Below are 57671 nucleotides of genomic sequence, written 5' to 3' on the forward strand. Positions count from 1 at the left end.
CTACCGAAGAAGAATTCGCCACGCTGATGGCCATCTTCGCTGCTGAAGATAAAGAAGTTTACATTGCCGATTACGAGCATCTCGGCGTATACGCCTGTCGTATTATCGTACCGGGAATGTCTGATATTTATCCTGCCGAAGATCTGTGGCTGGCCAACAACAATATGGGTAGCCATCTTCGTGAGATTCTGCTTTCGCTGCCCGGTAGCGCCTGGAATAAAGAAGACTATCTCAATCTGATTGAACAATTGGATGAAGAAGGTTTTGACGATTTCACCCGCGTGCGTGAACTGTTGGGTCTGGCGACCGGAGCGGACAATGGTTGGTATACACTGCGCGTCGGCGAATTAAAAGCAATGCTAGCGTTAGCGGGCGGCGATTTGGAGCAGGCGCTAATCTGGACAGAATGGACGATGGAGTTCAATTCGTCGGTCTTTAGTCCGGTACGCGCAAACTATTACCGTTGCCTGCAAACGCTGCTGCTCCTGTCGCAAGAAGATGCGCGTCAGCCGCTGCAATATCTCAATGCTTTTATAAAAATGTATGGCGCAGAGGCTGTAGAAGCCGCCAGCACCGCGCTTAGCGGTGAAGCGGCTTTTTATGGACTACCGGCTGTCGACCACGATCTACAAGCGTTCCCGGCGCATCAGTCCTTGTTAAAAGCGTATGATAAATTACAGCGCGCGAAAGCGGCATACTGGTCAAAATAAGGCCATATGAGTGACTTAGGGTAGGTTTACCCTCTCGGCTGCGTTATATTACGGGGCGCCTTTGCGGCCCCGTTTTATTTATTTTCACTAAACGGCGAAAAATGTAATAACAAGGTTAAATATTGGTTGTTGATATTAAATTAATTGACATAATGATGTTGCTTTATTTGTTGATTACTCCATATTAATTAACCGTGCAGCAGGAGGAGCCAGGAAAAAATTCAACTCTATTTATAATTTTTAAAATTTATTTTTATTAGGATAATCAAAAAGTTACACCGTAATTGCATAAAAGCCATGCGACTTACGGGCCTATAAGCCAGGCGAGATATGATCTATATCAAATTCTCATCTATAATGCTTTGTTAGTATCTCGTCGCCGACTTAATAAAGAGAGAGTTAGTGTGAAAGCTGACAACCCTTTTGACCTTTTACTCCCTGCAGCAATGGCCAAAGTGGCTGAAGAAGCAGGCGTCTATAAAGCAACGAAACATCCGCTTAAGACTTTCTATCTGGCGATTACCGCCGGCGTATTCATTTCAATTGCCTTTGTTTTTTATATTACTGCGACAACCGGTACTGGCGCGATGCCTTATGGCATGGCGAAACTTATCGGGGGTATCTGTTTCTCTTTGGGACTGATTCTCTGTGTTATTTGCGGCGCTGATCTTTTCACCTCTACTGTTCTGATCGTTGTAGCTAAAGCTAGCGGTCGCATCACCTGGGGACAACTGGCTAAAAACTGGTTAAACGTCTATTTTGGTAACCTGATTGGCGCTCTGCTTTTCGTGTTACTGATGTGGCTTTCCGGCGAGTATATGACTGCCAACGGTCAATGGGGACTTAACGTCCTGCAAACCGCCGACCACAAAATGCACCACACTTTTATTGAAGCTGTCTGCCTCGGTATTCTGGCGAACCTGATGGTTTGTCTGGCCGTGTGGATGAGCTACTCAGGTCGTAGCCTGATGGACAAAGCGTTCATCATGGTACTGCCCGTCGCCATGTTTGTCGCCAGCGGTTTTGAGCACAGTATCGCAAACATGTTTATGATTCCTATGGGTATTGTAATACGCGATTTCGCTACACCGGAGTTTTGGACCGCGGTTGGTTCGTCTCCGGAAAGTTTTTCTCACCTGACCGTGATGAGCTTCATCACTGATAACCTGATTCCGGTCACGATCGGTAATATTATCGGCGGCGGTTTGTTGGTCGGGTTGACATACTGGGTCATTTACCTGCGTGGTAACGAGCATCATTAATCTGTTGATGTCCATTACACGCAGTAAATAAAAAATCCACTTAAGAAGGTAGGTGTTACATGTCCGAGCTTAATGAAAAGTTAGCCACAGCCTGGGAAGGTTTTACCAAAGGTGACTGGCAGAATGAAGTAAACGTCCGTGACTTCATTCAGAAAAACTACACTCCGTATGAGGGTGACGAGTCCTTCCTGGCTGGCGCTACTGACGCGACCACCAAGCTGTGGGACAGCGTAATGGAAGGCGTTAAACAGGAAAACCGCACTCACGCGCCTGTTGACTTTGACACCTCCGTTGCTTCCACCATCACTTCTCACGACGCTGGCTACATCAACAAAGCGCTTGAGAAAATTGTTGGTCTGCAGACTGAAGCTCCGCTGAAACGTGCGATTATCCCGTTTGGCGGCATCAAAATGGTTGAAGGTTCCTGCAAAGCGTACAATCGCGAGCTGGACCCAATGATCAAAAAAATCTTCACCGAATACCGTAAGACCCACAACCAGGGCGTATTCGACGTTTATACTCCGGACATCCTGCGTTGCCGTAAGTCCGGCGTGCTGACCGGTCTGCCGGATGCGTATGGCCGTGGCCGTATCATCGGTGACTACCGTCGCGTAGCGCTGTACGGTATCGACTACCTGATGAAAGACAAATTCGCGCAGTTTACGTCTCTGCAATCCGATCTGGAAAACGGCGTAAATCTGGAAGCGACTATCCGTCTGCGTGAAGAAATCGCTGAACAGCACCGCGCTCTGGGTCAGATCAAAGAAATGGCAGCTAAATACGGCTGCGATATCTCTGGCCCGGCGACTAACGCTCAGGAAGCAATCCAGTGGACTTACTTCGGTTACTTGGCTGCGGTTAAATCTCAGAACGGCGCAGCAATGTCCTTCGGTCGTGTATCCACCTTCCTGGATGCGTACATCGAACGTGACCTGAAAGCAGGCAAAATCACCGAGCAAGACGCACAGGAAATGATTGACCACCTGGTCATGAAACTGCGTATGGTTCGCTTCCTGCGTACTCCGGAATATGATGAACTGTTCTCCGGCGACCCGATTTGGGCAACCGAATCTATCGGCGGTATGGGCGTTGATGGCCGTACTCTGGTCACCAAAAACAGCTTCCGTTTCCTGAACACCCTGTACACCATGGGGCCGTCTCCGGAGCCGAACATCACCGTTCTGTGGTCTGAAAAACTGCCGCTGAACTTCAAGAAGTTCGCCGCTAAAGTCTCCATCGACACCTCTTCTCTGCAGTACGAGAACGATGACCTGATGCGTCCGGACTTCAACAACGATGACTACGCTATCGCATGCTGTGTAAGCCCGATGATCGTTGGTAAACAAATGCAGTTCTTCGGCGCGCGTGCAAACCTGGCGAAAACCATGCTGTACGCAATCAACGGCGGCGTTGATGAAAAACTGAAAATGCAGGTTGGTCCGAAATCCGAACCGATCAAAGGCGATGTTCTGAACTTCGACGAAGTGATGGATCGCATGGATCACTTCATGGACTGGCTGGCTAAACAGTATGTCACCGCACTGAACGTTATCCACTACATGCACGACAAGTACAGCTACGAAGCCTCTCTGATGGCGCTGCACGACCGTGACGTTATCCGCACCATGGCGTGTGGTATCGCAGGTCTGTCCGTTGCGGCTGACTCCCTGTCTGCCATCAAATATGCGAAAGTTAAACCGATTCGTGACGAAGATGGTCTGGCTATCGACTTCGAAATCGAAGGCGAATACCCGCAGTTTGGTAACAACGACGCTCGTGTAGATGACATGGCGGTTGACCTGGTAGAACGTTTCATGAAGAAAATTCAGAAACTGACCACCTACCGTGGCGCTATCCCGACGCAGTCTGTTCTGACCATCACTTCTAACGTTGTGTATGGTAAGAAAACCGGTAACACCCCGGATGGTCGTCGCGCTGGCGCGCCGTTCGGACCAGGTGCTAACCCGATGCACGGTCGTGACCAGAAAGGCGCTGTCGCTTCTCTGACCTCCGTTGCTAAACTGCCGTTTGCTTACGCGAAAGATGGTATTTCTTATACCTTCTCTATCGTTCCGAACGCACTGGGTAAAGACGACGAAGTTCGTAAGACTAACCTGGCAGGTCTGATGGATGGTTACTTCCACCACGAAGCGTCCATCGAAGGCGGTCAGCACCTGAACGTCAACGTCATGAACCGTGAAATGCTGCTGGACGCGATGGAACATCCGGAAAAATATCCGCAGCTGACCATCCGTGTATCTGGTTACGCAGTACGTTTTAACTCCCTGACGAAAGAACAGCAGCAGGACGTTATTACTCGTACCTTCACGCAGACCATGTAATGGGTTTGACTGAAATTACGCCATAAAAAGCGTACAAAAAAGGCTCCATATCAGTGGGGCCTTTTTAATGACTTTTTATATAAGCATATTGCGACAACTAGAATTTTCACTTATAAATAAAGTGTTATCATGTGATCTATATATTCTTCTTAGAATAGAATCAATTTCTCTTTTATTATTTTGATACTCATCATAATCCTTATTTAATACATCAGAAAACAGCATGGTGTTAGTTTCTATTAAATCAGATAACAATGACGGTTTATATGCGTGTAGCAGATAGATAAGTGTTGGATGAACCATATCAAACAGGACTTCTCCCTCTAATTCCCAGTAACCTATTTTACAAAATTGGGTAGTAATATTAAAAGACCCCATTTGAAGACAGCGTAGTTTATTCATCTCCTCTTCAGTAAGCGTACCATTCCATTCAACACATTCCATTTTTCGATCTTCTCCAGATCGCATAAAATTATAAACTTCATCCTTAATGTCATCATCCTCATTAACTGCATCTTTAAGTTTATTAGCAAAGCCTTCTAATAATTCTGGATAGCGAGCAATTTTTTCTCCATACTTAATACATACTTTAAAAAACAACTCTACTTCATCGTCTTCCATCACTCTAAAAATACAGTTTTCTGAAACGTTGAGGAGACGATGCAAATTACATTTATCAATAACCTGGCCATCAATCTCAAATAAAACTTTTGTCTGATTCATATCAAAACGCATAACAAAGCGCTCTTGTTGAGATGGATTAGCATATTGTTTTAATTGTGTAAAGGCATGTATCTTCTCCATGCCGGTTATATCAACATTAAGTTCAGCTTGATTTTCACGTTCACATCCATGGATGAGTGTATATAATACCTCCAGCACCTCTTTTTTTTGTGTGTTCTGAAGCAGTCCTTAAATCTATCCCATACCCCCATGTATAGCGCTTCTTCTTTATTAGGACTCATCAAACGGGTTAGCCGTGAAGTATTAACTTCATAGTTATGACGATTACCAAAACTTAACGTAACTGGCATAATAACTCCTTTGATTATTTACCGCGAAAGCAAAATCCAATCCGTTGCTCTCATTTTTTGATTAAAACCACACTCTATTTAAGAGATTGAATCAGTCCGGGTTTAGAAATGACATCAGATTTACACCTGATTGCGCGTTGAATGCAACGCCAGGCACTGGACAGGCGTAACGTTCTTTGGACACATCTGAATTATGTTGAGAATTATTTTTGTTCTGACCACAAAAACGGCATCAACCATTTGAAAAAAGAGGCGGTTCATAAACAGCAAAACCAGGACGCTATGGATGATACACTTACAGTATGTATTGCGGTTCGGGCGTTACGAGCTGATGAATGAGCCACAATTTCTGGCGGTGCAAGCTATGCAGCATAGATTTGCCGTATATTTTATACTGAATAGAGGTAAAATAGCTCCATTGCAGCACATTCTGGAACAGCCACACATTCTGTAGTCCAAAATTTACGCTCGCAGTACCGCTTTTTTACAGGATGCAACCCCCTTACTAGGGTGCTCAACATGCCCGGAATGTGTCCATAAACCCCATGTTATTTAGAGCTAGCCGAAGCGATATGAGTAACTTAACCGATTGTATTACAAATGAAAGTGTTGCAGTAACTGCTGATAAAAAGCCGGTTATTGGTCGCATTCACTCCTTTGAGTCCTGTGGCACCGTTGATGGCCCAGGCATCCGCTTTATTACCTTTTTCCAGGGCTGCCTGATGCGCTGCCTGTATTGCCATAACCGCGACACATGGGATACGCATGGCGGTAAAGAAATCACCGTTGAAGACTTAATGAAAGAGGTGGTGACCTATCGGCATTTTATGAATGCTTCTGGCGGCGGCGTGACGGCATCCGGCGGCGAGGCCATTTTGCAGGCAGAATTTGTACGCGACTGGTTTCGCGCCTGTAAAAAAGAAGGTATCCACACCTGTCTCGACACCAACGGCTTTGTGCGCCGTTATGACCCGGTGATTGATGAACTGTTGGACGTTACCGATCTGGTGATGCTCGATCTCAAGCAGATGAATGATGAGATCCACCAGAATCTGGTCGGTGTATCCAATCACCGGACGCTGGAATTCGCGCAGTATTTATCAAAGAAAAATGTGAAGGTCTGGATCCGTTACGTTGTCGTTCCCGGCTGGTCTGACGACGATGATTCCGCGCATCGCCTGGGTGAGTTTACCCGCGATATGGGTAATGTCGAAAAAATCGAACTGCTGCCCTATCATGAGCTGGGCAAACATAAATGGGTGGCAATGGGCGAAGAATATAAACTGGATGGCGTGAAGCCGCCTAAAAAAGAGACCATGGAACGTGTAAAGGGTATTCTTGAGCAGTATGGTCATAAAGTGATGTATTAATCGCCTGCTATCTTATCCGCTTTTAAACGGCTACCCATGACGGTAGCCGTTTTGCTGTCTGGGTAACGCTCTTACCGCTAAAATACCCGACCCCGCCGTCAGACAGGCCTGGTTAACAATATTGCGCTTACCAGGTATTAAATACAGAGTCGCTTATCTGCTGCTGGGTTGAAGGTCTGACAACTATTGCTGCCCCGGCGCCTGTTAATACCGTGGTCTCCGCCTGGAACCCAGGCACCTGTAACCTTAAAAGGCGCTCGCCTGACAGGAGCGCCGTGGAAAAGAGCGTCGTTATGTGTTTCTACGCGCCAGCAGTGGGAAAATTAATCCCAACCCGACCAGGACAAAAGGTGTCACGATGTTCAACGTCAGCTGGAATGCCCACTCCGGCGTGAACGCCTCCATTTTGGGGAAAATACCGGTAAGGCAGGCAAACGCGGTGAAGGCAAAACACCATATTCCCACAGTTAACGCCAACGCCCGGTTGCGAATAAACACATATTCGGGTTTGTACTTTTGCGCCAGTCGAATGACGGCAATAAAGGCGACAAATACCCACAGATAGCGCAGCGGCATAACGACTGAATTGAGATTAAGCAGCCATTTGTACAGGTTGTTCATATCGCCGATGCCAAGCGTTGGCAACATAATCAAGATAGCGACCAACACTAATGTCAGCAAATAACCGTTAACTGGTGTACCTGAAGCGTTAGTACGACATAAGCGCTGCGGGATATATTTACTGTCTGCATCACCCAGTAAGACTTTCAGTGGCGCATCAATAGAAAACACCAGCGCGGCGATTTGCCCCAGAGTATTGGCAATGGCATAAATCACCATTAATGAATTACCCATATGGTAATACTCACCCAATTTCTGGAATGCATAATATTGCCCATTGGTCATTAAATCGTCAGGTATATGCCGGGAATCAAACATCATTCCCATCGCCAACGAACCGAGGATAGCGCAGACCGCAACCATGACGGCTAAAAAGAGCATCCCCTTCGGAAATTCTTTTCCTGGATTCCGCGTCTGGTTGACATAAGGCGAGATCTTCTCTGCCCCACCAACCGCAAAGACCAACATAGAGATGGTGGTGATATAGGTAAAATCGATATGAGGAATAAATGACTGCCAGGTGATGTTAGCGGTCGCAATTTCAACGTTTGTAATTGCTGGCGCGGTCACTGCCATCACAACATATAAAATTGACATGATAAACATGGCAATCCCAGCCACAGACCCAACAACCTTTAGCGATTTCATCCCCCGGGAAGCAACCCACATAAAGAAAACAAACAATGCCAGCGTCAGCCCCTGCAAGGCAACGACGGTATATTCTTTTATCAACGAGCCGTCGCCTTTTAAAGCCCATCCCAATGCAATGAGTATCGCCTGCGGCTTTTGCGCCAGGTAGGGAATATGCACGACCCAATAAGTCCATGCCGCAAGGTAAGCCAACCCCGGCCCCATCGTATGCTTAATCCAGGTACTGACGCCCCCTTTTCCCTCTTTGAAGGTTGAGCCCAGTTGCCCCACGATTAAGGCATAAGGAATAAAATAGAGCGCAAAAATAAACACCCAGGAGAAGACAACCACTAACCCCTGGTTAGCATAGTTATTGACAACATTGCCGAATCCCCAAACGGTAATAAACGACATCAGGGCGATGTTGTACCATCGCAACTGTTTTTCCTGCACATTCGGCATAACGCGATCCTTCGTGAACACAATGCTATTACTATAAATGAAGCGGGGGATTATGCGCGGTAAAGACGAAGAGAGAAAATAGAGGAGCGCAAAATTATAACCTTCGGCACATTTTATTTTTCAGTAAAGCAAGAAAATTATGCAGGTCAATTATTTTACGTAAAACATAAACAAAGAGTATGCAAGACTCACGTCCTGCATACGATTCAGAGAACAGTTAGATGTGGGCGACAGGATTAGGCGTCTGGCCGACGTTACGTAACAGCATCAGCAGATAAATAAACGATACGCTGGCGATCATAATAAACAGCAGATTATCTGAATAATTCTGCATTAACATCGCAGCAAAAGACGGCCCCAACAGGCTCCCTACCGTATAACTTAACAACAGCGCCTGGTTCATTGCCACAAGCTGGTGGTGTTCGACTTTTTCACAGGCCCAGGCCATTGCAACGGGATAAAGCGTAAAACCCGCCGCCCCCAGAATAAACAGAGCTGGCGCCATCGCCGCCTGGGTTAACATGGCAATACTGCCGAGTATGACAACGAATACCTGTACGCGTAATACCAGCAAGCGACCAAATTTGTCCGCCAGACGTCCCATTGGCCATTGCCCCAAAATACCGGCGCTCACCAGCACCGCCATCCAGAAACCGATGCTGGCGTTAGCCATCCCCTGATGCTTCAGATATAACGGCATCAGGCCATATAATGAACCAAGAACAATGCCGGAAATAATACAACCATTCACGCCAAGACGCGCCTGGCGTAGCTTCAGCATGGCGCTAATAGAAGAGGAATGACGTGCCTGCGTTTGCTGATTTACAATTCGGGTAAAGAGTAGCGGCAGAATTCCCGCCAGAATCATTCCGGTCACCCAGGGAAGGACGTGCAGCAATTCACCAGATACTTTACTGACCAATAATTGTCCAAGGAAGGTCCCCATGTAATAGACCATCATATAGGCAGCCAGCAGGCGTCCGCGATTATGCGAGGTTCCGCTGCACATCAACGCGCTTTCGACAACCACCCAAATCATGGCGCAGCCGATACCGGCAATAAAACGCCAGCTCATCCAGCTCCAGAACCCCACCATCACCCCCAACCCGACACAACCCGCGGCGAAGATCAGCGAGGCAAGATAATAGCTACGGTTAAACCCAATGCGTTTAATTAAATACCCGGTAAATAACGTCCCGACCAGATTGCCGGTAAAATAAGACGAGCTGACCATCCCCACCTGCCAGGTCGGAAGGTTTGCCTGAGCAAGCCACAGCGGCACAAGCGTATTCAGTACCGCAATGGCCAGGGTCAACAAAAGTAGCCCGCACAGCAAAAGCATGACGGGACGGGTATAGATGGACATGAATAAAAACCGTGAGGAAGTTCAAATTTCATGCGCATCATGCCATCGCCAAAAACATTGTCAATCGGCTCCGCATGGGCGATCCGCAAGTTTTGAGACTATCGATTCGATTTACTTATTCTGCACGTGAATATATTGAAAGGCTAAAAATTCATCCCCTTGTTTTTATTGATCTAACCCGCAAAATCGGCGTTTTGTTCAGTCGAAAAATTTCATGGTTCCTTTAGCTTCGTTTTCTTCTCTATGGATTTATATGCGCCTTCTCCGCCCCGGTTATATTCCTTAGATTGACGGCGGCTAAAGGCGTATTCGGCCTGCACGTTCTGCAGGCCGAATGCGCGTCAACGCGTTAGCTGGCTACCGCCATGCCCACGGTCATATGCAGCCCATAGAATACGCCGCGGCCAATCAATTCCCCCGCCAGCATCAGAATGAAGGCGACAGAGAGTAACGGTACCGCAGGTTGATACCCTTTTAACTGTGGCACAATCCAGCAGCACAACGCCGCCGCAAGCAGCACCATACGCCAGGCCATCAGCGAACCATAATCCGGCACCAGAGCAGACGCCTGCTGAATGGAACTGTGAATCGTCGCCAGTTCCGCGCCCTGCATGGCCACCATAATGGCAATAACCACCAGCGCCAGCACCGAAACCGCAGGCAACAGACGCATCGCCCAACCGTTCACGCCCGCGATGCGCAGCAGCAGATAACCCAGTAGCGGGCCACCCATAAAGAGCGTCAGGAAGAAGCCCAGCGGCGTCCAGACGCTATACCAGGTCGGTACTGTATCGATGCTGTTATAGACGCGTACCATCATCCAGACGAAGACGACGCCCAGTACCATCGTGATAATCAGCCAGAGTGTGCGCAGTGCCGGCGGCAGCTTTTTCAGTACCGCCAGCAGCCAGCCGATCCCGCCGACCGCAAAAAACACCGAGCCGCTGGCAATTTCATTGCTCAGTGCGGAAGCACCCACGCGGTTAAGCGAGTTAAACGCGCGCATCGGCGAGCCCAGATGCAGCATCGAGGCGATAAAGCCAATCCCCATCAGCACCCACAGACCAAACATACAGGCGATCACCCGCTGCTGCGTTTCCGCGCGCAGGTCGCCCTTCATCAGCGCCAGAGCCAGAACAATAAAACCACCGGCCACGCACTGACCAAAGACCGTGAAGATCATCAACGGCCATTCATGCCATCCACTTCCCATCTTATACCTCCTTCGGATTGGCCAGATAACCGGTGGTGTCCCCGGTCGGGCGGCTGTTGGCGTTGGGTTTAATCACAATATTCGGCTTCGTGAAATGCGCGCGCGGCAACGGCGCGACGGCAGCCAGCTCACCGTGTTTTTTGCGCAGTTCGTCTATCGGGCCGAAATCCAGCGCCCGCAGCGGACAGGATTCGACGCAGATCGGTTTCTTACCTTCCGCCACCCGGTCATAACAGCCATCGCACTTGGTCATATGACCTTTGGCCGCGTTGTACTGCGGCGCGCCGTACGGGCAGGCCATGTGGCAGTAGCGGCAACCGATACAGACCTCTTCGTTCACCACCACAAAACCGTCATCGCGCTTGTGCATCGCGCCGCTCGGGCAGACTTTGGTGCAGGCCGGGTCTTCGCAGTGGTTACAGGAGATGGAGAGATAGTAGGCAAAGACGTTCTGGTGCCAGACGCCGTTATCCTCCTGCCAGTCGCCACCTGCATACTCATAAATGCGGCGGAAGCTGACATCCGGGGTCAAATCTTTGTAGTCCTTGCAGGCCAGTTCGCAGGTTTTGCAACCGGTGCAACGGCTGGAATCAATAAAAAATCCATACTGGGTTGTCATCGGTTACTCCTTACGCCTTTTCAACCTGAACGAGGTTCGTATGTGACGGGTTCCCCTTCGCCAGCGGAGAAGGACGTTGACTGGTCAGTACGTTAATACATCCGCCCTGATCCACGCGTTTTGCATCCGGGTCATACCATGCGCCTTCTCCCAGAGCGACCACGCCCGGCATCATGCGCGGCGTCACTTTAGCCTCGATATGAACTTCGCCGCGATCGTTGAAGATGCGGACTTTATCGCCATTGTTGATACCGCGTTTCTGCGCATCCATTGGGTTAATCCACATTTCCTGGCGACAGGCGGCTTTCAGTACGTCTACGTTGCCATAAGTGGAATGCACACGCGCTTTATAGTGGAAACCCGTCAACTGCAGCGGGAATTTATCCGTTAGCGGATCGTTATAGTTTTCAAAACCTAGCGTGTAGATCGGTAATGGATCGATCACGTCGCCTTCCGGCAGCTCCCAGGTGGCGGCGATATCCGCCAACGCCTGTGAATAGATTTCAATCTTGCCCGATGGCGTTGTAAGTGGATTCGCTTGCGGATCTTCGCGGAAGTCTTTATAGGCGACATGGTGGCCTTCGGGGTCGCGCTGTTTGAAGATGCCTTGCTTACGGAACTCCTCAAAGGTGGGCAGATTCGGAATGGATTTACGCGACTGTTCGTACAGATGACGCATCCACTCTTCTTGCGTCCGGCCTTCGGTAAACTGTTGTTCCACGCCAAGACGTTTCGCCAGTTCGCTGGTCATCTCATAAATCGTCTTACACTCGAAGCGCGGTTTAATCGCCTGGTCAGTGAAGATAACGTAAGACATGTTCCCGCAGGAGGCATCCAGCGCAAAGTCCATCTGCTCAGAAGCAGTGCAATCAGGCAACAGAATATCGGCGTATTTTGCCGACGAGGTCATATGACAGTCGATAACGACGATCATTTCACATTTACTGTCATCCTGCAGGATTTCGTGGGTGCGGTTAATCTCAGAGTGCTGGTTAATCAAACAGTTGCCAGCATAGTTCCAGATCATTTTGATCGGCACGTCCAGCTTATCTTTCCCCCGCACGCCATCACGCAGCGCTGTCATTTCCGGGCCGCGTTCAATGGCATCGGTCCACATAAACATGGAGATGCTGGTTTCAACCGGATTTTCCAACGTGGGCATACGTTCAAATGGCAGGGCATAAGACCCTTCGCGCGCGCCGCTGTTACCGCCGTTAATCCCAACATTACCCGTCAGGATCGCCAGCATCGAGATGGCGCGCGTGGCGATTTCTCCATTAGCATGACGTTGTGGCCCCCACCCCTGGCAAATATAGGCGGGTTTAGCGCTGCCGATTTCTCGCGCCAGTTTAATAATGCGATCTGCCGGAATACCGGTAATTTGCGCCGCCCACTCCGGCGTCTTTGCGATACCGTCTTTACCCAAGCCCAGAATATAGGCTTTGTAGTGACCGTTTTTCGGCGCGCTGGCAGGCAAGGTTTTTTCGTCATAACCGACGCAATATTTATCCAGGAACGGCTGATCGACCATGTTCTCGGTGATTAAGACATATGCCAGACCATTGACCAGCGCCGCATCGGTACCTGGACGAATCGGAATCCACTCATCTTCGCGACCGGCGCCGGTGTCGGTGTAACGAGGATCGATAATGATCATCCGCGCGTTTGATTTCTGCCGCGCCTGTTCAAGATAATACGTTCCACCGCCCCCGCTCATGCGGGTTTCGCCAGGGTTATTACCAAACAACACCACCAGCTTACTGTTTTCAATGTCGGATGGACTATTGCCATCCGCCCAGCCGCCATAGGTGTAATTCAGACCCGCTGCGATTTGCGCGGAAGAGTAATCACCGTAGTGATTAAGATAACCGCCGCAGCAGTTCATCAGACGAGCGACCAGCGTTTTTCCCGGCGGCCATGAACGTGTCAAAGTGCCGCCCAGCGTTCCCGTGCCATAGTTCAGATAAATGGACTCGTTGCCATACTCTTTGATAAGACGCTGCATATTGGTGGCAATGATATCGTAGGCTTCGTCCCAGCTAATACGCTCAAATTTACCTTCGCCGCGCGCGCCGACGCGCTTCATCGGATACTTGAGACGATCCGGGTTATAGACGCGACGACGCATAGAACGACCGCGCAGGCAGGCGCGAACCTGGTGCAGGCCATCGTAATCATCGTTTCCGGTATTATCCGTTTCTACATATTTGATTTCGCCATCCACAACATGCATACGTAGCGGACAACGGCTGCCACAGTTTACCGTACAGGCGCTCCAGACGACTTTCTCGTCGGTTTTCGTCGGGCTTATCGCCTCTGCGGCGTTAGCGATGCGGGTAAATGGCAGGGTAAATGCGCTACTGGCCATCGCCAGGCCGCCTATCGCGGTGGTTTTGACTAAACCACGACGGCTCACCTCGGCTGCCAGCACGGCATCAGGGATCTTAGTTTTCATAAGGGCTCACTCTGCTGCTCACAATAAAAAAGCAATAAAACGATGTATAGAATTTTATATAGCGATAACGTCGCTATAAAGTCTGATATATATCGAAAAAGTAGAAAAATAGCGTTAAAAACTGACCTTCATTCGAAATCAGTATTACCCCTAATAGGGTAGGGATTATTGTCCGGTATCAAACTGGCATAAAAAAAGCGCCCGCAGGCGCTTTTTAGAAGAGGAGAAAGCGAGGATTAGCCGATATATTCCAGTCCGTTCATATACGGACGTAATACTTCCGGCACTTCAATACGACCATCAGCCTGCTGATAGTTTTCCATCACAGCCACCAGGGTACGACCTACCGCCAGACCAGAACCATTCAGGGTATGGACCAGACGGGTCTTTTTGTCGGACTTGCTGCGACAGCGTGCCTGCATACGACGCGCCTGGAAGTCCCAGACGTTAGAGCAGGAAGAGATCTCGCGGTAGGTATTCTGCGCCGGAACCCAGACTTCGAGGTCATAAGTTTTGCAGGCGCCGAAGCCCATATCGCCAGTGCACAGAATGATTTTACGGTACGGCAGTCCCAGTAGCTGGAGCACTTTTTCCGCGTGGCCGGTCATCTCTTCCAACGCAGCCATAGAATCTTCCGGGCGAACGATCTGCACCATCTCAACTTTGTCAAACTGATGCATACGAATCAGGCCGCGGGTATCACGACCATAAGAACCTGCTTCAGAACGGAAACAAGGCGTATGCGCCGTCATTTTAATCGGCAGCTGATCTTCGTCGATGATTTCATCGCGTACCAGATTGGTCAGCGGAACCTCCGCCGTCGGGATCAAAGCATAGTTACTGCTGTCTGCTTCTTCTTCCAGCGGACGGGTATGGAACAAGTCGCCTGCGAATTTCGGCAGTTGACCGGTGCCATACAGCGTGTCGTGGTTAACCAGATACGGCACGTAGTTTTCGCTATAGCCGTGCTGTTCCGTATGCAGATCCAACATGAACTGCGACAATGCGCGATGCATACGCGCAATCTGTCCTTTCATCACCACAAAGCGGGAGCCGGTCAGCTTAACCGCAGCGGCAAAGTCGAGGCCGGAGTGCATTTCCCCTAAGGTGACGTGATCGCGGATTTCAAAATCAAACTCACGCGGGGTACCCCAGCGGCTGACTTCAACGTTGTCGTTTTCATCTTTACCTACCGGCACTTCATCCGCAGGCAGGTTTGGGATGGTCAGCGCGATATCGCGGATCTCCGCCAGCAAGGTATCCAGCTCGGCTTTCGCCGCATCCAACTCTTCGCCCAGTTTATTCACTTCCAGGCGTAAAGGCTCGATATCTTCCCCGCGCGCTTTCGCCTGGCCGATGGATTTCGATCGAGAATTACGCTCCGCCTGCAGGTTTTCCGTGTTGACCTGCAAAACTTTACGACGCTCTTCAAGAGCGCGCAGCTTATCTACATCCAGCTTAAAGCCCCGGCGTGCCAGTTTTTCAGCGACTGCGTCTGGCTCATTACGCAGCAGATTGGGATCGAGCATGCTTATCCTGTGCTTATCGAATAATAAAAGGAAACGCGATCAATTGATGATCGCCTCTGATTGTATTGATGAACGTAAACCCCGTTTACGTAATAGCGACGTTTTCGCCTTACCTGACCGACGACAGCAACAACGCATCCATTGCGCTATACCCGCGGACCTCATAAGCAACGTGCTATCAGGCATAACGAGGTTCATCATCAACGCCATGATACCTGGAGCATCATATTTAGAGATAACCTTACCGCAACGTTTACACTAGCGGTAGCGTTTTGTGGGGCTATTTTGATCCTGTTCAGCCAGCCAGGCGAGCTTTTCGCCAATCTTACCTTCCAGACCACGATTTGTCGGATGATAATAGCGCGTTTGCGCGATTTCCGGCGGGAAGTACACTTCACCCGCAGCATAGGCATTGGGCTCATCGTGGGCATAGCGGTATTCCTGGCCATAGCCCATCTCTTTCATCAGTTTGGTTGGCGCATTACGCAGATGGACAGGAACGTCATAATCAGGACGTTCGCGCGCGTCGGCCAGCGCAGCCTTAAAGGCGGTATAGACGGCGTTGCTCTTCGGCGCGCAGGCGAGATAAACGATAGCCTGCGCGATCGCCCTTTCGCCTTCAGCCGGGCCGACGCGGGTGAAACAATCCCACGCGGCAATGGCGACCTGCATCGCGCGAGGATCGGCATTACCCACATCTTCCGAGGCAATCGCCAGGCAGCGACGCGCCACGTACAGCGGATCGCCTCCCGCGGTAATGATACGGGCATACCAATAGAGGGCGGCATCCGGCGCGCTGCCGCGCACTGATTTATGTAAGGCGGAAATAAGATCGTAGAAGCGATCGCCTTTGTTATCAAAACGCGCGCTGCGCTCGCCGGCGATCTCGGTCAACAAGGCGGGCAATAAAACGCGTTTGCCGCTGTCATCCGCCTCCGCCATATCAGCCATCATTTCCAGCGTATTTAAGGCGCGCCGCGCGTCGCCATTGACCAGCTCAGCAATCGCTCGCCGTGTCTCATCCGGTAACACGATATCCTGATCGCCGTAACCACGCGTTTTGTCCTGCATCGCCTGGTCCAGTACTTGCTCAATATCGTCAGTAGTCAACGATTTCAGCAGATAGACTCGCGCTCGCGACAATAGCGCCGAGTTCAGCTCAAAAGAGGGATTTTCCGTGGTCGCGCCGATAAAGGTGATAGTGCCATCTTCGATATGCGGTAAAAAGGCGTCCTGCTGGCTTTTGTTAAAGCGATGCACTTCATCGACAAACAGGATGGTACGGCGACCGGCATTACGATTCTGGCGGGCGCGCTCGATAGCTTCGCGAATCTCTTTTACCCCAGAAGTGACGGCGGAAATACGCTCGACATCGGCGCTGGCGTAGCGGGCGATCACTTCAGCGAGCGTGGTTTTCCCCGTCCCTGGCGGCCCCCATAAAATCATGGAGTGCAGATGCCCGGCCTCAATAGCGCGAGGCAACGGCTTACCTGCGGCCAGCAAATGCTGCTGGCCGATATACTGTGCTAAATTTTCCGGCCGCATTCGCGCGGCCAGCGGTTGAAACGTATTATCAGAAAAATCGAGCGACAGATTGCTCACTCATCGCCTCTACTTACGTTGGTCGTCTATCGTTACCCCTTGCGGCGGAGTAAACGTAAATTTTGACGGTTCAACAGCGCCGTTTTGCTGGGATTTTAGCTGATAGGCGCTACGCTGATCGTCTTGTTCTACGGCGCTAAACTGGTGGATAGTCCCGTCGCGTCCCACATTGATGGTGAACTGTTTCAGATTGCCGTTGCTGGCTTTCGGCGTCAGCACAAAATTATCGCCATCCTGCTTAATATTATACTGCTGCCAGTCGCTGGCCTGGTTGCGGGCAATCAGCATAAACGGTGTATTTCCGGTGGCATCTTTCAACCACGTGGCGGTAGCCTGTTCTACAAACGGGTTATAGAACCATAACGTTTTGCCGTCAGAAACCAGAATACTCTCGTCAGGTTGCGTCATATGCCAGTTGAATAGATTTGGCCGCTTAACCCATAAATCACCCTGTCCCTCCTGCACCGCGGCACCGCTGCCATCGGTGACTTTTTGAGTAAAGGTGGCATGAAAGCTGCTCACTTTATCCAGACGGCTTTTCAGAGAGCTGGCGGCGTCAGCCCATACGCTGCTGGCTACAACGCTTGAAAGTAATGCACAGGCGATTGCCATTTTTTTCATCATTATTCCTCAAGTTTCGACACTCCCGACCAGGAGCTCCTTTTGCTTTCTATTCCAGGCCAAAAATCAGCATGAGGAAAGAAGAAAATACTGAATTTTGTTGCCGGATGGCAGCCTCTGAACAGCGCCATCCGGTTTACAGGTTTACTCAAAAGGCGGCGGAGCCAACACTTCGCGATTACCGTTATGCCCCTGAGCGCTGACAATACCCTGCGCTTCCATCTGTTCGATAATACGCGCCGCACGGTTATAGCCGATACGGAACTGACGCTGAACGCCGGAAATGGACGCTTTTCGCTTCTGAGTGACGAAATTAACGGCCTGATCGAATAGCGCATCTAATTCTTCGCCGCCGTCAAAACCGCCACCGCCACCTTCGCTTTCGCTGTCGGAGGTAATGCCATCCACATATTGCGGACGACCGCGCGCTTTCCAGTCCTGCACCACCGCATGGACTTCCTGGTCACGCACAAACGCCCCATGGACACGTACCGGCATGGTGGAGTTTGGTCCGGAATAGAGCATGTCCCCCATTCCCAATAACGACTCAGCGCCACCCTGATCAAGAATGGTGCGGGAGTCGATCTTGCTGGATACTGTAAAAGCGATACGGGTTGGAATGTTGGCTTTAATTAAACCAGTAATCACATCGACCGACGGACGCTGCGTCGCCAGTACCAGGTGAATCCCCGCAGCGCGCGCTTTCTGCGCCAAACGCGCGATCAGCTCTTCAACTTTTTTACCGACGGTCATCATCAGGTCGGCAAATTCATCAACCAGTACCACGATATACGGCAGTTTTTCCAGAACCGGATGCTGAACATCCATACTGTCGCCCGGCTTCCAGTACGGGTCCGGAATCGGACGTCCCATGCGGGCCGCTTCGGCGATTTTCTCGTTATAACCAGCCAGATTACGCACGCCGAGCGCGGACATCAGCTTATAGCGACGCTCCATCTCATTGACGCTCCAGCGTAACGCGTTAGCTGCGTCTTTCATATCGGTAACAACTTCCGTCAGCAGATGCGGTATACCTTCATAGACCGAGAGTTCTAACATTTTCGGGTCGATCATGATAAAGCGAACGTCTTCCGGCTGCGCTTTATACAGCATACTGAGGATCATGGCGTTAACCCCGACCGACTTACCGGAACCGGTCGTACCGGCCACCAGCAGGTGAGGCATTTTCGCCAGATCCGCCACTACCGGATCGCCCGCGATATCCTTACCTAACACCACGGTAAGCGGCGACGGATTCTCGCGGAATTTGGCGTTATCCAACACTTCGCGCAGATAAACGGTTTGCCGTTTCTTGTTCGGCAATTCCAACCCTACGTAAGGTTTGCCTGGAATGACTTCCACAACGCGTACGGCTACCGTTGACAAGGAGCGCGCCAGATCCCGGGAAAGGTTGGAGATACGCGCTGCTTTAACGCCCGGGGCCAGATTCAGTTCAAAGCGAGTAATGACCGGGCCTGGCGAATAGTTCACCACATCAGCTTTAATGCGGAAATCCGCCAGACGCGCTTCAACCAGACGCGCCATTTGTTCCAGCGCAAAGGTATCTACCGGTTCAACTTCGCTCGGCGGCGGCGTCAGAAGATCTAATGAAGGCAGCGGCGTCGTCGGACGCTGCAATGGACGACTGTCGCCGTTACGCATCAACAGCGGGTGGATCAGACTGTCTTGCGGCGCTGTCGGTTGCTGCGGCTGCTGGTACTGCGGCTGAGGCGCTACCGGCTGTTGCGGCTGCTGATACTGTGGCTGCGGCGCTACCGGCTGTTGCGGTTGCTGATACTGCGGCTGCGGCGCTACCGGCTGTTGCGGCTGCTGATACTGCGGCTGCGGCGCTACCGGCTGCTGCGGCTGCTGATACTGCGGCTGAGGCGCTACCGGCTGTTGCGGCTGCTGATACTGTGGCTGCGACGCTACCGGCTGCTGCGGCTGCTGATACTGTGGCTGCGGCGCTACCGGCTGCTGATACTGCGGCTGCGGCGCTACAGGTTGCTGAACAGGCGTTGACTCGGGCATGACACCCGGCGTGAACAGCGGTTCGTGCGGACCTTCATCAACCAATACTTTCATTGGCGAGAAATCCAGATCGTCCAGTGAGAACGGCTGCGCGCCAGCGGGTTGCTCGCCGGAATAGCGCTGCTGTTGCGAAGCGGCAAACTGGCGGGCTAATTCAGCTTCCGCAGCGGTATCGTCATCTTCTGCCTGTTGAGTATCATGCTGATACGTCTCACCATAACGATGCTGCTGCGACTGCGCAAACTGACGGGCTAACTCGTCCTGATGCATTGCATCTATTTCTTCATCGGTTAGCTGCGCGCCCGTCTCGTACTGATTGCGCTCCGCCTCGCGGGCTTTTTCTTCAGCAATCCTCTGTGACGGCAGCTTAATACCGTACGATGCCAGTTCCCGTCGGGTCGGCACGCGAACGCGGTTCGGACGCGGCAGTTGCGGACCAATCCCCTCTTTCACCTGCGGACGCGGCGCGCCGCCGGTAGCCAGACTAAATGCAGGCGCAGCGGCCGCGGCGCCTGCTGCCAGGGCGCCACTCTTAATACCTGTGTCAAGCGACGCGGCGGCGGCTACCGCTTCCACTGGCGGTATGGACGGCGCGACAGATACCGTAGGTTTGACCGGCACGTTCTCTTTTACCGGCTCCGGAATCGGTTGATACCATGCCGCCAGTTGTTCGCGCTCACGGGCGCGTTTCTCTTCCACCTCTTCAAAATAGTAAAGCGGAGGGCGAGCGGGCCTGGTCTCTTCTATGCCAGGTTCAGGCTCGGTGGCAACCGGCTGTTCGATAACCGGCGGCGGCATGTGGGAAGGTTCAGCCGCTATCGGCTCCGGCTGCCAGTGTTGTTCGGCATCCGGCGCCTGCCATTGCGGCTGTGTTTCCTGCGGCGCAAGAGAGTCATATTCTGCTGCGGTCGCTGGCGTCGCGGCGTATTGCGGCGCGGAAGCGACAGGCACAGGTTGCTGCCACGGCGCACTTTGCGCCTCCTGCGGTTGAGCATATTGCGGATGCGGCTGATACCCCTCCGGCGCAGGCGCGATAACCGGTTCGCCGGTTTGCGGCCCCGGTACGGGCTGCCACTCCACGGTCGGTTGCGCGACAACCGGCTCAGCCCCCGGCATGGGCGGCGTTTGCATTATGGGATCGGCGGACGCTGCCCACGTCTGGGTGACGGCAGTTGCGGCCGCAGCGGCGGCGACCGGTTCGGTGACAGAATGGCCGTTTAACAGCGGATCATATTCATCATATTCCGACTGCGTCGCACGGTTGCCCGAAAACAGAACGTCGTCGGGATCGGCAGCGACGCCGCGCGCGCTATACTGAATGTCCTCGTCATCATCCATCCGTTTGCCGGAAAAGAGCGCGGCATCGGTCTGACGGCCCCGTGGATTGCTGAATTTTTCAGCCAGTCGCTTACGACGCGCCAACGCGCCGCGCAAAATACGCGCCCGGCGAGATTCACGCTGCACGCCATCGGTTTCTTCATCGTATTCGTCATCATACTCTTCGTCGTCAACCCACGTATCATCACGCCGGGTACGGTTGCTGGCGAAGGTCAGTATATTAAGCAGCCAGCCGCCTAATTTTTCGGCGATACTAACCCAGGACCAGCCGGTAAAGAGCGTCAGCCCGGCAGCCCAAATACAGAGAAGCATTATCGTTCCGCCGCTACTATGCAACAACGGCTGCAGCGTGGTGCTTAACAGGCTGCCAATTACGCCGCCGGAGGCGAAATACCAGATATCGTCGGCATTAATGGCCGCCAGACCGCAGGAAGTGAGAATCAGCGCCAGCACGCCAATAAGGCGTAGCGACACAGCAAAATAGTCGATGTAATCATCCGTAGACTGATGACGCCACGCAAACCAACACCCGCCGACAATAATGACAGGGATAGTGTAGGCCATTACGCCAAAAATAAAGAACAGTGTATCGGCCAGCCACGCGCCCGGCGCGCCGCCTAAATTATGGATGGGTTCATGCCAGGCGGTTTGCGACCAACTGGGGTCCGAAGGGTTAAAGCTCAACAAGGCCGCCATCAACCAGACGGCAAAAAGGGCAATAAGTATCAACAACGCTTCCAGAAGTCGGCGCCCGCTGCTTAACTTCGTCAATGTGACGTCTTTGTCTTCAGTATATTCCTGGCTCAAAAAAGGCTCTCCAGGTTCCAGGCTTTTCCCGCCCGATGCTAAAACGGACAACAGCACCGGGTTGCCCCGGCACTGTTGCTGTATGGATTAACAGGAGTGTAATCAAACTACGGCGATTTTGCACCTGTTCCGTGTTAGCGTGTCTTAATAACCAGACGATTACTCTGTTTTACCTCTTCCATCACTACGTAAGTTCGGGTGTCGTTCACACCTGGCAAGCGCAGCAACGTCTCTCCCAATAGTTTTCGATACGCTGACATATCCGGTACACGGGTTTTCAACAGGTAGTCGAAATCGCCGGAAACCAAATGACACTCCTGAATCTCTTCAAGCTTTTTCACGGCGGCATTAAACTGTTCAAACACATCCGGCGCGCCGCGATTTAAGGTAATCTCAACGAATACCAGAAGTGACGCATCCAGATAATGCGGGTTCAACAGCGCCGTATAGCCCTGGATAAACCCCTGTCGCTCCAGCCGACGCACACGCTCAAGGCAAGGTGTCGGCGAAAGTCCTACTCGTTTAGAAAGCTCGACGTTGGAAATACGCCCATCCTTTTGCAGTTCATTAAGAATGTTACGATCGATACGGTCGAGATCTTTGCCAGGGCGCTTCTTGCTATCTACCATTATTATTGTCTCTCTGTATTCCTTCCCTACTCCTGCCTGACTCTACTCACATCACTGTTCAGAGTCGCTGCCCATCACAATAGACCGAAACCCAGAGGGATTAACGGCGTGCAATGCCTGGTCTATGGTGAGAAGACCGTTGCCTCGCGGCAGCTATCGACATCACGAATGGCGTCTGTCCACGCCATGCGTAGATTTCACTAGCCCGGTAAACATGGTATTTACATGCATGATTATGCAGCACATACATAACACAGTTTTTTTCTTCCTCGAATGTTTTCGCAAAACAGCAGGTGATTGTCAAAGCAAAACATCGATTTTTAGTACAACATGCCAGTTATTCATTAGAGAGGGCGGTAAACTGTCATTTCGTCACCTTATAAGTTACCGATTTTAATTAAAGTTTGTGATGATAACGTCGCTGCCGCGGTCGTTCATCGGTTCATGCTATTACACATATTGTTAACAAAATCGTTATGCTCTTTTTTTACGTCTGTAAATTCTCTACAATTCTGCTCATTGTCTGCCAACAACTATGGGGATCTCATGGGCACGACCAAACACAGTAAGCTGCTTATTCTGGGCTCAGGACCGGCGGGATATACCGCGGCGGTGTATGCCGCGCGCGCAAATTTACAGCCAGTACTTATTACCGGTATGGAAAAAGGCGGTCAACTGACTACCACGACGGAAGTGGAAAACTGGCCCGGCGATCCAAACGATTTGACCGGCCCGCTGCTGATGGAACGCATGCATGAACATGCGGCAAAATTTGAAACCGAGATAATTTTTGATCACATCAACAACGTGGATCTGCAAAATCGTCCGTTCCGTCTGACAGGTGACAGCGCAGAGTACACTTGTGATGCGTTGATCATTGCGACCGGCGCTTCCGCGCGCTATCTGGGGCTGCCATCGGAAGAAGCCTTTAAAGGGCGCGGCGTTTCCGCCTGCGCAACCTGCGACGGTTTCTTCTACCGCAATCAGAAAGTGGCGGTGATCGGCGGCGGCAACACCGCAGTTGAAGAAGCGCTTTATCTGTCCAACATCGCTTCGGAAGTGCACCTTATCCATCGCCGTGACGGTTTCCGCGCTGAAAAAATCCTCATTAAGCGCCTGATGGATAAAGTCGAAAATGGCAATATCATCCTGCACACCAACCGGACGCTGGAAGAAGTGACCGGCGATCAGATGGGCGTTACTGGTCTGCGTCTTCGCGACACGCAGCAGAGCGATAATATCGAGACGCTGGACATCGCCGGACTTTTCGTAGCCATCGGTCATAGCCCAAACACGGCACTCTTCGAAGGCCAGCTTGAGCTGGAAAATGGTTATATCAAAGTTCAGTCCGGCACCCATGGCAACGCCACACAAACCAGCATCCCTGGCGTATTCGCGGCGGGTGACGTTATGGATCATATTTACCGTCAGGCGATCACCTCTGCAGGTACGGGCTGTATGGCGGCGCTGGATGCCGAACGCTATCTCGATGGTCTGGCCGACGCGAGCAAATAGTTTTTACAAATCAGTAACAAAAGTAAAAAAGGCGACTATAAGTCGCCTTTATTTTTGCGTCGTTGTAACATTGCCCTGCCTGAAATTCCAATAACTCACCTGCTAAGCGTGCAATGAATAAAACCCGTCAAAAAGAGCTGACCCGCTGGTTAAAACAGCAAAGCGTAATCTCCCAACGGTGGTTGAATATTTCCCGCCTGTTGGGGTTCATGAGTGGCGTATTAATTGTCGCTCAGGCCTGGATCATGGCGCGTATCCTGCAACATATGATCATGGAGAACATTCCACGGGAAGCGCTGTTGCTCCCTTTTATCCTGCTGATACTGATCTTTGTCCTCCGCGCCTGGGTGGTGTGGTTGCGCGAGCGCGTCGGTTTTCATGCCGGACAGCATATTCGCTTTGAGATCCGCCGTCAGGTGTTGGATCGTCTGCAGCAAGCCGGCCCAGCCTGGATTCAGGGCAAGCCCGCCGGTAGCTGGGCGACGCTGGTGTTGGAGCAGATTGACGATATGCATGACTATTATGCGCGCTATCTGCCGCAAATGGCGCTTGCCGTTTGCGTACCGCTCTTAATCGTGGCGGCGATTTTCCCGTCAAACTGGGCGGCGGCGCTGATTCTGCTGGGCACTGCCCCGCTCATTCCCCTATTTATGGCGATGGTGGGGATGGGCGCGGCTGACGCCAACCGCCGCAATTTCCTGGCGCTTGCCCGGCTAAGCGGCCATTTTCTTGACCGTCTGCGCGGGATGGAAACGCTGCGAATTTTCGGTCGTGGAGAAGCGGAAACCGAGAGCATTCGCGCAGCATCGCAGGATTTTCGTCAGCGCACGATGGAAGTACTGCGCCTCGCCTTTTTATCTTCCGGCGTGCTGGAATTTTTCACCTCGCTTTCTATTGCGCTGGTCGCCGTTTATTTTGGCTTCTCTTACCTGGGCGAGCTGAACTTTGGTCATTACGGTACCGGTGTGACGCTCGCCGCCGGGTTCCTCGCCTTGATCCTCGCGCCGGAGTTTTTCCAGCCATTACGCGACCTCGGCACGTTTTATCATGCTAAGGCGCAGGCGGTTGGCGCGGCGGATAGTCTGAAGACATTTCTGGAAACACCCCTTGCCCACCCGGCGCGCGGCGAAGTTGAGCTGGCGGAAAACGAACCTGTAACCATTGACGCAGTCAATCTTATTATCACCTCGCCAGAAGGCAAAACGCTTGCCGGGCCGCTGAATTTCTCATTAGCGGCAGGAGAACGCGCCGTCCTGGTAGGACGCAGCGGTTCCGGTAAAAGCTCTCTGTTGAATGTATTATCCGGTTTTCTCTCCTATCAGGGATCTTTGCGTATTAATGGTGTCGAACTTCGCGATCTCTCGCCGGAATCCTGGCGCCAGCATCTCTCCTGGGTCGGACAAAACCCGCAATTACCTGCGGCGACGCTACGCGAAAATGTATTACTGGCGCGCCCGGACGCCAGCGAGCAGGAACTTTATGCCGCGCTTGACGCCGCATGGGTAAGCGAATTTTTACCGCTGCTGCCGCAGGGAGTAGACACCCCGCTCGGCAATCATGCCAGCAGACTTTCCGTCGGCCAGGCACAGCGTGTAGCGGTCGCCCGCGCGCTACTTAATCCCTCTCAACTGCTACTGCTGGATGAACCGGCGGCAAGCCTGGACGCTCACAGCGAGCAACGCGTCATGCAGGCATTAAAAGCGGCGTCAAAACGCCAGACCACATTAATGGTGACGCATCAGTTGGAAGATCTCGCCGACTGGGACGCTATCTGGGTTATGCAAGATGGCGCGATTGTCGAACAAGGCAGCTATGCCGAACTCAGCGCCGCCAACGGCGCTTTTGCGACGTTATTGGCTCACCGTCAGGAGGATATTTAAATGCGCGCGCTACTCCCTTATCTGACGCTTTATAAACGCCACAAATGGATGCTAACGCTGGGAATTGCGCTGGCAATCCTGACCCTGCTTGCCAGTATCGGGCTGCTGACGCTTTCCGGCTGGTTCCTGTCCGCGTCCGCTATCGCAGGCTTCGCGGGAATTTACAGTTTTAACTATATGCTCCCGGCGGCCGGCGTGCGCGGCGCGGCCATTACCCGTACCGCTGGTCGTTATTTTGAACGTCTGGTAAGTCATGACGCCACGTTCCGCGTGCTGCAACATCTGCGTATTTATACCTTCAGCAAACTTCTACCGCTCTCCCCCGCGGGTCTGGCGCGATATCAGCAAGGTGAACTGCTGAACCGCATCGTTGCCGACGTCGACACGCTGGATCATCTCTATTTGCGCGTCATCTCCCCGCTGGTCGGTGCTTTTGTAGTGATTATGATTGTCACCCTGGGGCTTAGCGTTCTCGACGTGACGCTGGCGATCACGCTGGGCGGCATTATGCTGTTGACGCTGTTTATTATGCCGCCGGTGTTTTATCGCGCCGGCAAAAATACCAGCCAAAATCTGACGCATCTACGCGGTCAGTATCGCCAGCAGCTCACGTCATGGTTACAGGGCCAGGCGGAACTCACCATTTTTGGCGCCAGCAAACGCTATCGGGCGCAAATGGAAGCCACCGAATTACAATGGCATGAGGCCCAACGCCGACAGTCTGAACTCACCGCCTTATCGCAGGCGTTAATGCTGCTGATTGGCGCGCTGGCGGTGATGTTAATGTTGTGGATGGCCTCCGGCGGCGTTGGCGGCAATATGCAGCCCGGCGCGCTCATCGCGCTGTTTGTCTTCTGCGCGCTGGCGGCTTTCGAGGCGCTTGCGCCCGTTACCGGCGCATTCCAACATCTGGGGCAGGTTATCGCCTCTGCGCTTCGTATCACTGAATTAACGGAGCAAAAACCGGAGGTGACCTTTCCACAGGCAGAAACTCCCGCGCCGGAAAAGGTCACACTCACCCTGCGGGACGTTTCGTTTCGTTATCCCGACCAGCCGATTAATGCGCTCAATGCCCTCTCATTACAGGCTAATCCTGGCGAGCATGTCGCTATTCTGGGGCGTACCGGCTGCGGAAAATCAACGCTGTTGCAGCTACTCACCCGCGCCTGGGACCCGCAACAAGGCGAAATTCTGCTCAACGATCTTCCGCTATCCTCGCTGAGCGAATCCGCCTTACGCCGGACTATCAGCGTGGTGCCGCAGCGTGTCCACCTGTTCAGCGCCACGCTGCGTGATAATTTATTACTGGCGGCGCCCAATGCCAGCGACGAAGCCCTTTCCGACATGCTGCGTCGCGTCGGCCTCGAAAATCTGCTCGAAGATAGTGGGCTTAATAGCTGGCTCGGCGAAGGCGGTCGTCTGCTATCCGGCGGCGAACTTCGTCGCCTGGCCATCGCCCGCGCGCTGTTGCACGATGCCCCGTTGATGCTGTTGGATGAGCCTACTGAGGGGCTGGATGCGACCACCGAGAGCGAAATGCTGGAATTACTTGCCGATGTGATGCGCGAAAAAACCGTCCTGATAGTGACTCACCGTTTGCGCGGCCTGGCCCGTTTTGATCAAATCATCGTAATGGACGACGGGCGCATCATTGAGCGAGGCACTCATGCAGAATTGTTAGCCGGACAAGGGCGCTATTATCAGTTTAAACAACGTCTGTAAGCTATTATTGAACGATCCGACTTGCGTACTGGAGTTTCGCCGTCATGCGTCTGGTTCAGCTTTCCCGACATTCTATCGCCTTCCCTTCGCCGGAAGGCGCTTTACGCGAGCCTAACGGTTTACTGGCACTGGGCGGCGATCTCAGCCCTGCCCGGTTGTTAATGGCCTACCAGCACGGGATTTTCCCGTGGTTTTCGCCGGGCGACCCGATTCTGTGGTGGTCGCCCGATCCGCGCGCCGTGCTGTGGCCTGAAAAGTTTCACCTCAGTCGCAGCATGAAGCGCTTTCACAACGCATCCCCTTACCGCGTGACGCTCAATTACGCTTTCGACCGGGTCATTGATGGATGCGCCAATCACCGTGACGAAGGCACCTGGATAACGCGTGGTATTGAGGAAGCCTATCGCCGATTACATGAATTGGGCCACGCGCACTCCATTGAAGTGTGGCGCGATCGGGAACTGGTCGGCGGGATGTATGGCGTCTCGCAGGGGGCGCTATTTTGCGGCGAATCGATGTTTAGCCGCCAGGAGAATGCCTCTAAAACCGCACTGCTGGTTTTTTGCGCTGAATTTACCCGCCACGGCGGTAAACTTATTGATTGTCAGGTACTTAATAGTCATACCGCCTCGCTCGGTGCCATTGAAATTCCACGTCGTGACTACCTCGATCACCTCGCGGCCTTACGCCAACAGCCGCTGGCCTCCCGTTTTTGGGTGCCGCGGACATTATTTTTGCCCCGGAAGTGAATGTTTTCGGCACATTTTTTATTGGGGTGTTATAATTGCTGCCGCAGAATTGGTTTAGCTCATTATCACGCAGCCCGTTGTCAGGTAACGCCCATCGTTTATTTCACCGTTCCCTTATATGTTGCGCTTATGTCGATACATCAGGCGGTAGTATCAGGGAAAAGGTGTATAACGCGGCGTTGTCGTGTGTCGCGGAATCATGTGCTAAACCTGGTTTGCTGTGTTTTAAACGCACAAATCTTTACTTATCAAAAGAAGTTCGGCATTATCTTGCCGGTTCAAATTATGGTAGTGATACCCCAGAGGATTAGATGGCCAAAGAAGACAATATTGAAATGCAAGGTACCGTTCTCGAAACGTTACCTAATACCATGTTCCGCGTAGAGTTAGAAAACGGTCACGTGGTTACTGCACACATCTCCGGTAAAATGCGTAAGAACTACATCCGCATCCTGACGGGCGACAAAGTGACCGTTGAGCTGACCCCGTACGACCTGAGCAAAGGCCGCATTGTCTTCCGTAGTCGCTAATTGTCTCCTCACGCCCTGAAGGGCGGCTGGATAAAAGGTCGGTTTAACCGGCCTTTTTTGCGTCCATTAAGTCGATGAATGACGAGCAGGTTACTCTTCCACCATCCGCGCATACTCTTCCGTCAAAAAATCGACCAACGCACGTACGGAAGGTAATAGCCCTCGCCGGGATGGGAACACAGCATGAATAACCTCCCGCCGGGGCTCCCACTCTTCCAGCACCGCGACCAGTTCACCGGCGGCCAGTTGTTCTTTCACCATTAAGACAGGTAACTGCACAAGCCCCACGCCCGCCATCGCCGCCTCGCGTAGCGCCAACATGTCTGTAGTAATCATACGCGGGGTAAAATGGACTTCCGCACGCGCGCCCTGCGGGCCGTAAAGTTCCCAGCGGTGGATATGCTTGCCGGATGCAAGACTTAGCCCTGGCCAATGGCTCAACTCCGCCGGCGCGGAAGGGATTCCCATCCGTGCGATGAGATCCGGGCTGGCAAACAGGCGATGCCCTCTGTCAGCCAGGACGCGCATCACCAGGTCGCTATCTTCAAACGGGCGCGGCCTGACGCGAATCGCCACATCCACCCCCTCCCCTACGACGTCCACCCGACGATTGGTCGCTTCAAGCTGTAGCGAAACATCAGGATAACGCGCCATAAACTTCGCCAGCATTGGGCCGATGTGTACATGCAGCAGCGTCACCGGGCAGGTTAGCTTCACGATACCGCGAGGCTCTACCTGCAATGCGGCAATGGCATCCTGCGCCGCCTGAGCTTCCACCAGCATCGCTTTACAGTGCTCATAGAATGTTTGCCCCACTTCGGTAACGTTAAACTGCCGGGTGGTTCGCTGAATCAATCGCACGCCCAGCCGTTCCTCCAGTTGCGCAATACGCCGGCTCAGTTTTGATTTTGGTTCATCAAGCGCACGCCCCGCCGCGGCAAACCCACCCTCTTCGACCACATGCACAAACCACGCAAAATCATTGAGATCCGTTTTTATCATTACATTGTCCTATTAATGGAACGGTATGAGCCATTTTACCCACTACCGAACATTTTGTCATGAATATAAGCTTATTCACATCAAGACAACGCCACTGAGGAGAACACCATGAAACAGATTACAGGCGTCTATACCGCACCTCGCCCGCACTGGGTTGGCGATGGATTTCCGGTTCGTTCACTCTTTTCTTATCAGTCACATGCGCAGCAGTTGAATCCATTCCTGCTGCTGGATTATGCCGGGCCGCACACCTTTACGCCGGGTAATGAAAAACGCGGCGTTGGGGAGCATCCACACCGCGGTTTCGAGACCGTGACGATTGTTTATAGTGGCGAAGTCGAGCATCGGGACTCTACCGGTCGCGGCGGCGTTATCGGCCCGGGCGACGTTCAGTGGATGAGCGCAGGCGCAGGCATTTTGCATGAAGAGTTCCACTCCGACGCGTTTACCCGTCGGGGCGGCGAACTGGAAATGATGCAGTTGTGGGTTAACCTTCCCATGAAGGACAAAATGACCACCCCGGGTTATCAAAGCATTACCCACGATGTTATCCCGACCGTTACGTTGCCGGATGACGCCGGAGTCGTGCGGGTCATCGCAGGGCGTTATGAAGAGACAAAAGGCCCGGCGCACACTTTCTCGCCGCTCAATGTCTGGGATATGCGCCTGCAACGCAATCGCCAGCTTACATTGGCACAGCCGGAAGGATGGAGCGCCGCGCTGGTGGTACTGAAAGGCAATATCACGGTGAACGGCACGACGCCGGCCAACGAAGCGCAACTGGTGGTATTGAGCCAGCAAGGGAAAACGCTGCACCTTGAGGCCAGCAGCGACGCCAGCGTATTGCTGTTATCAGGCGAGCCGCTGAATGAACCGATTGTGGGTTACGGCCCATTTGTTATGAACACGAAACAAGAGATCGCAGAAGCAGTCCGCGATTTCAACTCCGGCCGTTTTGGCCAAATCTGAAAACATGAAGGAGAACACGATGTCAAGTCCTGCTAGTTTTAATGGTTTGCGCCCGGTAATTGATGTTAACGATTCCGTGATGCTTTTAATCGATCATCAAAGCGGTCTTTTCCAGACCGTAGGCGATATGCCAATGCCGGAATTACGCGCTCGCGCCGCGGCGTTGGCGAAGATGGCGACGTTAGCGAAAATGCCGGTCATTACCACGGCATCCGTACCGCAAGGTCCGAACGGCCCGCTGATCCCGGAGATCCACGCTAATGCGCCACATGCACAGTACATTGCGCGCAAAGGTGAAATTAACGCCTGGGATAACGAAGATTTCGTTAAGGCGGTAAAAGCGACGGGTCGTAAGACGCTGATCATTGCCGGGACGATTACCAGCGTGTGCATGGCATTCCCGGCCATTAGCGCGGTAGCAGAAGGTTATAAGGTATTTGCCGTGATCGACGCATCCGGTACCTACAGTAAGATGGCGCAGGAGATCACCCTGGCGCGTATCGTACAGGCTGGCGTCGTACCGATGGATACTGCCGCAGTTGCCTCTGAGCTGCAAGGCACCTGGAACCGTGAAGACGCAGCCGCGTGGGCCGACGTTTATACTCAGGTATTCCCGGCCTATCAACTGCTGATAGAAAGCTACAGCAAAGCGCAGGATGTGGTGAAAAACAACGAAATGTTGGATTCACAGCGCTAATTTGCCTCCCCGCGCCAGTTTGGGCGGGGATTATGTCTATTGCATGAGCAAACGACAGTGAATATGTAAATTCTGCTTGACCGTTTTAGCGCAACTCCCTATAGTAGCGCCCCGTTGCCCCCCAAGCGGTCAGGCAGCAATACAATATGGTGAGGTGTCCGAGTGGCTGAAGGAGCACGCCTGGAAAGTGTGTATACGGCAACGTATCGGGGGTTCGAATCCCCCCCTCACCGCCATATTTAAGTTGAGAGCCTGTACAGAAGTACGGGCTTTTTGCTTATATGTATCCCCCAAACCAAGGGGGGATGAGAACCACCGACCGGGGTTCGACAACTGGCGCAGCCAGTTGGACAGACCGGGCGCGCAGCGAACGGGCTGCCCCGAAGGGGCGAGCAAAGCGAGTCAATCCCCCCCTCACCGCCATATTCAAGAAAGAGCTCGTACGAAAGTACGGGCTTTTGTATCTAAACTTCTTGTTTTTACTGTGATTTTCCTGATGAAAGGTTTGTTTTTGGACCTTTGGTTGCTACACCAAACTTACTATAGATTGTGTAAAACAGCCCTACTTCCCTACCTGAAACGCTTTAGAAAAGTTTGCATAAGTATCTCTCGGTAGTAAAAAAGCACCGAGTTCCTCTGTCTGATGCTGCTGTTGATTTGTTAAAAGATTTACCACGATTAAAAGATAACAATCATGTATTCCCTGCCCCTCGCGCTGAAACACTTTCTGATATGTCGTTATTGGCTGTATTGAAACGAATGGGATATATCGACTTAACGCAACATGGCTTCCGTTCTACTTTCCGTGAGTGGGCTGGTGAAGCAACGGATTATCAACGTGAGGTTATTGAACATGCGTTGGCGCACCAGTTGGCAGATAAGGCTGAAGCAGCGTATCAGCGTGGGACGTTATGGCCTAAACGAGTGGCGCTGATGGATGACTGGACGGGGTATAGCACTGCCAACAGCTAAGCTACCTGTACGAAAGCATTATCGTTGATAACAACGTAGAAAGTGTGATGCTAATAGCATTCGCTTTCGAAAATGTGATAAGGAATAATTTCACGATGAACTATTTCTTATATGATTATTATCATGGTTTGCAAATTACATAAACCACTCAAGGAGAGGTTATGCCCGGACTGATAGGCTACTGGAAGCAACTTCCCACCAAAGATGAATATATTAAAAAACACAATATGAGCAAAATATCCTGCTACAGTTGTGGTCACGAGAAATTCAGCGATGTTGGTTTGATACAGGTATGGGATAATCACAGAAGAATTCTTTGTGCTAAGTGTAAGACTACTCTTTTCAGAGAAGAGGATTAGTTTTTTTGGCATTGGTAACAGCGGCTTCAGCATCCCTTTTCACGCAGCGGGTCGGGCTTTTTTTCGCATTTGACCCGTCGATTACCGGATGATGGCGCAATTTACAAGCGCCTTATCCGCCTACCGCGAGCACAACACCATCAGGCTAACTATTAGCCGGCATAAAAAAACCGGGCGCTAAGGCCCGGTTTGTACGGCAGTGAAACGAAGATTAGTGCGCGGCTTCCGGCTTGTGCTTTTGCGCACTCTGGAAGTCATACGTCAACGCATTTTTCTCTTTATCCAGCGCGACGGTGACCTGTCCGCCGTCAACCAGCGATCCAAACAGCAACTCATTGGCCAGTGGTTTTTTCAGGTTATCCTGGATCACACGTGCCATTGGTCGTGCGCCCATCGCCCGGTCATAGCCCTTTTCCGCCAGCCAGTCGCGCGCTTCCTGACTGACTTCCAGGGAGACGCCTTTCTGATCCAACTGAGCCTGCAACTCGACGATAAACTTATCGACAACCTGATGAATCACCTCGCCAGACAGATGATCGAACCAAATAATGTTGTCGAGACGGTTACGGAACTCAGGCGTAAACACTTTCTTGATCTCACCCATCGCATCGGTACTGTTGTCCTGATGAATAAGACCAATAGATTTACGTTCGGTTTCTCGCACGCCGGCGTTGGTGGTCATCACCAGCACCACGTTGCGGAAATCCGCCTTGCGGCCGTTGTTATCGGTCAGCGTACCGTTATCCATCACCTGCAGCAGCAGGTTAAAGACATCCGGGTGCGCTTTTTCGATCTCATCCAGCAACAGCACCGCATGAGGATGCTTAATCACCGCATCCGTCAGCAGCCCGCCCTGGTCGAAACCGACGTATCCCGGAGGCGCGCCGATCAGACGGCTCACCGTATGACGCTCCATATATTCGGACATATCAAAACGCAACAGCTCAATACCCAGCGCTTTTGAAAGCTGTACCGTAACTTCAGTTTTCCCTACGCCAGTTGGGCCGGCGAACAAGAATGAGCCGACAGGTTTATGCTCATGGCCCAGGCCCGCACGACTCATCTTAATAGCTTCGGTCAGCGCCTCAATCGCGTTATCCTGGCCGAAGACCAGCATTTTCAGACGATCGCCCAGGTTCTTCAGCGTATCGCGATCGCTCTGCGAGACGCTCTTTTCAGGAATTCGCGCAATTCGCGCCACTACGGACTCAATATCCGCCACGTTGACCGTTTTCTTACGTTTGCTCACCGGCATCAGACGCGCCCGAGCGCCCACTTCGTCAATCACGTCAATGGCTTTATCCGGCAGATGGCGGTCATTGATATATTTTACCGCCAGCTCGACCGCCGCACGCACCGCTTTCGCGGTATAACGCACGTCGTGGTGCGCTTCGTACTTAGGTTTCAAGCCGTTGATAATTTGCACCGTCTCTTCCACCGAAGGCTCGGTAATATCAATTTTCTGGAAACGGCGCGCTAATGCGCGGTCTTTCTCAAAAATATTGCTGAATTCCTGATAGGTCGTTGAGCCGATCACCCGGATCTTGCCGCTGGAAAGCAGCGGTTTAATCAGATTTGCCGCATCCACCTGTCCACCCGACGCCGCGCCAGCGCCGATAATGGTATGGATTTCATCGATAAACAGGATGCTGTTGGTATCCTGCTCAAGCTGTTTCAGCAACGCCTTAAACCGTTTTTCAAAATCGCCGCGGTATTTGGTGCCCGCCAGCAGCGAACCGATATCCAGAGAGTAAATAGTACAATCGGCCATCACTTCCGGCACATCGCCCTGCACGATACGCCAGGCCAGCCCTTCGGCAATCGCCGTTTTGCCGACGCCGGATTCCCCTACCAGCAACGGGTTATTTTTACGGCGACGACACAAGACCTGGATCGCGCGTTCAAGTTCTTTTTCACGACCAATCAGCGGATCGATGCCGCCCACGCGAGCAAGTTGGTTAAGATTCGTCGTGAAGTTTTCCATACGTTCCTCCCCGCCAGCTTGTTCGTCGCCAGCTGGCTGATTGCCGAGATCGGAAGATTGGCTCGGTTCGTCTTTTCGCGTCCCGTGAGAAATAAAGTTCACGATATCCAGACGGCTCACTTCATGCTTACGCAGCAGATAAGCCGCCTGTGATTCCTGCTCGCTAAAGATAGCCACCAGCACATTCGCGCCAGTCACTTCACTACGCCCGGAAGACTGAACGTGGAAGACGGCACGTTGCAGGACACGCTGGAAACTTAACGTCGGCTGCGTATCACGCTCTTCTTCACTGGCAGGCAGTACGGGTGTGGTTTGTTCAATGAAGGCTTCGAGTTCCTGACGGAGCGCCACCAGATCCACGGAGCATGCTTCCAGCGCTTCGCGAGCCGATGGGTTGCTGAGCAGCGCCAGCAACAGATGCTCGACGGTCATAAACTCATGACGGTGCTCGCGCGCTCTGGCGAAAGCCATGTTTAAACTGAGTTCCAGTTCTTGATTGAGCATAGGCACCTCCCCCAATTTTTATACCTGCATTCAGGCTTTTTCCAGCGTACACAGCAACGGATGCTCGTTCTCCCTTGCATACTTGTTCACCATCGCCACTTTGGTTTCCGCCACCTCGGCGGTAAACACGCCGCAGATAGCTTTGCCTTGATAGTGAACTGCAAGCATCAATTGCGTTGCACGTTCTACATCATAAGAAAAGAATTTTTGTAACACGTCAATAACAAACTCCATCGGAGTGTAGTCATCATTGACTAATATCACTTTATACATAGATGGCGGTTTTAGCGCGTCGCGCACGCTATCTTCCACCAACTGGTCAAAATCCAGCCAATCGTTCGTCTTACCCATTGTCAGTCGTCATTATCGGTTACGGTTGTCGGCAGGAAAATCTGCCGCTGACCAGAGTCTATGCACACAATCAATCTACCTCAATTGATAGATAACTAACATCTATCAGTACCATCCACGACATCTGTCACATTCCCGGCAATAGCGTTAACTGCTTCAAATTTTTGATTCATTTTTACCCGATCCCCCCTGCCTGATGCTTGACGCCTCGCCTGATTTCTCTAAATTGTAATGTCGAGAGTTGGTGAGGTTTTGAACAGCCCCCACTCCGTCACCGGTTCATTCCATCTTACTTATATAAGATTTACGAAGGATGTCGAAGCATGGAAACGGGTACTGTAAAGTGGTTCAACAATGCCAAAGGGTTTGGTTTCATCTGCCCTGAAGGCGGCGGCGAGGATATTTTCGCCCATTATTCCACCATTCAAATGGATGGTTACAGAACGCTTAAAGCCGGACAGTCTGTCCGGTTTGATGTCCACCAGGGGCCAAAAGGCAATCACGCCAGCGTCATCGTGCCCATCGAAGCAGAGGCCGTTGCATAGCTCCTCTGTCTCATTGTGTACATCCAGAAGGCAAAATGCCAGCCCGATCGGCTGGCATTTTTATTTAACGCCAGTGCCTGGTGGCGACACTGTTGCATCTTATCAGGCCGACAAATGACGTCAGCAAGATTACTCTCTTGCCAGCGCATCCACCGGGTCCAGTCGCGCCGCGTTTCTCGCCGGTAGCCAGCCAAACAATATCCCGGTAAACGTCGAACATAAAAACGCGCTCGCCAGCGCTGTCAGTGAAAAACCGATCTCCCAGCCGGGCAGGAAAAGCTGTAGCATAAATGCGATGAACATCGACAAGCTAATCCCCAGCGCTCCACCAACCAGGCAAACCAGCACCGCTTCAATAAGAAACTGCTGTAGCACATCGCTGGCGCGCGCGCCTACCGCCATACGGATGCCGATTTCACGCGTTCGCTCGGTGACGGAAACCAGCATAATATTCATAACGCCGATGCCGCCGACAACCAGCGAAATGACGGCCACCAGCGTCAGAAATAACTGAAGAGTATAGGTGGTTTTTTCAGCCGTTTTCAGGACGCTGTCCATATTCCAGGTGAAGAAGTCTTTTTTACCGTGGCGTAAGGTGAGCAGGCGGGTAAGCTGCTGTTCAGCCTGATCGCTATCAACGCCATCTTTCACACGAACGGTGATCGAGTTAAGCCATGACTGACCCATTATGCGATCTGACATCGTGCTATAGGGCAACCAAACTTGCAACAGATTGCTATTGCCGTACATGGACGGTTTCTCTTCCGCCACGCCAATAACAATAACCGGCATATTACCCACCAGCACCACTTCTCCTACGACATTCGCTTTATTTGGAAATAGCTGGCGTCGCGTGTTGGCATCCAACACCACCACCTGCGCGCGATCCTGTTGCTGTACAGCATTGAAGGTGTTCCCCTCCCTAAAGGACATGCCGTAAACGTTAAAATAATCGCCACTGACGCCATTAGCATTTACGGCAATATCAATATTGCCATAGCGAAGACGTAAGCTCTTTGAAACGCTGGGCGTCGCAGAGTTAACCCACGGCTGTTTCTGAATAGCCACCAGATCGTCATATTTCAGCGCCTGTCGATACTGCGGGTTGTCGTCGCCAAAATCTTTGCCTGGATGAATATCAATCGTGTTAGTGCCCATAGCGCGGATATCCGCCAGTACCATCTGTTTTGCGGCGTCGCCGACCACCACAATCGACACCACCGACGCAATACCGATAATAATTCCCAGCATGGTCAGTAAAGTACGCATTTTGTTAGCGGCCATCGCTAACCACGCCATCGACAGCGCTTCGCGAAAGCTGCTGGCAAATTGCCGCCAGCCGGGAGCCGTATTAACTACGGCAGCGTCAACGCCCTGTTCGCGTTTCTTTTCCTGCGCGGGCGGATTATGGACAATCTTGCCATCGTGAATTTCAATAATCCGCTCCGCCTGGGCGGCAATCAGCGGATCGTGCGTCACAATGATCACCGTATGTCCGCGATCGCGCAGTTGGCGCAAAATCGCCATTACCTCTTCGCCGGAATGGCTATCCAGCGCGCCGGTCGGCTCATCCGCCAGAATCACCTGTCCGCCGTTCATCAGCGCGCGGGCAATACTGACACGCTGCTGCTGTCCGCCAGAAAGCTGTGAAGGTGGATAATCGACGCGATCGCTTAATCCCAGCCGCAAAAGCAACTCTCTGGCGCGCGCCTGGCGTTTTTTGCGTTCAATGCCGGCGTAGACGGCGGGGATTTCAACATTTTGCGCTGCCGTTAAATGCGACAACAGATGGTAGCGCTGAAAGATAAAGCCAAAATGCTCACGCCGCAGCTGCGCCAGCGCGTCCGGGTCCAGCGTCGAGACGTCCCGCCCCGCCACCCGATAAGTGCCGCTGGTCGGTTTATCCAGGCACCCGAGGATATTCATCAGCGTTGATTTTCCAGAACCGGAAACGCCGACGATCGCCACCATCTCCCCGGCGTGGATTTGCAGGGAGATATCTTTCAACACCGCCACCTGCTCTTCTCCGGAGGGGTAGCTGCGGCTCACATTGCACAGTTCAAGCAATGCCGTCATGGCGTCGCTCCTGGCCTGCTCTCGCCGATGATCACCTCATCGCCCGCTTCCAGACCTTTAACCACTTCCACGTCTGTATCGTTACGCTCGCCAATGACCACTTCGCGCTCACGTTTTTCGCCGTTACGCAACAGCGCCACTTTATAACGATTACCGCCCACCGGCTCGCCAAGCGCGGCGAGAGGAATAATCAGCACATTTTTGACATCCATGAGTTGAATATAAACCTGTGCGGTCATATCAAGACGCAAGATTCTTTTGGGATTCGGCACTTCAAACCGGGCGTAATAAAAAATAGCGTCGTTGATCTTTTCCGGCGTCGGCAGAATATCTTTTAAAACGCCTTCATAGCGCGTTTGCGGATCGCCTGCAATGGTGAACCATGCTTTCTGCCCCGCCCGAAGATGGATCACGTCCGCTTCCGAGACCTGCGCTTTTACCAGCATGGTGCTCATATCCGCCAGCGTCAGAATATTGGGCGCCTGCTGAGCTGCAATCACCGTTTGTCCTTGCAGGGTAGTGATTTGCGTCACTTCCCCCGCCATGGGGGCGACAATACGGGTATATTCCAGGTTGGTTTTCGCGGTGTCCAACGAGGCCCGATTACGTTTGATCTGGGCATCTATGGTGCCAATACGCGCCTGTTTAACCGCCAACTCCGTCGCCGCAGTATCCAGATCCTGTTGCGATACCGCCTGAGTCTTAGCTAACTGCTGCTGGCGCGCCAGCGTAACCCGCGCCAGCTTTAACTCAGCGGCTGCCTGCTGACGCTCCGCGTTCAGCTCCATCAGGGTGGCCTCGACCTCTTTTATCTGGTTCTCCGCCTGATCTGGGTCAATCACGCCGAGTAGCTGATCTTTTTTAACGTTATCGCCAATGGAGACCAGCAGCGTTTTCAACTGGCCGCTCACCTGCGCGCCGACATCCACTTTACGCAACGCGTCCAGTTTTCCAGTCGCCAGTACACTCTGTTCAAGATCGCCTGGCCGCACGATTAATGTCTGATAAGTTGGCAGCGGCGCATTTATCATTCGCCAGCTAACCATCCCCCCCACTAAAAGAATTAAAATAATGACCAGATAACGCTTTTTAAATTTCTTTCCCTTAGCACGCATAGAAACCCTGACGGCAAAATTTTAACCAGAAAGTAAACCGTATCTAAACAAACCTGACGCAATAAAGATAGCGCCGGCTGTATTGACGATTGGTTAATGTTTCCTGTGGTTCAATCTCGACAATCTTATGTCGCGGATTACGATCATGACACAGCTTACAGATAATACCTGGTACACTTCAGATTACATCTCTCCTTTACAATTATTTATTCGTCTGACGCGCGGGCAATTACAGCCAGGAAAATTCTGGCGTAAAGCCAGCTTTCGTCGCAAGTTTTTAATCCGCTCATTAGTCATGCCGCGTGCAACCAGCCAATTACTGACCAATCTCACCCAATGGCCGAAGTTAAATACGTTACTTGCTCGTCAGCCGCGTTTGCCTATTCGGCTACATCGTCCTTATATGGCTGTAAATATTAAACGCGATTTCGCCTTAGACGCTCTGTGTTTTCATTATCAACAGATGCGCCAACTTTTATCGCGGGAACAACAAGTTAGCTATTTAAGTCAGTATGGCCTGAATCTTGCTAAATTTGAAGCTAAAACCGGCGAGTTGTTTCAACTTGATTTAGTCAGTCTGGTCTCACTGGATAAAGAAGGTGAAAGCACTATTGTTGTTCGCGACGCACAGTTACGTATTCTGGCAGAGATCACATTTACCCTGTGTCGCTTTAACCAACAACGCACACTATTTATCGGCGGATTACAGGGCGCGGCAAACGACGTCCCTCACGAAATTATCCAGCAGGCGACCAAAGCCTGCCATGGTCTTTTTCCCAAACGCATCGTGATGGAGGCTCTCTGTCAGTTTGCGCAAGTCTTTCAGGCAGAAAAGATTATAGCCGTGAGTAACGATGCGCACGTTTATCGTAGCTGGCGATACATGGATAAAAAGACGCAAATGCATGCCGACTATGACGCGTTTTGGGAATCGTTAGGCGGTGAAAGAATTAAAGGGAATTACTATACGCTGCCGCTGGCGATCGCCCGAAAAAGCGAAGCGGAGATCGCCAGTAAAAAACGGGCCGAGTATCGCCGCCGCTATGCATTACTCGATAGCGTCGTCGAACAGGTTCCGGCCACATTCAAACGCTAATCCGCCCGGCCCCGCGCCAGCCAAACCACGCGCGAGAACATCTTTCTGAACAGCGGCGGCACGGCGTCAATTCCGCGCCGCCCGGCTTCCATCGCGACTTCAATCGCCAAATCCGGCTTTGACGAGCGGTGGATAGCTTTAGTGATAATTTTCCGGGTATTCATCGGCACATTAAGCGGAAGTTGCGCAACCCGGTGAAAAACATCGGCAAAGCCCTGACGATACATAAAATGTTCCATATCCAGCGTAGGCAGCGCCGTGAGATGTTCGCGTTCTTCTTCCCGATCGTTATTAAGCAGGCTGCGGACCGTCGCGGCATATTTTTTCCCCGCTTCGTCGCCATCCACCAGGACATGCCACTCGATTCCCATACGGCGGGCGAACTTCACCAGCGGTTTCAGGCCAGACTGAGCAAATTCAATGACTTTAATTCCCTCCGCATCAAAATGATGTCCACACTGACGCGCCAGCTCATTAATAACCCAGGTTTCCGTCTCGCCTTCCACCAGTAGCCAGCAACGCGCAAACAGCGACGACGCGCGATTAAAGCGGATATGAAAGGCGATGCGCCGTCCATCTTCCGCGCTTAACCCGCCCGTGCCCAGACGCCAGGCGGCGACGCGGGAAGATTCGCGCACCAGCCGTACGACATGCTCCACCGGCGTTAGCGAGAGCAGTTCGCCTGAGTTGGTTGTCGCTATCCGCTGTAGCGGTAACAGATTGAGCAATTGCCAGGCGACTGAAAGCATAATGGGATGTAAACGGGTTTCCGGATCTTCCACCAGCAGTAATGGTCGCGCGTCTTTATGTAACCGCAGCGTCCCTTTCGCCTGTAACAGCGTGGAGAAAAGCCCCAGCAGGATCACCCGATGCGACCGGCTGCCCGGTTTGTCGATCATCCGATTAATAATATCCAGATAGCGCCAGCTACGCTGCTCATTTTGCGAACGCCGGCGCATGAGTCGGTGACGCGCCTGTCCTGCGCCCTGCTCTGAGAAATAGTGTTCAAGCAGTTGCACCATCGCGGACAGTCCCTGACGAATCTGCCCGTCGGTTAAATTTTGCGGCCGGGTCGCCAGCTCACGCGCCAGAAAATCCAGTTGCCGGGCCGTGACTTCAACATCCGGCACATTGGGCACCGTGCCGTTGCGAATACGTCGCATAAAGCGCGCATCGCGCAAACGTAGCACTGGCATCAGACGAACCAGGTGGCGCACCTGATCGTTAATATTTTCCACCGGCAATGGCTGCCCATCGCTATTGAGAAAACTGCGCAGCGTCATCACGCTGCCATCGGCGCCACATTCGCCCTCTAGACGATAAAAAATACGGTGAAAATCATCCTCGCAAGGCGACCAGCATGCTTCCAGCGCCCGATAACGACGTACCCGATGCCGCCCTGGCTGCGTTTCGCGAAAAGTCAGAATAATATGCAGGTGATGCTCGCGTCCTTTTATGTCGCCAGGCGGAAACCAGAAATCCTCACGGACAAAATGGTAGAGATCGAGTTCCGGCGACAATAACAGAGTCAGCGCATCCAGCAGGCTGGATTTGCCCCAGGCGTTTTCCCCAATCAGCACGTTGTTTTGCTCCAGCATCAACGATAGTCGGTTGATACCGCGAAATCCTACTATTTCAACGCGTTCGAGAATCATGCTTCCTCCAGAAAAACGTCACCACTCCATTAAACTCACCGCAGTATAACGGCAAATGCTTCCGCCTGGCGTGATATTCCCCCCTTTGCCTGGGGCAACTGTCTGATAAATGTACGGCTGACGGTGTCGCTTTACTGATAGTCTGGAATTCGGTAGTGTCATGTACGCTATTCAAACAATAAAAAAGGGCCCGGCTGTTCATGTTTTCAGGACTTTTAATCATTCTGGTTCCACTGATTGTGGGCTATCTCATTCCACTGCGACATAAAGCCGCATTACAACTCATTAACCGGCTACTGAGCTGGATCGTGTACCTTATTCTCTTTTTTATGGGAATAAGCCTGGCGTTTTTGGATAACCTCGCCAGTAATCTGGTGGCGATTTTTCATTATTCCGCCGTCAGTATTACGATTATTTTATTGTGTAATATCGCCGCCTTATTGTGGCTGGAACGTATCCTCCCGTGGCGTCACCATCATCAGCAGGAAAAACTGCCTTCGCGTATTGCCATGGCGCTGGAGTCGCTGCAACTGTGCGGCGTAGTGGTATTGGGGTTTATCATCGGCCTGAGCGGACTCTCTGTTTTACAGCACGCCACCGAAGCCAGTGAATATACGCTGATCTTTTTATTGTTCCTGGTGGGGATTCAGCTACGAAATAGCGGCATGACCTTAAAGCAAATTGTGCTTAACCGCCGGGGAATGATGGTCGCGGTCGTTGTCGTGGCAAGCTCATTACTGGGCGGCGTGATTAATGCGTTTATCCTGGACTTACCGCTAAAAACCGCCATGGCGATGGCGTCAGGTTTCGGCTGGTACTCTCTTTCCGGTATTTTGCTGACGGAGTCGTTTGGACCGGTTATCGGCAGCGCGGCATTTTTTAACGATCTGGCCCGCGAACTTTTGGCCATTATGCTTATTCCCGGTCTGGTTCGCCGCAGCCGTTCAACGGCGTTGGGCCTGTGCGGAGCGACCTCAATGGACTTTACGTTGCCGGTATTACAGCGCTCCGGTGGCGTAGAGATTGTTCCGGCGGCTATCGTACATGGCTTTATCCTCAGCCTGCTGGTACCTCTCTTAATGGCGTTCTTCTCGGCCTGATACCTCTCTGGCGGTAGGTATCTGCCGCCAAAATTGCGCTAAATCAATCTCCTTGCACATTATGGCAGAAATCCCTTTTATCCCTTTGTTCACAGGCATAATCTTAAACATGTATATTAAATATAACTTTAAAAGGTGTGACCATGTTTTGTGTGCAATGTGAACAAACCATCCGTACACCAGCCGGAAACGGCTGCTCCTACGCGCAGGGAATGTGCGGTAAAACGGCTGAAACGTCCGATCTGCAGGATCTGCTGATTGCGGCTTTGCAAGGTTTGTCTGCCTGGGCGGTGAAGGCCCGTGAATATGGCATCATTAATCACGACGTTGATAACTTTGCGCCGCGCGCGTTTTTCTCCACGCTGACCAACGTTAACTTCGACTCTCCGCGTATCGTCGGCTACGCCCGTGACGCTATAGCCATGCGTGAAGCGTTGAAAGCCCAGTGCCTGAGCGTGGATGCTAATGCGCATTGCGACAATCCGATGGCCGATCTGCAACTGGTTAGCGACGATCTGGGCGAACTGCAACGTCAGGCAGCGGAATTTACCCCGAATAAAGATAAAGCCGCCATTGGCGAGAACATCCTCGGCCTGCGTCTGCTGTGCCTGTACGGTCTGAAAGGCGCGGCGGCGTACATGGAACACGCGCACGTTCTCGGTCAATACGACAACGACATTTATGCGCAGTACCACAAAATCATGGCCTGGCTCGGCACCTGGCCTGCTGATATGAACGCGCTGCTGGAGTGCGCAATGGAAATCGGCCAGATGAACTTTAAAGTGATGAGCATTCTGGATGCCGGTGAAACCACCAAATACGGTCACCCAACGCCGACTCAGGTCAACGTCAAAGCGACTGAAGGCAAGTGCATTCTGATCTCCGGTCACGATCTGAAAGATCTCTACAACCTGCTGGAGCAGACCGAAGGCACCGGCGTTAACGTCTACACTCACGGCGAAATGCTACCCGCACACGGCTACCCGGAACTGCGTAAATTCAAGCATCTGGTCGGTAACTACGGCAGCGGCTGGCAGAATCAGCAGGTCGAATTCGCCCGCTTCCCTGGCCCAATCGTGATGACCTCTAACTGCATTATCGACCCGACCGTGGGCAGCTATGACGACCGTATCTGGACCCGTAGCATCGTCGGCTGGCCGGGCGTTAGCCATCTTGAAGGTGATGACTTCGGGCCGGTCATTGCCCAGGCGCAGCAGATGGCGGGCTTCCCGTATAGCGAAATTCCGCATCTCATCACCGTCGGTTTTGGTCGTCAGACCCTGCTCGGCGCTGCCGATACGCTCATCGATCTGGTCAGTCGTGAAAAACTGCGTCACATCTTCCTGGTCGGCGGCTGTGACGGCGCGCGCGGCGAGCGTAACTACTTTACCGATTTCGTCACCAGCGTGCCGGATGACTGCCTGATTCTGACTCTGGCGTGCGGTAAATACCGTTTCAACAAACTGGAGTTCGGCGACATCGAAGGGCTGCCGCGTCTGGTCGATGCCGGTCAGTGTAACGATGCTTACTCCGCGATTATCCTGGCGGTGACGCTGGCGGAAAAACTGGGCTGCGGCGTCAACGATCTGCCGCTATCGCTGGTGCTCTCCTGGTTTGAGCAGAAAGCGATCGTTATTCTGCTGACGCTGCTGTCATTAGGCGTGAAAAATATTGTCACCGGGCCGACCGCACCAGGCTTCTTCACGCCGGATTTGCTGGCTATCCTCAACGAGAAGTTCGGTCTGCGCTCCGTGACCACTGTTGAAGAAGACATGAAGCAATTGCTGAGCGCGTAAGGAGGCCAATGATGACGATGCCAACCTCACAATGTCCCTGGCGAATGCAGGTGCATCACATCCGTCAGGAGACGCCGGATGTATGGACAATTGCGCTATTATGCCATGACTACTACCCTTACCGCGCCGGGCAGTATGCGCTGGTGAGCGTGCGCAATTCAGCGGAAACGCTGCGCGCCTACACCCTTTCGTCTACGCCGGGCGTCAGTGAATATATCACGCTGACCGTTCGTCGGATTGAAGATGGCACGGGTTCACAGTGGTTGACCCATGACATCAAGCGCGGCGATTACATCTGGCTGTCTGATGCAATGGGCGATTTTACCTGTGACGATAAAACAGAAGATAAGTTTCTGCTGCTCGCCGCCGGTTGTGGCGTAACGCCAATCATGTCGATGCGTCGCTGGCTGGCGAAATACCGCCCGCAGGCCGACGTGCAGGTCATCTTTAACGTCCGTTCGCCGGATGATGTGATTTTTGCCGACGAGTGGCGACAGTATCCGGTCACGCTAGTGGCGGAAAATCATGCCACGGAAGGTTTTATCGCGGGCCGTCTGACCACGGAATTGTTACAGCGCGTACCGGATTTGGCATCGCGCACTATCATGACCTGCGGCCCGGCGCCCTATATGGATTTCGTTGAACAGGGAGTGAAAGCGCTTGGCGTAACGCACTTCTTTAAAGAGAAGTTCTTCACGCCGGTGGCGGAAACGGCAACCAGCGGCCTGAAATTCACCAAACTACAGCCAGCGCAGGAATTTTATGCCCCAATCGGTACGACGCTGCTGGAGGCGCTGGAGAGTAATAAAGTACCGGTTGCCGCTGCCTGTCGGGCAGGTGTTTGCGGCTGCTGTAAAACCAAAGTCGTTTCCGGCGACTATACGGTGAGCAGCACCATGACGCTGAGCGAGGCGGAGATTGCCGAAGGTTACGTACTGGCCTGCTCCTGCCATCCGCAGGGCGATCTTGTTCTCGCATAATCGGTAAACGTTCCATCGTAGGCCCGGTAAGCGTCAGCGCCACCGGGCGATTTACCACTCGCTTCATCCTTTCGCCCCTCTCTCCGCCAAAGAAAAACGTCATCGTCATCTTCAACTAAACTTGTAACCGTTATCACATTTAAGGAGATGGAGAACCATGAAACAAACCGTTGCTGCTTTTATCGCCAAAACGCTGGAACAGGCTGGCGTAAAACAAATCTGGGGCGTCACTGGCGACTCCCTGAACGGCCTGAGCGATAGTCTTAATCGTATGGGAACCATTGAATGGATGCCAACCCGCCACGAAGAGGTCGCCGCTTTCGCCGCCGGCGCACAAGCGCAGCTTACCGGCGAGCTGGCAGTGTGCGCCGGTTCATGTGGACCGGGCAACCTGCACCTGATCAATGGCCTGTTTGATTGCCACCGTAACCACGTCCCTGTTCTGGCGATCGCCGCCCATATTCCGTCCAGTGAAATCGGCAGCGGTTATTTCCAGGAGACCCACCCGCAGGAGTTGTTCCGTGAATGCAGCCACTATTGCGAGTTGGTTTCCAGCCCGGAGCAGATCCCGCAGGTACTCGCCATCGCCATGCGCAAAGCGGTGCTAAATCGCGGCGTCTCCGTGGTCGTACTTCCGGGTGACGTGGCGCTGAAACCCGCGCCTGAAAACGCCGTCACCCATTGGTACCATGCCCCGCACCCCGTCGTTACGCCGGCGGAGGAAGAGCTGAAAAAACTGGCGCAACTGCTGCGCTACTCCAGCAATATCGCATTGATGTGCGGTAGCGGCTGCGCGGGCGCGCATGAGGAGTTGGTCGCGTTGGCGGCAAAACTAAAAGCGCCAATCGTTCATGCCCTGCGCGGCAAAGAGCACGTTGAGTACGATAACCCTTATGATGTGGGAATGACCGGCCTGATTGGCTTCTCTTCTGGCTTCCACACCATGATGAACGCCGATACGCTGATCCTGCTCGGCACCCAGTTCCCCTATCGCGCCTTTTATCCGAGCGATGCCAAAATCATTCAGATTGACATCAACCCGGGCAGTATTGGCGCGCACAGCAAAGTCGACATGGCGCTGGTGGGCGATATTAAAGCCACGCTTCGCGCCCTGCTGCCGCTGGTGGAAGAAAAAAGCAATCGTAAATTCCTCGATAAAGCTCTGGAACACTATCGGGACGCCCGTAAAGGGCTTGATGACTTAGCCAAACTCAGCGATAAAGCCATCCACCCACAATATCTGGCGCAACAAATTAGTCATTTCGCCGCTGACGACGCTATTTTTACCTGCGATGTCGGCACGCCGACCGTCTGGGCGGCCCGCTATCTAAAAATGAACGGCAAGCGCCGCCTGCTGGGCTCGTTTAACCACGGGTCAATGGCCAACGCCATGCCGCAGGCGCTCGGCGCTCAGGCCACCGCGCCGGGTCGTCAGGTTATCGCGATGTGCGGTGATGGCGGCTTCAGTATGCTGATGGGCGATTTTCTCTCGGTGGTACAGATGAAGCTGCCGATAAAAATCGTCGTCTTTAATAACAGCGTGCTGGGCTTTGTGGCGATGGAAATGAAAGCTGGCGGTTACCTTACCGACGGTACCGAACTGCACGACACCAATTTCGCGCGTATCGCCGAAGCCTGCGGCATTACCGGTATTCGCGTGGAAAAAGCCGCAGACGTGGACGGAGCGCTACAGCGCGCGTTTTCCATCGATGGCCCGGTACTGGTTGACGTGGTCGTGGCAAAAGAAGAGCTGGCGATCCCGCCGCAGATCAAACTGGAACAAGCGAAAGGCTTTAGCCTGTACATGCTGCGCGCCATTATTAGCGGCCGCGGCGATGAAGTGATCGAACTGGCGAAAACAAACTGGCTAAGGTAAAACAGTGCACATCACCTTTTAAAATCCAGGGATGTGCCATGATTGATTTACGCAGTGATACCGTTACCCGACCGGGCCGCGCCATGCTCGAGGCGATGATGACCGCCCCGGTCGGGGACGACGTATACGGCGATGCCCCTACCGTTAACGCCCTTCAGCGCTACGCCGCCGACCTTTCCGGTAAAGAAGCGGCGCTTTTTTTACCCACCGGCACCCAGGCCAATCTGGTCGCGCTGCTTAGCCATTGTGAACGCGGCGAAGAGTATATCGTCGGTCAGGGCGCACATAATTATCTCTATGAAGCTGGCGGCGCTGCGGTGCTCGGCAGCATTCAGCCGCAGCCTATTGATGCCGCCGCGGACGGTACGCTGCCGCTGGAGAACGTAGCGGCGAAGATTAAAGCGGATGACATCCACTTCGCGCGCACGCGCTTGCTCAGTCTGGAAAATACGCATAACGGGAAAGTGCTGCCGCGCGCGTATCTGAAAGACGCCTGGACGTTTACCCGCGAACGTGGGCTGGCGCTGCACGTTGACGGCGCCCGAATTTTTAACGCGGTGGTTGCCTACGGCTGTGAGTTAAAAGAGATTACGCAGTATTGCGACTCTTTTACCATCTGCCTGTCAAAAGGTCTCGGGACGCCGGTCGGTTCGCTGCTGGTCGGCAACCGCGATTACATTAAACGCGCGACGCGCTGGCGTAAAATGGTCGGCGGCGGAATGCGTCAGGCCGGGATTCTGGCAGCGGCCGGACTGTATGCGCTGAAGCATAACGTGGCGCGTCTGCAAGAGGATCATGACAACGCCGCCTGGCTGGCGCAGCAGCTTCGCGAAGCGGGCGCGGATGTCATGCGCCACGAAACGAATATGCTGTTTGTTCGCGTTGGCGAAGCACAGGCCGCCGCGCTTGGCGGCTATTTGCGGGAACGGAATATCCTGATTAACGCCGCGCCGATTGTGCGTCTGGTGACGCATCTGGATGTCTCTCGCGAACAGCTTGCCGACGTCGTCGCCCACTGGCGCGCCTTTTTAGCCCGCTAAGGAGAGCAACGTGGCGCAACGCATTCTGGTCCTCGGCGCCAGCGGCTATATCGGTCAGCACCTGGTCTTTGCGCTAAGTCAGCAAGGACATCAGGTGCGGGCGGCGGCGCGGCGCGTGGAACGTCTGGAAAAACATCGCCTCGCCAACGTCAGTTGTCATAAGGTCGATCTGCACTGGCCGGAAAATTTACCCGCGCTGCTTCGCGACATTGATACCGTTTACTATCTGGTACACGGCATGGGCGAAGGCGGCGACTTTATCGCCCATGAGCGTCAGGCGGCGCTCAACGTGCGCGACGCGCTGCGCCAGACGCCGGTTAAACAACTTATTTTCCTCAGTTCATTGCAGGCGCCGGCGCATGAGCAATCCGATCACCTGCGCGCCCGCCAGCTTACGGCTGACACGCTGCGCGACGCAGGCGTACCGGTGACGGAATTACGCGCCGGGATCATCGTCGGCGCAGGCTCCGCCGCCTTTGAGGTCATGCGCGACATGGTTTACAACCTGCCAATACTCACGCCGCCGCGCTGGGTGCGTTCGCGCACCACGCCCATCGCCCTGGAAAATTTACTCTACTACCTGGTCGGCTTACTGGAGCACCCTGCGCACGAGCATCGTATTCTGGAAGCCGCCGGGCCGCAGGTATTAAGTTATCAGCAGCAGTTTGAACGTTTTATGGCCGTCAGCGGTAAACGGCGTCCGCTGATCCCGGTGCCTTTTCCGACCCGCTGGATTTCGGTCTGGTTTTTAAACGTCATTACCTCCGTGCCGCCAACTACCGCAAAAGCGTTAATCCAGGGATTAAGGCACGATTTGCTGGCCGATGACGCCGCGTTAAAAAAGTTGATCCCCCAAACGCTTATCACCTTTGATGACGCCGTTCGCCGCACGCTGAAAGAAGAAGAAAAACTGGTGAACTCCAGCGACTGGGGCTACGACGCGCTGGCCTTCGCCCGCTGGCGTCCCGAATACGGCTATTTTCCAAAGCAGGCGGGCTTTACCGCGCAGACCCCGGCCAGCCTATCGGCGCTATGGCAGGTCGTAAATCGGCTGGGTGGCAAAGAGGGCTATTTTTTCGGCAATATTTTGTGGCAGACGCGCGCCGCGATGGACCGTCTGGTGGGGCATAAACTGGCGAAAGGCCGCCCGTCGCATACCTTGCTCAAGCCTGGCGATACGGTAGATAGCTGGAAAGTGATCATTGTCGAACCAGAAAAACAGCTCACGCTCTTGTTTGGCATGAAAGCGCCGGGTCTGGGGCGGCTTAGCTTCACGCTGCACGATAAAGGCCGCTACCGCGAAATTGACGTGCGCGCCTGGTGGCATCCACACGGAATGCCGGGCCTGATTTACTGGCTACTGATGATCCCGGCGCACCTGTTTATTTTCCGGGGAATGGCAAGGCGTATTGCCCGACTTGCAGAACAAATCACAGAAAAATGAGAAAAAGTTGCTGTATTCTTTCGTGTTTCCCATTGCATACCGACGTAATTCACGGAAGAATGCGCACGACGGTTTATTAAACACAGTGGATTGATATGAAGGTACTGGTTACCGGCGCCACCAGCGGCTTAGGTCGAAACGCGGTTGAATTTTTGCGCAATAAAGGCATCAGCGTCAGAGCGACGGGTCGCAATGAAGCGATGGGCAAGCTGCTTGAAAAAATGGGCGCGGAATTCGTCCATGCGGATTTAACCGAACTGGTCTCCTCGCAGGCTAAAGTGATGCTTGCCGGGATCGACACGTTGTGGCACTGCTCCAGCTTTACCTCGCCCTGGGGAACCCAACAGGCTTTCGATCTGGCGAATGTTCGCGCCACCCGCCGTCTGGGAGAATGGGCGGTCGCCTGGGGCGTGCGCAATTTTATTCATATCTCCTCTCCCTCGCTCTATTTTGATTACCACCATCACCGTGATATCAAAGAAGATTTCCGCCCGCATCGGTTTGCCAATGAGTTCGCCCGCAGTAAAGCCGCCGGCGAAGAGGTGATTAATCTGTTGGCGCAGGCCAATCCGCAAACACGTTTTACGGTATTGCGTCCACAAAGCCTGTTTGGCCCGCACGATAAAGTATTTATCCCACGTCTGGCGCATATGATGCACCATTACGGTAGCGTCTTATTACCGCACGGGGGCAGCGCGCTGGTCGATATGACCTACTATGAAAATGCGATCCACGCCATGTGGCTGGCCAGCCAGCCGGGCTGCGATCATCTGCCTTCTGGCCGCGCTTATAACATCACTAACGGCGAAAACCGCACCTTACGCAGCATCGTACAAAAGTTAATTGATGAATTGACTATCGACTGCCGCATTCGCTCTGTGCCTTACCCGATGCTGGATATGATCGCCCGCAGTATGGAGCGCTTCGGCAAAAAATCCGCCAAAGAGCCCCCGCTAACGCATTACGGCGTGTCAAAACTGAATTTTGATTTTACGCTCGATACGACTCGCGCGCAGGACGAGCTGGGCTACCAGCCCATCGTCACGCTGGACGAAGGCATTGAGCGCACCGCCGCCTGGCTGCGCGATCACGGAAATTTACCGCGTTAATCCTGGCCGTACTTCTCCAGTAATGCTTCGGCAATCGCCTGCGTTTCGGCATCTGCGATACCGTTCCATTGCGCCGGACGGAAGTGCATCTGGAACGCCATAATCACCCGCTGTTGCTCGCGCGCCGTCATATCGGCTTTGACTTCATAGCCATAGCGCGAGAGTAACGCAAGCACCGTTGCGGTATCGACTGGCGTATACGGCGCGCGTCCAGCCAGATAAAACGCCACACGCTGGGCGTCAGGCCAGGCGCCAATCCCCTGTGCCGCCAGCTCGCGCCACGGGAAGCGCGGGCCGGGATCGTCTTTACGCTGCGGCGCGATATCCGCATGGGCCACCACATTCTGCGGTTTGATGTCATAGCGCGCGATAATGTCCTTCGCTAACGGGATCAATGCCTGAATTTGCGCGGATTCAAACGGCGCGAAAGATTTCACCCCGCCGGACATTCGCCAGCCGCGATTTTCCAGCTCAATGCCAATAGACGTATCATTGAGACGCGTGGCGCCTCGCCAGAAACTGACGCCCGCATGCCAAGCCTGATCCTGTTCCGGCACCAGTTGCCAGATGCGCGGTTTACCGCCATATAATGGCGGGGTTGCGGGAATCAGGTAATGCGAACTGACGTTGCGACCCGTTAACGTCGCCAGCGAAACGTCAAAGTTTTCCGCCGTATAGTGAATCACCAGGACTTTAATGCGCGGATAGGCCGCCTGCGCCCGATGTCGGGTATCAAGCTGATATCCCTCTTTATCGATAATTCCTTTTTCGCTCGCGCAGCCTGTTAACAGCAACGCGAGACCAACCAGCCACAGTAGCGCTTTCATCGGCGCGTTTTCACCGCCGTTCCGCTGACGCTGACCATCAGCATACTGCCATCCTTGCCGACAGTTTCGTAATCAATATCGATGCCTACCACCGCATCGGCGCCCAACGCTTTAGCCTGCTCGCCAAGTTCCTGAAAAGCGATTTCACGCGCTTTACGCAGCTCTTTCTCATACGCGCCGGAACGTCCGCCGACGATATCCCGAATGCCGGCGAAAAAATCGCGGAAAATATTGGCGCCTAAAATGGCTTCGCCCGTTACCACACCGCAATACTCCACGATGCTTTGTCCTTCCAGCGTTGGGGTTGTTGAAAACTGCATAGTGAATCTCCCGGGTTAGCTAAGCACACGATCTCAAACGCATTATCAAGCTGATACGCTATCATTGAAAGGATATAATTGATTATCGTAGATCGGTTTTTGCTCGATCGCCTATAAGGAAATCATCATGCGCTATTCTAAACTCTCTTTGCTCATCCCGTGCGCGCTTCTGCTTAGCGCCTGTACGACCGTCACTCCCGCCTACAAAGATAATGGCCCGCGTATCGGCGCGTGTGTGGAAGGCGGCCCGGACAGCGTGGCTCAACAATTTTACGACTACCGTATTCAACACCACAGCAATGATATCGCCGCGCTTCGCCCCTACTTGAGTGATAACCTGGCGAAATTGTTGACCGACGCCAGCCGCGATACGGAACACCGCCAGTTGATGAGCGGCGATATGTTCTCCAGCCGCGCTACGCTGCCGGATAGCGCCAACGTCGCCAGCGCATCAACCATTCCGAACCGAGATGCGCGCAATATTCCTCTGCGGGTGGCGTTAAAACAGGGCGATCAAAGCTGGCAGGATGAAGTGCTTATGATTCACGAAGGCTCATGCTGGGTGATTGACGACGTTCGCTATCTGGGCGGAGATGTCCATGCCCCTGCCGGTACGCTGCGCCAGTCGATAGAAAACCGTTAACAGTCAGTATTCCCCGCTTTTGCACCCATAACCCCGTAAATTGTCTGGCATTCTGCACGGGATGCCGACAATTCTTCTTACCTACTATTCCTCCTGCTATTTTGTGCTATGTTTAGGGAAGAATGTGGGATATATTTAACTTTTAACGCATAAATATTGCATAACTATTCTGCGAAAGGTACTATCTGCGGCTTCAATAGCTATCAGACTGCCTGTATACGAGTGTCAATGAGTATTCAATTAAACGGCATTAATTGCTTTTACGGCGCGCATCAGGCGCTGTTCGATATCACGCTGGATTGCCCCGAAGGCGAAACGCTGGTGTTGCTTGGCCCAAGCGGGGCGGGTAAAAGTTCGCTGCTGCGTGTACTCAATCTGCTTGAGATGCCGCGCTCCGGCACTCTGACTATCGCCGGGAACCATTTTGACTTTACGAAAACGCCGTCCGATAAGGCGATTCGTGAGCTACGTCAAAATGTCGGAATGGTCTTTCAACAATATAATCTTTGGCCGCATCTCACCGTTGTGCAGAATCTGATTGAAGCGCCCTGCCGCGTACTGGGTCTGACAAAAGATCAGGCGCTGGCGCGCGCAGAAAAGCTGCTGGAGCGTTTACGTCTGAAGCCCTATAGCGATCGTTATCCGTTGCACCTTTCCGGCGGTCAGCAGCAGCGCGTCGCGATTGCCCGCGCGCTGATGATGGAGCCGCAGGTGCTGCTGTTTGATGAACCGACCGCCGCGCTGGACCCGGAAATTACCGCTCAAATCGTCAGCATTATTCATGAGCTGGCGGAAACGAACATTACTCAGGTGATCGTTACGCATGAAGTCGAAGTGGCGCGTAAGACCGCCAGTCGTGTGATTTATATGGAAAATGGTCACATCGTCGAGCACGGTGATGCGGGTTGCTTTGCTCACCCTCAGACCGAAGCGTTCAAAAACTATCTCTCTCACTAAGATTCGGGACAATGACAATGAAAAAAGTTCTGATTGCCGCGCTAATTGCAGGCTTTAGCCTTTCCGCTACAGCAGCCCAGACCATTCGTTTTGCGACCGAAGCGTCCTATCCGCCGTTCGAATCGATGGATGCTAATAACAAGATTGTCGGCTTTGACGTCGACCTGGCCAACGCGCTATGTAAAGAGATCGACGCCTCCTGTACCTTTACCAATCAGGCGTTCGACAGCCTGATCCCCAGCCTGAAATTCCGCCGCTTCGACGCTGTAATGGCGGGAATGGATATCACGCCGGAACGTGAAAAGCAGGTGCTGTTTACCACGCCATATTACGACAACTCCGCGCTGTTCGTGGGTCAGCAGGGCAAATACACCAGCGTCGATCAACTGAAAGGTAAGAAAGTCGGCGTACAGAACGGTACGACGCACCAGAAATTCATCATGGATAAGCATCCGGAAATCACCACCGTACCGTATGACAGCTATCAGAACGCGAAGCTGGATCTACAAAATGGCCGTATCGACGCTGTTTTCGGCGACACGGCGGTCGTGACCGAATGGCTGAAAGCCAATCCTAAGCTGGCGCCGGTCGGCGATAAAGTCACCGATAAAGATTATTTCGGCACCGGCCTGGGTATCGCGGTACGTCAGGGCAACACCGAGCTGCAGCAGAAATTCAATACTGCGCTGGAAAAAGTGAAGAAAGATGGGACTTACGAGACCATCTATAACAAATGGTTCCAGAAGTAATCTTTGATGAACGAATTTTTTCCTTTAGCAAGCGCCGCCGGGATGACCGTCGGCCTTGCCGTCTGTGCGCTGATCATTGGCCTCGCGTTAGCCATGTTCTTTGCCGTCTGGGAGTCCGTAAAATGGCGCCCGATTGCCTGGATAGGCTCCGCGCTGGTCACTATTTTGCGCGGCCTGCCGGAAATTCTGGTGGTGCTGTTTATCTATTTCGGCTCCTCGCAACTCCTGCTTACGCTGTCTGACGGGTTTACCCTCCATCTCGGTTTTACGCAGATCCCGGTGCAAATGGAGATTGAGAACTTTGACGTCAGTCCGTTCCTGTGCGGCGTGATTGCGTTGTCCCTGCTGTATGCGGCCTATGCGTCGCAGACGCTACGCGGCGCGCTGAAAGCCGTTCCGTCTGGTCAGTGGGAGTCGGGTCAGGCACTGGGATTATCAAAGACGGCGATTTTTTTCCGTCTGGTGATGCCGCAGATGTGGCGTCACGCCCTGCCAGGGCTGGGTAATCAGTGGCTGGTGTTGCTAAAAGATACGGCTCTGGTCAGCCTTATCAGCGTTAACGATCTGATGTTGCAGACCAAAAGTATTGCCACACGCACCCAGGAACCGTTTAACTGGTACATTATTGCGGCGGCTATTTACCTGGTCATTACGCTGATCAGTCAGTACATTCTCAAACGCATAGACCTGCGCGCAACACGTTTTGAGCGGAGGCCGGACTAATGCTTGAGTACTTACCTGAACTGCTAAAAGGGCTACACACCAGCCTGACGCTGACCGTGGCTTCTATTGCCGTCGCTTTGGTGCTGGCGTTAGTTTTTACCATCATCCTGACGCTAAAAACGCCGTTCGTGGTGTGGCTGGTGCGCGGCTATATCACGTTGTTTACCGGTACGCCGTTGTTGGTGCAAATTTTCCTGATCTACTACGGACCCGGTCAATTCCCGACACTGCAAGAGTATCCGCTACTCTGGCATCTACTGTCTGAACCGTGGCTGTGCGCACTGATCGCGTTGTCGCTAAACAGCGCCGCTTACACCACGCAGCTATTTTATGGCGCGATTCGCGCGATTCCGGAAGGTCAGTGGCAGTCCTGCGGCGCGCTGGGGATGAGTAAGAAAGATACGCTGGCGATTTTGTTGCCCTATGCGTTTAAACGCGCCCTCTCCTCCTATTCTAATGAGGTGGTACTGGTCTTCAAAAGTACCTCGCTGGCCTATACCATCACCTTGATGGAGGTCATGGGGTACAGTCAGTTGCTCTATGGTCGTACCTACGATGTGGTGGTATTTGGCGCGGCAGGCGTAATTTACCTGGTCGTCAACGGTCTATTGACGCTGATGATGCGTTTGATTGAGCGTAAAGCCCTGGCGTTTGAGCGGCGCAATTAACCAGGCAGGATAAGGCATTCTCGCCGCCGTTCGACAATGGTCAGATGGCGCTGCGCTTATCAAGCCTACGATGCATAATATTGAATAAACCCGACGGACAAGTGGTTAACTTGTCCGTCTTTTTTTATCCATTTTAAAATATTTAATCATTTTTATTGCATACAAATTCAATTGATGGCATTGTAAATCTATGCCGCAGACACGGCGCATAATCATAAGATTACGGGAGTGACATCATGAAAAAGTTAGTTCTGGCTGCATTACTCGCCTCTTTCGCCACTGGCAGCATCGCCGCTGAAAAAATCAATTTCGGGGTTTCCGCCACCTATCCCCCGTTTGAATCCCTGGATGCGAGTAATAAAATTGTGGGCTTCGATATCGATCTGGCAACCGCATTATGCAAGCAAATGCAGGCAGAATGTACTTTTACCAATCATGCTTTCGATAGTCTTATCCCGGCGCTGAAATTCAGAAAATATGATGCCGTCATTTCCGGAATGGACATTACCCCGGAGCGCAGTAAGCAGGTCGCCTTTAGCAATCCCTATTATGCGAACTCCGCGCTGGTGATTGCCAAAAAAGACACCTATAAAACCTTTACCGATCTAAAAGGTAAGCGTATCGGTATGGAAAATGGCACCACGCATCAAAAATATCTCCAGGATAAACATCCGGAGGTCAAAACCGTGGCCTACGACAGCTACCAGAATGCGATTATCGACCTGAAAAATGGCCGTATTGACGGCGTCTTTGGCGATACCGCAGTGGTCAATGAGTGGCTGAAAACGAATCCGCAACTGGGTCCGGCAACAGAGAAAGTGACCGATCCGCAATACTTCGGTACCGGACTTGGCATCGCGGTGCGCCCGGACAATAAGGCGTTGCTGGAAAAACTGAATAATGCGCTGGCCGCCATTAAAGCGGACGGCACTTATCAGAAAATCAGCGATCAGTGGTTCCCGCAGTAAAACGTATGTGATTAGCCCACCGTGTTGCGAAATGGCAGTATAAATACCTTATTCAGCCCACGGGCCGCTATCGGAAACTATCCTGGCCTGATAAGCGCAGCGCCATTGA

Annotated in this window: 46 protein-coding genes, 1 tRNA gene and 3 pseudogenes (1 of these 50 only partly in view); 31 read left to right on the forward strand and 19 right to left on the reverse strand. The window is 52.7% G+C overall.

Features of this window, described 5'->3' with window-relative positions; translation table 11 throughout:
* From ycaO to pflB, 3 genes are all read left to right on the forward strand, one after another.
* On the forward strand, positions 1–710 hold the final stretch of the coding sequence (ycaO, locus tag AAYN39_RS09705; protein ID WP_001764662.1) for a 30S ribosomal protein S12 methylthiotransferase accessory factor YcaO. The gene continues 1051 nt to the left of window position 1, outside the view; 710 of the gene's 1761 nt are visible here — the last part of the coding sequence; its start codon lies beyond the left edge, outside the window; its stop codon occupies positions 708–710.
* A gap of 404 nt (positions 711–1114) precedes the next feature.
* On the forward strand, positions 1115–1972 hold the full coding sequence (gene focA / locus AAYN39_RS09710) for a formate transporter FocA (RefSeq protein WP_000642539.1): 858 nt from the start codon (positions 1115–1117) through the stop codon (positions 1970–1972).
* Positions 1973–2031: 59 nt separating this feature from the next.
* Positions 2032–4314, forward strand: coding sequence for a formate C-acetyltransferase (gene pflB, locus AAYN39_RS09715; RefSeq protein WP_001292799.1), 2283 nt, complete (start codon positions 2032–2034; stop codon positions 4312–4314).
* A 75-nt stretch (positions 4315–4389) separates the two neighbouring features.
* Here pflB and sopD2 read toward each other — a convergent pair.
* Positions 4390–5348: pseudogene (gene sopD2, locus AAYN39_RS09720) on the reverse strand (type III secretion system effector SopD2).
* 130 nt (positions 5349–5478) lie between these two features.
* Here sopD2 and AAYN39_RS09725 point away from each other — a divergent pair.
* Together AAYN39_RS09725 and pflA are read left to right on the forward strand one after the other, a co-directional pair.
* Positions 5479–5802, forward strand: a pseudogene (locus tag AAYN39_RS09725) (cytoplasmic protein).
* 118 nt (positions 5803–5920) lie between these two features.
* Positions 5921–6718 (forward strand): pyruvate formate lyase 1-activating protein, encoded by a 798-nt coding sequence (gene pflA / locus AAYN39_RS09730; RefSeq protein WP_000067928.1) that lies wholly within the window; start codon positions 5921–5923, stop codon positions 6716–6718.
* 291 nt (positions 6719–7009) lie between these two features.
* Here the strand turns inward: pflA and AAYN39_RS09735 are convergent, their stop codons facing one another.
* The 10 genes from AAYN39_RS09735 to lrp all read right to left on the reverse strand — a co-directional run bounded on the left by AAYN39_RS09735 (position 7010) and on the right by lrp (position 22641).
* Positions 7010–8431, reverse strand: coding sequence for an amino acid permease (locus AAYN39_RS09735; protein ID WP_001134259.1), 1422 nt, complete (start codon positions 8429–8431; stop codon positions 7010–7012).
* A gap of 217 nt (positions 8432–8648) precedes the next feature.
* On the reverse strand, positions 8649–9797 hold the full coding sequence (locus AAYN39_RS09740) for an MFS transporter (protein WP_000029921.1): 1149 nt from the start codon (positions 9795–9797) through the stop codon (positions 8649–8651).
* A 349-nt stretch (positions 9798–10146) separates the two neighbouring features.
* On the reverse strand, positions 10147–11010 hold the full coding sequence (locus tag AAYN39_RS09745) for a dimethyl sulfoxide reductase anchor subunit family protein (RefSeq protein WP_000534681.1): 864 nt from the start codon (positions 11008–11010) through the stop codon (positions 10147–10149).
* Between the two features lies 1 nt (position 11011).
* Entirely contained in the window at positions 11012–11629 is a 618-nt protein-coding gene (gene dmsB / locus AAYN39_RS09750; RefSeq protein WP_000213069.1) for a dimethylsulfoxide reductase iron-sulfur subunit DmsB, read from the reverse strand.
* A 10-nt stretch (positions 11630–11639) separates the two neighbouring features.
* A complete protein-coding gene (gene dmsA / locus AAYN39_RS09755) occupies positions 11640–14084 on the reverse strand; it encodes a dimethylsulfoxide reductase subunit A (protein WP_000850260.1) in 2445 nt (814 codons plus the stop codon).
* A 236-nt stretch (positions 14085–14320) separates the two neighbouring features.
* Positions 14321–15613 (reverse strand): serine--tRNA ligase, encoded by a 1293-nt coding sequence (serS, locus tag AAYN39_RS09760; protein WP_000886697.1) that lies wholly within the window; start codon positions 15611–15613, stop codon positions 14321–14323.
* Between the two features lie 258 nt (positions 15614–15871).
* Positions 15872–17215 (reverse strand): replication-associated recombination protein RarA, encoded by a 1344-nt coding sequence (rarA, locus tag AAYN39_RS09765; protein WP_000067785.1) that lies wholly within the window; start codon positions 17213–17215, stop codon positions 15872–15874.
* Between the two features lie 9 nt (positions 17216–17224).
* Positions 17225–17836, reverse strand: coding sequence for an outer membrane lipoprotein chaperone LolA (gene lolA / locus AAYN39_RS09770; protein ID WP_001765126.1), 612 nt, complete (start codon positions 17834–17836; stop codon positions 17225–17227).
* 144 nt (positions 17837–17980) lie between these two features.
* Positions 17981–22012, reverse strand: a complete 4032-nt coding sequence (gene ftsK, locus AAYN39_RS09775) for a DNA translocase FtsK (RefSeq protein WP_000076972.1) — start codon at positions 22010–22012, stop codon at positions 17981–17983.
* A gap of 134 nt (positions 22013–22146) precedes the next feature.
* Positions 22147–22641, reverse strand: a complete 495-nt coding sequence (gene lrp, locus AAYN39_RS09780) for a leucine-responsive transcriptional regulator Lrp (protein ID WP_000228468.1) — start codon at positions 22639–22641, stop codon at positions 22147–22149.
* A gap of 546 nt (positions 22642–23187) precedes the next feature.
* On the opposite strand from lrp, the gene trxB reads away from it, so the two are divergent.
* From trxB to infA, 6 genes are all read left to right on the forward strand, one after another.
* Entirely contained in the window at positions 23188–24156 is a 969-nt protein-coding gene (gene trxB / locus AAYN39_RS09785; protein WP_000537407.1) for a thioredoxin-disulfide reductase, read from the forward strand.
* Positions 24157–24269: 113 nt separating this feature from the next.
* A complete protein-coding gene (gene cydD / locus AAYN39_RS09790) occupies positions 24270–26036 on the forward strand; it encodes a cysteine/glutathione ABC transporter permease/ATP-binding protein CydD (protein ID WP_001044527.1) in 1767 nt (588 codons plus the stop codon).
* A complete protein-coding gene (gene cydC, locus AAYN39_RS09795; protein ID WP_001202266.1) occupies positions 26037–27758 on the forward strand; it encodes a cysteine/glutathione ABC transporter ATP-binding protein/permease CydC in 1722 nt (573 codons plus the stop codon).
* A 44-nt stretch (positions 27759–27802) separates the two neighbouring features.
* Complete coding sequence (gene aat / locus AAYN39_RS09800) at positions 27803–28507, forward strand: leucyl/phenylalanyl-tRNA--protein transferase (RefSeq protein WP_001241650.1); 705 nt, start codon at positions 27803–27805, stop codon at positions 28505–28507.
* The gene (locus AAYN39_RS09805; protein ID WP_031624212.1) at positions 28508–28891 is read left to right on the forward strand and encodes a hypothetical protein; all 384 of its coding nucleotides are present in this window, start codon (positions 28508–28510) and stop codon (positions 28889–28891) included.
* The gene (gene infA / locus AAYN39_RS09810) at positions 28819–29037 is read left to right on the forward strand and encodes a translation initiation factor IF-1 (RefSeq protein ID WP_001040187.1); all 219 of its coding nucleotides are present in this window, start codon (positions 28819–28821) and stop codon (positions 29035–29037) included. The genes AAYN39_RS09805 and infA overlap by 73 nt, the downstream gene beginning before the upstream one ends.
* Positions 29038–29127: 90 nt before the next feature.
* Here infA and AAYN39_RS09815 read toward each other — a convergent pair whose 3' ends face one another.
* A complete protein-coding gene (locus AAYN39_RS09815; protein ID WP_000597928.1) occupies positions 29128–30039 on the reverse strand; it encodes a LysR family transcriptional regulator in 912 nt (303 codons plus the stop codon).
* Between the two features lie 108 nt (positions 30040–30147).
* On the opposite strand from AAYN39_RS09815, the gene AAYN39_RS09820 reads away from it, so the two are divergent.
* The 5 genes and pseudogenes from AAYN39_RS09820 to AAYN39_RS09840 all read left to right on the forward strand — a co-directional run bounded on the left by AAYN39_RS09820 (position 30148) and on the right by AAYN39_RS09840 (position 33036).
* On the forward strand, positions 30148–31008 hold the full coding sequence (locus AAYN39_RS09820; RefSeq protein WP_000809962.1) for a pirin family protein: 861 nt from the start codon (positions 30148–30150) through the stop codon (positions 31006–31008).
* A 19-nt stretch (positions 31009–31027) separates the two neighbouring features.
* Positions 31028–31705: a hydrolase gene (locus tag AAYN39_RS09825; RefSeq protein WP_000097901.1), complete on the forward strand. Its 678-nt coding sequence runs from the start codon at positions 31028–31030 to the stop codon at positions 31703–31705.
* Between the two features lie 148 nt (positions 31706–31853).
* Positions 31854–31941, forward strand: a tRNA-Ser gene (locus AAYN39_RS09830).
* 382 nt (positions 31942–32323) lie between these two features.
* Positions 32324–32677: pseudogene (locus tag AAYN39_RS09835) on the forward strand (integrase); the annotation flags it as partial.
* 161 nt (positions 32678–32838) lie between these two features.
* Positions 32839–33036 (forward strand): hypothetical protein, encoded by a 198-nt coding sequence (locus tag AAYN39_RS09840; RefSeq protein WP_001117984.1) that lies wholly within the window; start codon positions 32839–32841, stop codon positions 33034–33036.
* 211 nt (positions 33037–33247) lie between these two features.
* Here AAYN39_RS09840 and clpA read toward each other — a convergent pair whose 3' ends face one another.
* A complete protein-coding gene (clpA, locus tag AAYN39_RS09845) occupies positions 33248–35524 on the reverse strand; it encodes an ATP-dependent Clp protease ATP-binding subunit ClpA (RefSeq protein WP_000934058.1) in 2277 nt (758 codons plus the stop codon).
* A gap of 30 nt (positions 35525–35554) precedes the next feature.
* Entirely contained in the window at positions 35555–35875 is a 321-nt protein-coding gene (gene clpS, locus AAYN39_RS09850; RefSeq protein WP_000520789.1) for an ATP-dependent Clp protease adapter ClpS, read from the reverse strand.
* A 323-nt stretch (positions 35876–36198) separates the two neighbouring features.
* Here clpS and cspD point away from each other — a divergent pair, with 323 nt between their 5' ends.
* On the forward strand, positions 36199–36420 hold the full coding sequence (gene cspD, locus AAYN39_RS09855; RefSeq protein WP_000447499.1) for a cold shock-like protein CspD: 222 nt from the start codon (positions 36199–36201) through the stop codon (positions 36418–36420).
* Between the two features lie 129 nt (positions 36421–36549).
* On the opposite strand, the gene macB is transcribed toward cspD, so the two are convergent.
* Together macB and macA are read right to left on the reverse strand one after the other, a co-directional pair.
* Positions 36550–38496, reverse strand: a complete 1947-nt coding sequence (gene macB, locus AAYN39_RS09860; RefSeq protein ID WP_000125880.1) for a macrolide ABC transporter ATP-binding protein/permease MacB — start codon at positions 38494–38496, stop codon at positions 36550–36552.
* Entirely contained in the window at positions 38493–39611 is a 1119-nt protein-coding gene (macA, locus tag AAYN39_RS09865) for a macrolide transporter subunit MacA (protein WP_001201759.1), read from the reverse strand. The genes macB and macA overlap by 4 nt, the downstream gene beginning before the upstream one ends.
* A gap of 145 nt (positions 39612–39756) precedes the next feature.
* On the opposite strand from macA, the gene AAYN39_RS09870 reads away from it, so the two are divergent.
* Positions 39757–40707, forward strand: a complete 951-nt coding sequence (locus AAYN39_RS09870) for a VirK/YbjX family protein (RefSeq protein WP_001682088.1) — start codon at positions 39757–39759, stop codon at positions 40705–40707.
* Here the strand turns inward: AAYN39_RS09870 and AAYN39_RS09875 are convergent.
* Entirely contained in the window at positions 40704–42362 is a 1659-nt protein-coding gene (locus AAYN39_RS09875; RefSeq protein ID WP_000599771.1) for an ATP-dependent endonuclease, read from the reverse strand. The two genes, AAYN39_RS09870 and AAYN39_RS09875, sit on opposite strands and share 4 nt — an antisense overlap.
* 200 nt (positions 42363–42562) lie before the next feature.
* Here AAYN39_RS09875 and AAYN39_RS09880 point away from each other — a divergent pair, with 200 nt between their 5' ends.
* The 7 genes from AAYN39_RS09880 (at position 42563) to AAYN39_RS09910 (ending at position 51707) form a co-directional block, all read left to right on the forward strand.
* On the forward strand, positions 42563–43462 hold the full coding sequence (locus AAYN39_RS09880; protein WP_000491116.1) for a lysine exporter LysO family protein: 900 nt from the start codon (positions 42563–42565) through the stop codon (positions 43460–43462).
* A 143-nt stretch (positions 43463–43605) separates the two neighbouring features.
* Positions 43606–45258, forward strand: coding sequence for a hydroxylamine reductase (gene hcp, locus AAYN39_RS09885; RefSeq protein WP_000458773.1), 1653 nt, complete (start codon positions 43606–43608; stop codon positions 45256–45258).
* A gap of 11 nt (positions 45259–45269) precedes the next feature.
* Positions 45270–46238 (forward strand): NADH oxidoreductase, encoded by a 969-nt coding sequence (gene hcr, locus AAYN39_RS09890; protein ID WP_001775606.1) that lies wholly within the window; start codon positions 45270–45272, stop codon positions 46236–46238.
* A 157-nt stretch (positions 46239–46395) separates the two neighbouring features.
* Positions 46396–48114, forward strand: a complete 1719-nt coding sequence (gene poxB / locus AAYN39_RS09895; RefSeq protein ID WP_000815309.1) for a ubiquinone-dependent pyruvate dehydrogenase — start codon at positions 46396–46398, stop codon at positions 48112–48114.
* Between the two features lie 38 nt (positions 48115–48152).
* The gene (gene ltaE / locus AAYN39_RS09900; RefSeq protein WP_000566341.1) at positions 48153–49154 is read left to right on the forward strand and encodes a low-specificity L-threonine aldolase; all 1002 of its coding nucleotides are present in this window, start codon (positions 48153–48155) and stop codon (positions 49152–49154) included.
* Positions 49155–49164: 10 nt separating this feature from the next.
* Complete coding sequence (locus AAYN39_RS09905; RefSeq protein WP_000079004.1) at positions 49165–50598, forward strand: SDR family oxidoreductase; 1434 nt, start codon at positions 49165–49167, stop codon at positions 50596–50598.
* Positions 50599–50693: 95 nt separating this feature from the next.
* Positions 50694–51707 carry an NAD(P)-dependent oxidoreductase gene (locus AAYN39_RS09910; protein ID WP_000866904.1) on the forward strand — a complete coding sequence of 338 codons (1014 nt, stop codon included), beginning with the start codon at positions 50694–50696 and terminating at the stop codon, positions 51705–51707.
* Here AAYN39_RS09910 and AAYN39_RS09915 read toward each other — a convergent pair.
* Both AAYN39_RS09915 and AAYN39_RS09920 read right to left on the reverse strand, forming a co-directional pair.
* Positions 51704–52534, reverse strand: a complete 831-nt coding sequence (locus AAYN39_RS09915; RefSeq protein WP_000645850.1) for an N-acetylmuramoyl-L-alanine amidase — start codon at positions 52532–52534, stop codon at positions 51704–51706. The genes AAYN39_RS09910 and AAYN39_RS09915 overlap by 4 nt on opposite strands.
* On the reverse strand, positions 52531–52854 hold the full coding sequence (locus AAYN39_RS09920) for a heavy metal-binding domain-containing protein (protein WP_001160725.1): 324 nt from the start codon (positions 52852–52854) through the stop codon (positions 52531–52533). Before AAYN39_RS09920 ends, AAYN39_RS09915 begins: the two co-directional genes overlap by 4 nt.
* 127 nt (positions 52855–52981) lie before the next feature.
* Here AAYN39_RS09920 and AAYN39_RS09925 point away from each other — a divergent pair, with 127 nt between their 5' ends.
* The 6 genes from AAYN39_RS09925 to artJ all read left to right on the forward strand — a co-directional run bounded on the left by AAYN39_RS09925 (position 52982) and on the right by artJ (position 57562).
* A complete protein-coding gene (locus AAYN39_RS09925; RefSeq protein ID WP_001270727.1) occupies positions 52982–53497 on the forward strand; it encodes a lipoprotein in 516 nt (171 codons plus the stop codon).
* 228 nt (positions 53498–53725) lie between these two features.
* On the forward strand, positions 53726–54454 hold the full coding sequence (artP, locus tag AAYN39_RS09930; RefSeq protein ID WP_000027186.1) for an arginine ABC transporter ATP-binding protein ArtP: 729 nt from the start codon (positions 53726–53728) through the stop codon (positions 54452–54454).
* 17 nt (positions 54455–54471) lie between these two features.
* Positions 54472–55203, forward strand: coding sequence for an arginine ABC transporter substrate-binding protein ArtI (gene artI / locus AAYN39_RS09935; RefSeq protein ID WP_000756586.1), 732 nt, complete (start codon positions 54472–54474; stop codon positions 55201–55203).
* 6 nt (positions 55204–55209) lie between these two features.
* Positions 55210–55926, forward strand: a complete 717-nt coding sequence (artQ, locus tag AAYN39_RS09940) for an arginine ABC transporter permease ArtQ (protein WP_001001677.1) — start codon at positions 55210–55212, stop codon at positions 55924–55926.
* Complete coding sequence (artM, locus tag AAYN39_RS09945) at positions 55926–56594, forward strand: arginine ABC transporter permease ArtM (protein ID WP_000895396.1); 669 nt, start codon at positions 55926–55928, stop codon at positions 56592–56594. Before artQ ends, artM begins: the two co-directional genes overlap by 1 nt.
* Positions 56595–56830: 236 nt before the next feature.
* A complete protein-coding gene (artJ, locus tag AAYN39_RS09950) occupies positions 56831–57562 on the forward strand; it encodes an arginine ABC transporter substrate-binding protein ArtJ (RefSeq protein WP_000737538.1) in 732 nt (243 codons plus the stop codon).
* The last annotated feature ends 109 nt before the right edge of the window (positions 57563–57671 follow it).

Source organism: Salmonella sp. K21076, assembly GCF_039650795.1.
GTDB classification, from domain to species: Bacteria; Pseudomonadota; Gammaproteobacteria; order Enterobacterales; family Enterobacteriaceae; genus Salmonella; species Salmonella enterica.

Excerpts from the sequence above, each read along its gene's own strand:
- poxB (WP_000815309.1), top strand. The coding sequence starts at position 46,396 with ATGAAACAAACCGTTGCTGCTTTTATCGCCAAAACGCTGGAACAGGCT.
- serS (WP_000886697.1), bottom strand. The coding sequence starts at position 15,613 with ATGCTCGATCCCAATCTGCTGCGTAATGAGCCAGACGCAGTCGCTGAA.
- infA (WP_001040187.1), top strand. The coding sequence starts at position 28,819 with ATGGCCAAAGAAGACAATATTGAAATGCAAGGTACCGTTCTCGAAACG.
- AAYN39_RS09745 (WP_000534681.1), bottom strand. The coding sequence starts at position 11,010 with ATGGGAAGTGGATGGCATGAATGGCCGTTGATGATCTTCACGGTCTTT.
- AAYN39_RS09805 (WP_031624212.1), top strand. The coding sequence starts at position 28,508 with ATGTTTTCGGCACATTTTTTATTGGGGTGTTATAATTGCTGCCGCAGA.
- artM (WP_000895396.1), top strand. The coding sequence starts at position 55,926 with ATGCTTGAGTACTTACCTGAACTGCTAAAAGGGCTACACACCAGCCTG.
- AAYN39_RS09735 (WP_001134259.1), bottom strand. The coding sequence starts at position 8,431 with ATGCCGAATGTGCAGGAAAAACAGTTGCGATGGTACAACATCGCCCTG.
- cspD (WP_000447499.1), top strand. The coding sequence starts at position 36,199 with ATGGAAACGGGTACTGTAAAGTGGTTCAACAATGCCAAAGGGTTTGGT.
- AAYN39_RS09875 (WP_000599771.1), bottom strand. The coding sequence starts at position 42,362 with ATGATTCTCGAACGCGTTGAAATAGTAGGATTTCGCGGTATCAACCGA.
- AAYN39_RS09740 (WP_000029921.1), bottom strand. The coding sequence starts at position 9,797 with ATGTCCATCTATACCCGTCCCGTCATGCTTTTGCTGTGCGGGCTACTT.
- AAYN39_RS09820 (WP_000809962.1), top strand. The coding sequence starts at position 30,148 with ATGAAACAGATTACAGGCGTCTATACCGCACCTCGCCCGCACTGGGTT.
- artI (WP_000756586.1), top strand. The coding sequence starts at position 54,472 with ATGAAAAAAGTTCTGATTGCCGCGCTAATTGCAGGCTTTAGCCTTTCC.
- artP (WP_000027186.1), top strand. The coding sequence starts at position 53,726 with ATGAGTATTCAATTAAACGGCATTAATTGCTTTTACGGCGCGCATCAG.
- aat (WP_001241650.1), top strand. The coding sequence starts at position 27,803 with ATGCGTCTGGTTCAGCTTTCCCGACATTCTATCGCCTTCCCTTCGCCG.
- clpA (WP_000934058.1), bottom strand. The coding sequence starts at position 35,524 with ATGCTCAATCAAGAACTGGAACTCAGTTTAAACATGGCTTTCGCCAGA.
- trxB (WP_000537407.1), top strand. The coding sequence starts at position 23,188 with ATGGGCACGACCAAACACAGTAAGCTGCTTATTCTGGGCTCAGGACCG.
- AAYN39_RS09880 (WP_000491116.1), top strand. The coding sequence starts at position 42,563 with ATGTTTTCAGGACTTTTAATCATTCTGGTTCCACTGATTGTGGGCTAT.
- clpS (WP_000520789.1), bottom strand. The coding sequence starts at position 35,875 with ATGGGTAAGACGAACGATTGGCTGGATTTTGACCAGTTGGTGGAAGAT.
- cydD (WP_001044527.1), top strand. The coding sequence starts at position 24,270 with ATGAATAAAACCCGTCAAAAAGAGCTGACCCGCTGGTTAAAACAGCAA.
- artJ (WP_000737538.1), top strand. The coding sequence starts at position 56,831 with ATGAAAAAGTTAGTTCTGGCTGCATTACTCGCCTCTTTCGCCACTGGC.
- pflB (WP_001292799.1), top strand. The coding sequence starts at position 2,032 with ATGTCCGAGCTTAATGAAAAGTTAGCCACAGCCTGGGAAGGTTTTACC.
- AAYN39_RS09840 (WP_001117984.1), top strand. The coding sequence starts at position 32,839 with ATGCCCGGACTGATAGGCTACTGGAAGCAACTTCCCACCAAAGATGAA.
- ltaE (WP_000566341.1), top strand. The coding sequence starts at position 48,153 with ATGATTGATTTACGCAGTGATACCGTTACCCGACCGGGCCGCGCCATG.
- macA (WP_001201759.1), bottom strand. The coding sequence starts at position 39,611 with ATGCGTGCTAAGGGAAAGAAATTTAAAAAGCGTTATCTGGTCATTATT.
- AAYN39_RS09870 (WP_001682088.1), top strand. The coding sequence starts at position 39,757 with ATGACACAGCTTACAGATAATACCTGGTACACTTCAGATTACATCTCT.
- AAYN39_RS09920 (WP_001160725.1), bottom strand. The coding sequence starts at position 52,854 with ATGCAGTTTTCAACAACCCCAACGCTGGAAGGACAAAGCATCGTGGAG.
- artQ (WP_001001677.1), top strand. The coding sequence starts at position 55,210 with ATGAACGAATTTTTTCCTTTAGCAAGCGCCGCCGGGATGACCGTCGGC.
- AAYN39_RS09915 (WP_000645850.1), bottom strand. The coding sequence starts at position 52,534 with ATGAAAGCGCTACTGTGGCTGGTTGGTCTCGCGTTGCTGTTAACAGGC.
- macB (WP_000125880.1), bottom strand. The coding sequence starts at position 38,496 with ATGACGGCATTGCTTGAACTGTGCAATGTGAGCCGCAGCTACCCCTCC.
- dmsB (WP_000213069.1), bottom strand. The coding sequence starts at position 11,629 with ATGACAACCCAGTATGGATTTTTTATTGATTCCAGCCGTTGCACCGGT.
- AAYN39_RS09825 (WP_000097901.1), top strand. The coding sequence starts at position 31,028 with ATGTCAAGTCCTGCTAGTTTTAATGGTTTGCGCCCGGTAATTGATGTT.
- dmsA (WP_000850260.1), bottom strand. The coding sequence starts at position 14,084 with ATGAAAACTAAGATCCCTGATGCCGTGCTGGCAGCCGAGGTGAGCCGT.
- lrp (WP_000228468.1), bottom strand. The coding sequence starts at position 22,641 with ATGGTAGATAGCAAGAAGCGCCCTGGCAAAGATCTCGACCGTATCGAT.
- hcr (WP_001775606.1), top strand. The coding sequence starts at position 45,270 with ATGACGATGCCAACCTCACAATGTCCCTGGCGAATGCAGGTGCATCAC.
- cydC (WP_001202266.1), top strand. The coding sequence starts at position 26,037 with ATGCGCGCGCTACTCCCTTATCTGACGCTTTATAAACGCCACAAATGG.
- AAYN39_RS09815 (WP_000597928.1), bottom strand. The coding sequence starts at position 30,039 with ATGATAAAAACGGATCTCAATGATTTTGCGTGGTTTGTGCATGTGGTC.
- AAYN39_RS09910 (WP_000866904.1), top strand. The coding sequence starts at position 50,694 with ATGAAGGTACTGGTTACCGGCGCCACCAGCGGCTTAGGTCGAAACGCG.
- AAYN39_RS09925 (WP_001270727.1), top strand. The coding sequence starts at position 52,982 with ATGCGCTATTCTAAACTCTCTTTGCTCATCCCGTGCGCGCTTCTGCTT.
- hcp (WP_000458773.1), top strand. The coding sequence starts at position 43,606 with ATGTTTTGTGTGCAATGTGAACAAACCATCCGTACACCAGCCGGAAAC.
- pflA (WP_000067928.1), top strand. The coding sequence starts at position 5,921 with ATGAGTAACTTAACCGATTGTATTACAAATGAAAGTGTTGCAGTAACT.
- lolA (WP_001765126.1), bottom strand. The coding sequence starts at position 17,836 with ATGAAAAAAATGGCAATCGCCTGTGCATTACTTTCAAGCGTTGTAGCC.